We start from the raw sequence: 57671 nt of genomic DNA on the forward strand, positions 1-57671 counted from the left end.
GGGTGGCCCTGGTGCGGAACCGCGGGGGCGGCGGGTTGCTGCGCGCCCCCGGGGCGACCCGAGTACTCGGCGCTGCTCGCGGTCAGCGCCATGAACGCCTCCTCCAACGAGGCGACCTGGCCGGACAGTTCATGCAGCACGATCCCGTGGGCACCGGCGATGTCGCCGACCTGCTCGGTGCGGGCGTCGGAGACCACGAGCACCTCGTGGCCGTCGTCCTGCCGGGTGGGCGTGGCGGCGAGCCCCGCCTGGGTGAGGGCCTGATGGAGCTGCGGCAGGTGCGGACTGCGCACCCGCACCGTCGACTGCGCCCCGGAGGTGAACTCGGCGACCGAACAGTCGGCGATCAACCGGCCCTGACCGATCACCACCAGATGGTCGGCGGTCAACGACATCTCGGTGAGCAGATGGCTGGACACCAACACCGTGCGTCCCTGCCCGGCCAGTGACCGGATGAACTTGCGCACCCAGACGATGCCCTCGGGGTCCAGGCCGTTGACCGGCTCGTCGAACAACAGCACCCCGGGGTCGCCGAGGAGTGCGCCGGCCAGGCCGAGGCGTTGCGACATGCCGAGGGAGAACGCCCCCGCACGTTTGCCCGCGACCGACGTCAACCCGACGTCGGCCAACACCTGGTCGGCGCGGGAGACGGGGATCCCGTTCGTGGCGGCCATCCACCGCAGGTGCGCGCGGGCCGACCGGTTGGGATGCACCCACTTGGCGTCGAGCAGCGCGCCGACCTGTCGCAGCGGGTCGGTGAGCTGTGCATACGGCACGCCGTTGACCGTGGCACGGCCGGCGGTGGGGGTGTCCAGACCCAGGATCATGCGCATGGTGGTGGATTTGCCCGCGCCGTTGGGACCGAGGAATCCGGTCACGACACCGGGCTTGACCTGGAACGACAGATTGTCGACGGCACGTGTCGACCCGTAGTCCTTGGTGAGACCTTCGACGGTGATCATGTCGGCCAACCCTGCCAGGTCTCGGCGCGCGCGTCATCGTCCTTACGGTTGATGTTCGCCGACCATCCGGTCGCGATCCGGTGACGACGCCTGCGCCCAGAAACGTCGGGGCATACGTCCCGCACCGTGGGCCAGCCGACCGGCGATCACCCCGGCGGCCATGGCCGCGGCCATGCGTTCCGGGTCGTCGGCGCGGGTGACCGCCGAGGCCAGCAACACCGCCGAACAGCCCAGTTCCATGGCCAGCGCGGCGTCGCTGGCGGTGCCGATACCCGCGTCGAGGATCACCGGGACGGTGGCGCGGTCGACGATCATCTCGATGTTGTGCGGATTGCAGATTCCCAGCCCGGTGCCGATGGGGGCGCCCAGCGGCATCACCGCCGCCACCCCCACGTCCTGCAGACGGGCGGCCAGGACGGGATCGTCGTTGGTGTAGGCCAGCACGGTGAACCCGTCGTCGACCAGCGTGGTCGCGGCGTCGAGCAGTTCCACCGCGTCGGGCAGCAGGGTGCGGTCGTCGCCGATGACCTCGAGTTTCACCCACGACGTGGACAGCGCCTCGCGGGCCAGTCGCGCGGTGAGCACCGCGTCGGCAGCCCCGTGACACCCCGCGGTGTTGGGGAGGACACCGATCCCGAGGCGCCGGAGCATGTCCAGCACACCGCCGACACCGGTACCCACCCGACGCATGGCGACGGTGGTGAGTTCGGTGCCGGACGCGATGAGCGCACGTTCGAGCACCGCGAGGTGGTGGGCACCACCGGTGCCCATGATGAGGCGAGAGCCGAACTCGCGGTCGGCGAGGACGAGCGGGTCGTCAGCCACCCTGCACCGCCGTCAGCACCTCGATGACCGCACCGTCGCAGACCGGCTCGGACCAGCGACCTCGCGGGTGCACCGCGCCGTCGAGCGCGACGGCGATCCCGGCCTCACCGACACCCAGGCCGGTCAGCACGTCGGACACGGTCGCGCCGTCCGCGACGCGGGTCGGCGTCCCGTTCACCGTCGCCGTCACAGACATGCGAACCTCCCGGGGTCGGTCACGTCGGCGAAGTCGGTGGACTCGGCGGTCAACAGCCCGGCGACGATGTCACCGGTCAGTGGCGCGAGCAGGATGCCGTTGCGGCCGTGACCGGTGGCCAGCAGGGTGCGGTCGTCGAGGCGGCCGACCAGCGGCAGTCCATCGGGAGTGCACGGTCGCATCCCCGCGCCGATCTCCGCGATCCGGTAGTCGCGTAGGCCGGGCATCACCTCGACGGCGTCGTCGAGCAGATCGCGGACCCCGGCGACCTCCGGGGCGAAGTCCGCCGAGTCGGGTGGCTCGTACTGCGTGGCCCCGACGACCACCCCGTCGGTACGCGGGACGACGTACACCGACCGCCCACGCACCCTGGCCCGCACCACCTTTCGCGGTATCACGGCGGTGTTCGCGGGCCGCTGCAACCGGATCACCTCACCCTTGAGCGGGTGCACGCCGAGTTCGGGGCGCAACGCCGCCATCCCGATACCCGCCGTCATCAACACCTGGTCGTCGGTCAGGGTGTCGGGATCGTCGATGCGCCGTGGCACCACGGTGCCTCCGGCGTCGGCCAACGCCGACTCCAGCGCCGCCAACAGTCGCCGGTTGTCCAGGGCGGCCTCACCGCGAGCCAGGTACCCACCCCGGCACCGCACTCCGACCGCGGGTTCGAGCTCACGGATCTCGGTGGCGGGCACCGGGGTGACCCCCTCGGTGTGGTGACCCCACACGAAGTCGGCCAGCGACCGCAACTGGTGCAGGTCGGCGGCGTCGACGGCGATGAACAGCGAGTCCCGCGCCACCCGGATGCGGGGGTCGCCCAGCTCGTCGAGGAACTGCGGCCAACGCCGGGCCGACGCGGTGGTCAGCTCCAGCAGTGCGTCCTCACCCGGATGTCCCTCACCCAGGGACCCGAGCATGCCCGCGGCCACCCACGACGCGCGGGTCGCGGTTCCGGTGTCGTAGACGGTGGTCCGCCACCCGAGCTGCTGCGCGCGCAGGGCACAGGTCAACCCGATGACACCTCCGCCGATCACGGCAAGACTCTTCATTCGCCCTCCCTTCGCCGGCATGATCCGGATCAGGTGTGGCGGTCAGCGACGGCGCGTCGCACTCTCAGCCCGGCGTACCCCCGGACTCCCGCGTGTGCTCCCACGACTTTACGCGGGCGCCGGTCGGTGGGCGCGAGACGTTAGCCTTCACCCCGTGAACCTGCGCGACCGCCTCGCCGACGCCCGGCTCTACCTGTGCACCGACGCACGTCGTGAACGCGGTGACCTCGTCGAGTTCGTCGACGCCGCGCTGGCCGGTGGGGTCGACATCGTGCAGTTGCGCGACAAGGGGTCACCCGGCGAGCGGGAGTTCGGCCCGCTGGAAGCGGGGCGGGAACTGGCGCTGCTGGACAGTCTGCGGGCGGTCGCCGATCGATACGGTGCCCTGTTGGCGGTCAACGACCGCGCCGACATCGCGGCCACCGCGGGCGCCGACGTACTACATCTCGGCCAGGACGACCTCCCGGTTACCGCCGCCCGCGCCGTGGTCGGCGAGGAGATGATCGTCGGACTGTCCACCCACGACGCCGATCAGGCCGACGACGGCGCCGTGACCGAGGGGGTGGACTACTTCTGCGCCGGGCCCTGCTGGCCGACACCCACCAAACCGGGTCGACCCGCCCCCGGCCTCGACCTGGTACGCCATGTCGCGGCCCGCCGACCCGGCCGCCCGTGGTTCGCCATCGGCGGTGTGGACGCCGAGCGACTTCCCCTCGTGCGTGCCGCGGGGGCCGACCGCATCGTGGTGGTTCGGGCGATCACCGCCGCCGCGGACCCGCGAACCGCCGCGGCGGGACTGCGATCGGGTGTTGCCACCGATGACACGGCCCTCTAACGTGGTCCCATCATGAAACGAATTCTCGTCGTTCGCCGACTCGTAGTACAAGGCCGCCGCGGGGTCTGAATCGACCGACCCCCCGCTGCGGGTCGTCGAAAGTTGTCGGTCACCTTCCGTTTGCTCACTGCGAACAGCCCGGAAGACCTTCCATCAGGAACCGACGAGATGAACACATTGCACTGCTCCACCGCCCATGACACTCCGCTGCCTGAGCTGTCGACCGCCGACCCCTTCGTCGACCGTCACGGATCTCCGCTACCGGCCGCACTGCGTTCCGAGGCGGCCGGTCTGAGCTGGGAATCGTTCGCCGCGGTGTACCGCGCGTCCGGACCGTATCGGCTGGGTAGTTGGTCGGCGACCGCGGGACCGGACGACCTCTGCGATTACCGCGCCACCCTCGGTTGTGGTGACGAGATCGTCGCGGTCGACGAACGGGCCTCCGGACCGATCGCCGCCATGTCGGCCATCCTGCATCGGATCGGCGTGGGCCTGGACATCGTCGCCCTGCACCAACGGACCACCATCGACGGTGTCATCACCTTCCTGGGCTGCGAACGCAACGGTCGTCGGCTGTGGTCGATGGGTCAGGGTGCCGACAGCGCGGCGGCGAGCGTCGACGCGCTGATCGCCGGGGTGAATCGTTTCGCGCAGGCTGCCTGAGGCGAGACCCTCAGCGGTCGCGGACGTCGGTGACCACGTCGTCGGGCCGGTCGGTGGGCTGGTCGCGCAGTTCCGGGAACACCCAGCGGCGGAACGCCCACCACCGGAAGGCCGTGGCCAGCAGTGTCCCCAGTACGGACCCGCTGATGAAGTCGGCGAGGTTCTCCGCGCTCTGTGAGACGTGCGGAACCCGCAGGTCGAAGATGTAGCTCGACACCGCGAGCGGAATCTGCGTCACCCCGAGGGCTATCGCCGAGACCAGGAAGAACAGGGCCGCCTCGTGCCGGGTCTGCCGGCCACCACGGTCGGAGAAGGACCACTCCCGGTTGAGCACGTAGGACACCACCGTCGCGACCAGGGTCGCGATGACGAACGCGGTGACCGGCTTGCCGTGCAGGGCGGTCAGCTTGAGCACGAAGAACAACACCGTGGTCAACACGAAGGTGATGCCGCCGACCACCGCGAACCGCAGGAAGCCCGCCCACCGGACCAGGAACTCCAGCATCGGCGCGGGGAACCGGTCGACGATCACCTTGGGCAAGGACACGAGGTGCGACTGTACCCCCACCCGTTGTCAGCGCCGCATCACAACTCACCGCAGCAGCGCCGCAACCGGTCCCAGCTCGCCGCGAACGCCGGATGCAGCGGCAGCGCACCGACGTCGGCGACGGGCACCCAGCGCAACTCCACCGACTCCGGGTTCACCACCGTCGCGACCGTCTCCGGCACGTCGGCGATGACCGTGGTGTAGGTCCACCCGCTGACCGCACTGAGCGTGACCAGCTCGGTACGGACCGTCAGTCGATCGCCCGCGATGCCCGCCTCCTCGGCCGCCTCGCGGACAGCGGTGTCGACCGCCGACTCATGCGAGTCGCGGGCCCCACCGGGCAGTGCCCAGGTCCCGCCCTGGTGGCTCCAGAGCGCACGGTGCTGCAACAGCACCAACCAGTCATCGTCCCTCGGAGCCCGCAGCAGCAGCCCGGCCGCACCGTGTACACCCCAGTGCCGACTGCCATCGGGTTCGAAGACCCACCCGTCGCCGTCACCGCGCATGTCCGCCGATCACCTCCCCGGATCCTCGCCCCACGGTATCCAACCCGTCATCCGATGGATCGGACCGCGGGGTCCCGTGACCGGGTAACGGCGCCGACGGAAACACCGACAGAGAGGTCAACGGCGACGAAGCTGGAGGGATAGGCTCGCAACTGCGGCGCAATCGCGCGCCGCGGAGGGGATACGGTGACTGGCGACGCGTCTTCCATGCGCTCGTTGCTGCGGCGCGCTCCGACCCCGACGCGTTATCCACGTCAATCCCCGGCGACCCGCAACGAGTTGTTGGCGCTGGCCAGGGAGCGCGCCCACTCCCCGCTTCCGTCGCTCCGCAAGCTGGCGGCCACCAGTCCCGGCAAGCTGTTCATGATCACCACCGTGCTGGTGGTGGTGGCGGTTCTCAGTGGTTGGTACGCCTCGACGGTGTTGGACAACCGCACCGCGGCACTGACCGAGACGATCGACGACACCGAACCCATCGCGGAGTCGGCCCAAGTCCTCTACAGTTCGCTGTCCATCGCCGACGCCACCGCCAACACCGCTTTCACCTCGGGCGGTCTGGAACCGCAGTCGCTGCGCACGCGATACAACGATGCGCTGGCCACCGCGTCGCAGGCGCTGATCGCGGCGGCGGCGGGCACGTCGAACGAGAACGAACAGGTCCGCGCCGACCTCAACCTGCTCTCCGAACAGATACCCGTGTACGCCGGGTTGATCGAGTCGGCGCGGGTCAACAACCGGTTGGGCAATCCGGTGGGCTCGGCGTACCTCGGTGAGGCGTCGAGTCTCATGCAGACCAGTGTGCTGCCGGCCGCGGAACGGCTCTACGAGAAGCGGTCGCAGGCGATCAGCGACCCGCAGAACCGATTCAAGACCCCTCCGTGGGCGGTCTACGTGGTCATCACGCTGATGTTGGCGATACTGCTGCTGACCAGCCGTTACCTCGCCCGACGGACCCGACGGCGGTTGAATCTGGGGCTTCTCGTGGCCACGGCGTGCGTGGTGGTGTCCATGCTCTGGCTGCTGATCGCCGGACTGTTGTCCGTGGGGTACACCAGCAGCGCCGAGAACAAGGGCGCCGGACCTCTCCGCGACCTCACCCACGCCCGCATCCTGACCCAGAAGGCGCGGTCGGACGAGACACTGTCGTTGGTGCGACGGGGTGATTCCAACGCGCTCGAGTCGGACTTCGCCTCGTCGGCGGCACAGATCAAACAGACCCTGGACAGCTTCGGCCCCGACGGCGACAACAAGGACACCGTCACCGACGCCATCGTCAAGGCGCAGTCGGCGCTCATCACCTGGCAGCAGGCGCACACCACTACCGTCCAACGCACCGCCGCCGGTGATTTCTCCGGTGCCACCGCGATCGCGGTGGGCAACAGCCCGGACGGCAGCGCCGTCGCGTACGGGGCTCTCGACGCGGCGCTGACCGACGGCATCACACAGACCCGTACCACTCTGCGCGACGATCTGACCACCGCGCGGGTGGTGCTCGGGTTCGCCGGGACCGGAGTGCTTGCCCTCCTGCTGGTGGCCGCGGTCGCCACGGTCGCAGGCATGTTCCCGCGGATCCGGGAGTACCGATGAGGGCCCGCGCGATGTGGGTCGCCGTACTGGTCGCGGTGCTGGCCATGACGACGGCGTGCGTACACGCCACCGCACCGCCGAGCCCACCGCCGTCGGCGTCGGCTCGGCAGCCCGAACCCGCGGGTCTGTCGACCACGGCCACCCCCGAGCCGTTGAGCACCGACGAGGGTTGCGGCGACGCGACCGCGAGCTTGACCCCCGGTCCGATGCCCGAGGTGAACAGGATGCCGCCCAACACCACGATGGCCTCGATCGCCGCCCGCGGGCGGTTGATCGTCGGACTCGACGTCGGCAGCAATCCGTTCAGCTTCCGCGACCCGATCAGCGGGACGATCCAGGGCTTCGACGTCGACATCGCCAAGGAGGTGGCGCGGGCGATCTTCGGCGATCCGGAACGCGTGGAATACCGCATCCTCAATCCGGGTGAGCGGATCTCCAGTCTGCAGAACCGCGACGTGGACATCGTGGTGAAGACCCTGTCGATCACCTGCGACAGGGTCCAGAAGATCGCCTTCTCCACTGTGTATTACGAGGCTTCGCAACGCATCCTGGCGCTGCGGACCTCCGACATCCAGGGAATCGGCGACCTCGCGGGTAAGCGAGTGTGTGCGGCGAGGGGCAGCACCTCCATCGCGCGACTGCAGCAGCAGGCTCCCGCGGCGCACGTCGAGACTGTGTCGACCGAGGCGGACTGCCTGGTGGTGTTGCAGCAGGGGCAGGTCGATGCGGTGTCGACCGATGACGCGATTCTCGCCGGTCTCGCCGCACAGGACCCGTACGCACACGTGGTGGGTGCGAGTATGGGGTCGGAGCCGTACGGCATCGGCGTCAACAAGGACCAGACCGACCTGGTCCGGTTCGTCAACGGTGTCCTACAGACCATCCGGGCCAACGGTCGATGGTTGGAGATCTACAACCGCTGGCTGTCGATCCTTGGCCCCGTGTACTACCCGCCGCAACCCAGTTACCGCGACTGACGGGTACGGGGATCGACGCGGACCGGCGGACCGACGAGGAAGGGAGGCGGAATGGGCGACGACACCGAGCGGGGTCATCCACGCGATGGCGACGATGCGAACGACGGCGACATCGGGACCCAGGCCGTGCCCCGGACGGATCTCGGTCTCGATGGCGACGACACCGGTGACGTGCGGGACGCACCCTCGGCCGGTTCGGTGCGGCGCGGTGCCAATCGCCAGGTGGACTGGGACGACACCACGGTCGGCACCCGCTGGCTGATCCGGTCGCCTCCTCAGGACACCGATGAACCTCAGGGCGCGGACGGGTCGGATGAGGACGAGGGCGTCAACACCGCCGCGGTCTCACGTGCCGATCTCGATCTCGGGACCGTCCCGTCGGTGGTGACCACCGATCGTCACCCCGAGGTGTCCACCGGCTCGTCGTCGACGGTCTGGTCGGAGCGCAGCGTGGCGACCGGCCGACGGAATCCGCGGTTCGCGGGTGGACTCGTCGAACTGCCGCGAATCCACGACATCCGGCCCGAGGACGCCGTGATGACCGACCCCGTCATCGCGGAGAGCAAACGCAACTGTTGGAACTGCGGACGGCCCGCGGGTCGTGGATCGGGTGCCGGCGCGGGTCCGCTGACCGGGGAGTGCCGGCACTGCGGGGCCCATTACTCGTTCGTCCCCGGGCTCGGCCCGGGGACGATGGTCGCGGATCAGTACGAGATCGCCGGTGCCATCGCCCACGGCGGCATGGGTTGGATCTACCTCGCCATCGACCGCAACGTGTCCGATCGTCCGGTGGTGCTCAAGGGGCTGCTCAACTCGACCGATGCGGAGGCGCAAGCGGTCGCGGTGGCCGAGCGACAGTTCCTCGCCTCGGTGTCGCATCCGGGCATCGTCAAGATCTACAACTTCGTCGAGCACGTGACCGACGACGGCACCATCTTCGGGTACATCGTCATGGAGTACATCGGAGGCTCGACCCTCAAGGAGATGACCACCGCCGAGGGCGCGCACACACAGCTGCCGGTGGAACCGGCCATCGCCTACATCCTGGAGGTGTTGCCCGCGCTGGGGTATCTACACAGCCAGGGGCTGGTCTACAACGACGTGAAGCCCGACAACATCATGGTCGGCGGCGACGAGGTCAAGTTGATCGACATGGGTGCGGTGTCGGCGATCAACGGGTACGGACACCTGTACGGCACACCGGGTTTCCAGGCACCGGAGATCGTGAAGACCGGACCACAGGTCGCCACCGACATCTACAGCGTGGGCCGCACGCTGGCGGTGCTGACGCTGCCGATGCCGATGTCGGGCGGCCGCTACATCGACGGTCTGCCGAATCCGGAGGATGCGCCGCTCCTCGCGGACAATCCGTCCTTCCATCGATTGCTCAGCCGAGCAACCGATCTCGATCCGGACCACCGGTTCGCCGGTGCCGACGAGATGATCACCCAGCTGATGAACGTGCTGCGCGAGACCGTGGCCTCGCGAACCGGGATCCCGCGTCCCGCACTATCGTCCGTGTTCACCCCACAGCGCACCACGTTCGGCACCGAGCTCATGCTCGCCCCCGTCGACGACTTCTTCGACGCCCGCCGCCCCGCGTCGACGTTGGAGCCGAGCGCGATCGTGGCGGCGTTGCCGGTCCCGCTCATCGATCGGGCCGACCCTGCCGCCGGCTTGTTGCAGTCGGCCGTGTTGTCGGAGCCGCAACAGACGTTGGACTCGATCCAGTCGGCCAAACAGAACGGGTTGTCGTCGCTGATCGGCTCCGACCCCGCCGACGACCACCCGTCTCTGGAGGTCGACCTCGCCGAGGCACGCGCGCACATCGAGCTCGGGGATGTGGACACCGCGCTGGGGCTGCTCGACGAGACCGCCCGGCACTACGGAAAATCGTGGCGCCTGCAATGGTTCCTGGGGATCTGCGCCCTGATGAACTCCGAACCGGAACTGGCGTACAAGCGATTCGGCAAGGTGCTGACGGCGATGCCGGGCGAGATCGCCCCCAAACTCGCGGTCGCGGCCACCGCCGAACTCATCGGTCGGTGGCTCGACGAGGACAGCGGTTTCGGTCGGGACCCGGACAGCGGCGCCGATGAGTGGAACGCCGTCGCCGAGGAGCAGTACCGCGTGCTCTGGCAGACCGACCGGGCGATCGTCACCGCGGCGTTCGGACTGGGGCGGATGTTGTTCGCGAACGGGGACATCGAGGGCACCATCGCGGCGCTGGACGACGTCCCCGCGACGAGCAGGCACTACAACACGGCGAACTGCACGGCGGTGTTGGCGCTGGTCCACGGACGCGAGCCGTCGACCGTGACCGAAGAGCAGTTGCGCGAGGCAGCATTACGCCTGGAGAAGATGCCCGACACCGAACCGCGGAAACCGCGGTTGGCGATCATGGTGCTGGGCACGGCACTGAACTGGGTGCGCTCGCAACCCGCGGCTGAGCGTTCGCGTGGAGAATTGCTGGGCTACCCGTTCACCGAACACGGTCTCCGCGTGGGTACCGAGCACTCCCTGCGGACGTTGGCCCGCGCCACCGTGGATCGCACCCTGCGATTCAACCTCATCGATCTGGCGAACGTCATCCGGCCGCAGACGTTGTTCTGAGCGGCACGGGTTCAAGTACTCTCGTCGAACCCCTGCGCCGCGAGCCAGTTTCGGGCTCGTGCGCCCGACGCACGCGACAGCCACGCGTCCTGAATGATCTCGGTCAGTTCCCGTAGGGACAACTCACCGACCCGAGAGGCCCGGAGCAGCACGGACAGGTGTCCGTCGAAGTGCGGCGTGGTGAAGAACGGCAGGTCGTCGTCCTGGATCAGCGCCTGTTTGTCCGCCTCCGACGGCGTCCAGAACACGACCACGTCCGGGTATCGCTCACCGGTGTCCGGATCGACGGCGTCGGGTCGTGGGTTGCGGAAGAAGACGAACGAGCGACCGCCGACCTGGAAGACGGGCTTGCCCTGCGACCCGGGTAACTCGGTGACGTGCGGCATGGACATCGCGATGTCGCGGATGTCCGCGACGCGGGCCTGACGCGATCGGTGCCCCATGCACGGAGGGTAGTCCGTCAGGTCGGTGGGGTCTTGCAGATCCAGTCGCGGAACGCAGACAGTTGGATCCGGCTTTCCGGCCACGATGTGCCGCACAATGAGGACGGATCGAGGACCGATCGTCAGAGGGGTTGTATGAAACGCATCGCAGTCCTGAGCCGCGGCGCTGCGGGAAAGTCGACTCTGGCCGTACAACTCGCGGGGCTACTCGATGTGCCACTCATCGAGCTCGACGCGCTGTTCTGGCAACCAGGTCCGACACCAACTCCGCCCGAGGCCTGGCAGCGCACTCACCAGCGACTGATCGCACACGAACACTGGATAATCGACGGCGACCTCGGCGATCACGATCGCCAACTCGCCCTCCGGCTTGCTCGCGCAGACACCATCATCATCCTCGACTTTCCACTCCGGATCTGCGTGCCACGCGCCCTGTACCGGTCCCGCGAAACCTGGGACTTCTGGCGCTGGCTTGTCCGCTATCGACGTGACAGTCTTCCCCGCATCACCGCGGCCGCACATCGAAACACCCGGGCACGCACCTACACGCTCAGGACTCCCTCCGAGGTGGATGCGCTCCTCGCCGACCTCCGCAAGGGACCGTGACCAGTCCACACGGACCTCTGAGCCGTATGTGAGTTCTTGGCGGGAACCGGGCGGGCCGATGGGGGTTTGGACCGCTCTGGGTCCCGCCTGCCTTCCGCTGCGGGCCGGACGCAACGGCAGAGAGATTGTCGTACCCCGTCTCTACAATCGAACCTATGATCGAGAGTCGTTGGGCGGGTGAGTCACCGGCAGCATTCGGGCTGCTCGGCGACGTCGATGGGGTCCCGGTCAACGATCTGCTCACCGAGCTGGCACACGCCACCGCGGGGCAGTCGTTCCTGGAATGGCAGCGGTATCGGCTTGCCGCCGAACTGCATACCCAACTGGTCGGTGAGGAGGTGCTCACCGACTACCGGATGATCGACTCGACCGCGTTGTGTGCCACCCGTATCGCGACGGTGTTGTCGATCGCGCAGGTGTCCGCCGAAGGCTTGCTGGCGCGGGCGGTCGCACTACGTGACCGACTGCCGCAGGTGTTGCTGTGCCTGCGCGACGGGGCAGTCGCCCCACAACACATCCGCACCATCGTGTCCCGCACCGACCTGATCACCGACGAGACCATCGCGGCCATGGTGGATGCGGCAATCGCCGAGTGTTTGCGACGCAGGGGTTCGTGGTCGACGAACCGGTTACGCGACATGGTCGACCGGATCGTGTACACCCACGACCCCGACGGGGTGCGTGAACGCCGGCAGGTCGCCAAGGACGCCCGCGCGTTCTGGACCGAGAACGACGCCGACGGCATGGGTGTGGTGGGGGCGTCGATGACTGCGGAGAACACCCTGTTGTTGGCGCAGCGGGTGCACGCCGCCGCCGACCACGTGTGTGCCAACGATCCGCGCACGAAGGCAGCGCGGCGGTCGGACGCGCTGGTCGCATTGACCACCGGTGTGCCGTGGGAATGTTTGTGTGGGGACCCGGACTGCGCCGCAGCCCAGGGTTGGGATGCCACCCCGACCGGGCCGGGCACCTCGGTGGTGATCCACGTCGTCGCCGACACCACCACCACCCACCTCAAGCACGGCGGAAAGCCGGGGTTCATGCCCGGGTATGGCGTCATCTCCGCCGAGCACATCCGCGACCTCGCGCTGCGACCGGATGCGATCGTCCGGCGACTGACCGGTGGATCAGCAACCCAACCCGGCGACCCGTACCGCCCGTCTGCGGCGCTGGCCCGGTTCCTGTGGATGCGCGACCAGTACTGTGTGTGGCCCGGATGTGACCAACCGGCGATGCGCTGCGACGCCGACCACGTCACCGAATACGACCACGACAACCCCGACCAGGGTGGTCAAACCAAACCCGAGGACATGAACTTCAAGTGCCCGTTTCACCACGGGGTGAAGACATTCACCGAATTCCTCGACGACCAAACCATTGACGACCATGGCCGCCCGGAGGTCACCATCACCACCCCGGAAGGGCTCACCGTCGACGGACCCGCCCACACCGGCTACGACCTACACCCCCAGCTCGGCGACATCGAGTTCACCGCCCCACCGAACGGTCCCCCACCACCCACACCGCACCAACCCACCAGACGCCGCCCCCGCCTGGCAGACAAACACGCCCGCCGCCACCACGAACGGGAACGCAACCGCCGAACGAGGAAGGACGATGACGAATCCGACCCACCACCGTTCTAAGAGGTGCTTGTCGGTACTGAACTGCATGTCGCTCGATCACAGACGACGAGCGCAGCTCCGCACCCGGCGCCTACTGTCCCTCCACCACCTCGAAAGCCTGACGAGCAATGGCCAGTTCTTCGTTGGTCGGCACCACCAGCACCGTGACCTGCGAGTCATCGGTGGATATCGTGCGCGCTTCTTTGCTGCGCAATGTATTTCGTTCCGCATCGATGTGGATGCCGAATCGGGACAACCCGTCCAGGGCATCCGCCCGCACCGTCGGAGAGTTCTCACCCACACCGGCGGTGAAGGTGATCGCATCCACCTCGCCCAGTCCGATGAGGTACGCACCGATGTAGCTGCGCAGCCGATGGATGTACACGTCGTAGGCCAACCGGGCGTTGTCGTCCCCGTCGGAGATCAGCCGGTCGATCGTGCGGAAGTCGTTCTCGCCACACAACCCTCGTAGACCCGAGTTGCGGTTTAGCAATGTGTCCACCTCTGCGGCGTCGAATCCGCCGACCCGTTGCAGATACGTGAGCACCCCGGGGTCGATGTCACCGCTACGGGTACCCATCACCAACCCCTCCATCGGGGTCATCCCCATGCTGGTGTCGATGGGCTTACCGCCACGGATCGCCGACGCCGACGCACCGTTACCCAGATGCAGCACGATCTGGTTCACCGATGTCGCGTCGCGACCCAGGTACTCCGTCACCCGCTCGCTCACATACTGATGGCTGGTTCCGTGAAATCCATAGCGCCGGATGGAGTACTGCTGCGCCACCTCACGGTCGATCGCATATGTCGACGCCGCCGCCGGCAGATCGTGGAAGAAGGCAGTGTCGAACACCGCCACCGACGGCACGTCGGGCAGCAGCTTTCGCATCGCCACGATGCCCGCCAGGTTGACCGGATTGTGCAGGGGCGCCAGGTCGGAGATGCGCTCGATCTCGTCGACCACCCCGTCGTCCACCAATGTCGGCCGGTAGAAATCCTTCCCGCCGTGTACCAACCGGTGCCCCACGGCGGCCAGACCGGCGCCCCCGAGGTCGATCCCGGTCTCCCGGAACAACGACAGCGCGGTCTCCAACGCCGCATGCTGATCGGCCAACGCACCATGGAACTCCGCGGTCTCGTCCCCCGCCGTGTGCGTCGCGCCGGCATCGTCGTCACCGATTCGCTCGACGATCCCGCTGGCCAGCACCGCGGCACTGTGCGGCTCGAGGAGTTGGTACTTCAGTGACGACGATCCCGCGTTGAGGACCAGGACCGCACCGCGGACGTCGGGTGCGCTCATTCTTCGATCTCCTGAGCTTGGATCGCCGTGATGGCAACGGTGTTCACGATGTCGGAGATCAGCGCTCCACGTGACAGGTCGTTGATCGGTTTGCGCAGGCCCTGCAGCACCGGCCCGATGGCAACCGCGTTCGCGCTGCGCTGCACCGCCTTGTACGTGTTGTTGCCGGTGTTCAGATCCGGGAACACCAACACGGTGGCCCGACCGGCGACCTCCGAGTCGGGCATCTTGGTCGACGCCACGGACGGCTCCACCGCCGCGTCGTACTGGATCGGCCCCTCCACCGACACTTCGGGCGCCCGCTCGCGCACCAACCCCGTGGCCTCACGCACCTTGTCGACGTCGGCGCCGCTGCCGGACTCACCGGTGGAGTACGACAGCAACGCAACCCGCGCCTCGATGCCGAACTGCTCGGCGGTGGTGGCCGACGAGATGGCGATGTCGGCAAGTTGCTCCGCGCTGGGGTCCGGCACGATCGCACAGTCGCCGTAGGCGAGCACCTTGTCGGCCAGACACATGAAGAACACACTCGAGACCGTCGACACCCCGGGCACCGTCTTGATGATCTCGAAGGCCGGGCGAATGGTGTGCGCCGTGGTGTGCGCGGCCCCGGAGACCATGCCGTCGGCCAGTCCGTCGGCGACCATCATGGTGCCGAAATACGACACGTCGCGCATGATCTGCTGAGCCCGGTCCTTGGTCACGCCCTTGTGCTTGCGCAACTCCACGTATTCGTCGACGAAGCGGTCGAACAGATCCGAACCGGCAGGGTCGATGACCTCGGCATCGGACAGGTCGACACCCAGTTCTTCCGCTCTGCTCGAGACCGTGTCGCGATCACCGAGGATGACCAGGTCCGCGACCTTGCGGTGCAACAGCCGGCCGGCTGCCCGCAGGATCCGGTCATCGTCGCCCTCGGGGAGGACGATGCGTTTGCGATCACCCTTCGCCCGCGCGATGAGCTCGTACTCGAACATCTGCGGTGTCACGACCTCCGGCACCGACAACTGCAGACTCGACAACAACGACGACGAGTCGACATGCTCCTCCATCAAGGTGAGCGCGGTGTCGATCTTGCGCACCGACGAGACCCCCACCCGACCGCGAGCGTGCGCCGCCGCCCGGGCGGTCTCGTAGGTGCCCTGCTCGCAGCAGATGATCGGCAACGACGGTTTCAGACCGGCAACCAGTTGCGAGATCATCGGATGCGGGCGCAGACCACCGTTGAGGATGATGCCGCTCAGCTTGGGAAACCCCTGCGCCGCATTCGCGGTCACCAGGGCCAGGAGCACGTCCGACCGGTCCGCGGGGGCGATCACCGCGACTCCCTCGGTCAGGCGTTCGAGAATGTGTTCGGCGGTCATCCCACCCACCAACACGTGCAACGCCTCGCGCGACAAGAGTTCCGGATCACCGGAGTACAGCTCACCGTCGAGCTCGTCGAGCAACTCCCGCATCGTCGGCGCGATGAGCAAGGGGTCTTCCGGCAAGGTCCAGGCGGGCAGGTCCGTCGACTCCAGCGCCTCGCGCACCGCGTCGAGCTCGTCGGGTGCGCACCGGTTCGCGATCAGGGCCACCGCGTGGGCGTGGGCATTGCGCACCTCCACCAGACACAACTCGGCCAGCGCCTTGACTTCGGCGGGTGTGCGGTCGGCGGCCTTCAGAGCCAGCAACATCGGGGTGCCGAGATTCGCAGCGATCCGGGCGTTGAAGCTGAGCTCCGACGGACTCGCCACGTCGGTGTAGTCCGAGCCGATGACCAGCACCGAATCGCACCGCTGCTGTACCGCGTGGAACCGGTCGACGATCTCGGCCAGGGTCGCCTCAGGATCGTTGTGCACCTCCTCGTAGGTGACCCCGATGCAGTCCTCGTAGCGCAGATCGGTGGAGTCGTGCTCGATGAGCAACTCCAGGATGTAATCGCGCTCACCGTCGGACGTACGGGCGATCGGGCGGAACACCCCGACCCGGCCACCGGTGGCAGTCAACAGATGCAGCACACCGAGTGCGATGGTGGACTTCCCGGTGTCCCCCTCCGGGGACGCGATAAAGATGCTGCTCGACGTTGCGGTGTCTGCCCCCATGGGCGTCAGCCTAGCCAGGTCGGCGGTAAACAGTGAAGGGTGACTCGGATCGGTCGGGACAGTTCCCGCTGACCTCTCACGACGAACCGGCCCGCCCCGACGCGATGGTCGGGACAGGCCGGTTGCCGTCAGGCGTGCGGGAGTGGGATCAGATCAGCTTGTATACCGTGGTCCCACCGACCGTGGTGGCCGTGTAGTGCTGGCTCACCCAGGTCGCGATCTCCGAGTTGCCGCCGCCGGGGCCGCCACCCTGTCCACCGCCGATGTAGTAGGCGATCTTGCCCTCCTTCACGTACTGGATGAACTGAGCCAGCGTCGGAGCGGGGTCGTTGCTCCAGCCACCGATGGCCATCACGGCCTTTCCGGTCGAGATCTCGTAACCGGCCGCGGACTGCGAGCCGCTGGTCGCGGCCGCCCAGGTGGTGGTGGTCGACTTGAGCAGCGCGGTCAGTTCCGAATTGGACTGACTGCCGCCCATGCCTCCGCCGCCACCCATGCCGCCCGAGGGACGCTGTCCCGACGTCGCGGTCCCCGACTTGGCCGTGCCCGAGCCGTTCTGGCCGGATCCGTTCTGACCCTGACCGTTCTGTGAGGTGTTCGAGCCGCTCTGACTCTGTCCGGGCGGGGTCCCGCCGCCCTGGCCACCGCCCATACCGCCACCGGGTCCACCCATGCCGCCGCTCGACGACGAGGTCTGTACCGCAGTGGGGATGGAACCGCTGTGCGCGGTGTTCGCGGTAGCGACACCGAAAGCCGCGGTGCCACCGAATCCGGCCAGCGCGCCCACCAGAACGGCCGCGGCGACCAGCTTGCGCAGCCGCAGCACACTGCCGGCCAGCACACCGAGCACCGCGATTCCCGCGGCTGCACCGATCAACCAGCGGCACCAGACCGGACCGAAGTCGTTGCGGTTCAGCAGCACGATCGACCACCATGCGGCCAGTCCGATCAGGGCGCCCAACGCGATCCGGCCGTCCCAGTGGTCACGCCGACGCCAGGCGAAGGCTCCGCCCAGGCCGACCATCATCGCGATCGCCGGGGCCAGCGCCACCGTGTAGTACGGGTGGATGGTGCCGCTCATGTAACTGAAGACCAGCCCGGTGACGACCAGCCAGCCACCCCAGGCGACGACACCGGCGGCCTCACGCCGGGTGACCCCGTTGTCGAACGTCGACCACAGGAAGCTGCGGAACATGAGGTAGAGCGCGAAGGCGAGCGCGAAAAGCGCGACCGGCAGCAGCCAGGAGATCTCGTTGCCCATCTCGGAGCTGAACAGCCGGGACAGTCCGGTGGATCCGCCGAAGGAGCTACCGGCCTGACCGCCGCCGCCCATGCCACCGCCGCCCTGACCGGAGATCCGGCCGACGCCGTTGTAACCAAGGACGAGGTCCATGAACGTGTTGTCGGTGGAACCGCCGATGTAGGGGCGTGCCGATGCGGGAACCAGCATGGTGACCACCACGAACCACCCCGCCGACGCGATCAACGCGGCCGTGGCCATCAGCAGGTGGGCGATGCGCTTGACCCAGCCGTTGTTGGCGAACACCAGGTAGGCGAGGCCGAAGGCCGGCAGCACCAGCAGACCCTGCAGCATCTTGGTCAGGAAGGCGAAACCGAGCGCCACTCCGACCAGCGCGAGCCACCGACCGGAATTGGTCGCAACGGCACGCGCCAGGGCATATCCGCCGACGACCATGAGCAGCACGAGGAGCGCATCCGGGTTGTTGAACCGGAACATCAGGGCCGCGGCGGGGGTGAAGGCCAACACCGCACCGGCGATCAGCCCGGCGACCGTACCCTGCCGGGGGTCGGCGATGATGCGGCGCATGGTGGCGTAGACCAGGGCGACCGCTGCCACGCCCATCAACGCCTGCGGCACCAGCACTGCCCAGCTGTTCATCCCGAAGATGCGGACCGACAGACCGGTGACCCACAGCGAGGCAGGTGGCTTGTCGACGGTGATGAAACTCGACGAGTCCAGCGCGCCGAAGAACCATGCCTTCCAGCTCTGCGCACCTGCCTGCGCGGCCGCCGCATAGAAGGTGTTGGCGTATCCGCTGGCCGACAGCTTCCACAGATACAGCACGGCCGTGACGATCAGCAGTCCGCCGAGTGCGAACGGACTCCAGGGCACCGCCCTGTGCCGGCGACGGTGCCGCGACGGCGGTGGTTGGTTGTCAGGAGACTGGGCCCGGGGCCGCTCCAGGACTGCGGTCATCATTCCTCCTCAGGATGTCGATGTACCCACTCTGGAAGAGGGCGCTCCGCCCACCCTGGGTCCGCGCTGGGAGAAAGCTGTGAGCGTCGCCGCCGATCTGATCCACTCAGCCGATGGTCGCGCGGACCACCGCGTCCGCGAGCTGTTCGTCGGTCATCGCGGTGTTGGGGATCAGCATGAAGGTGTAGATGATGCGCACCATGAGTTCGGCGGCCGACCGCGGATCGGGGATCGCGACCTCTGCGAATGCCGGGTCCATGGTCGGCATGCAGACGTCGATGATGCGGTCGACGACGGTGCTGCGCGACTCCGAGTCGGGGCCGGAGACCAGGGCGGCGGCGATTTCCTCGGGTTCGTTGCGCAGTACGTACTGCAGGGCCTGATGCTCGCGGATGTAGGCGAGCACGTTGACGACCTGGTTGCGGACCTTGTCCTCGGGCGTCACCTTCTCGGCCGCCCAGCCACCGAGGTGGACGCTGAGCACCGCGACCTCACGGTCGACGATGGCGGCGACCAGAGCGTCACGACCACCGAACATCCGGTAGGCGGTGGCGCGCCCCACCCCCGCGTGCCGCGCGACGGACGTCAGGCTCAGCGCGCGGGCACCGAATCGGGAGATGACCCCCACGCCGACGTCGACCAGGCGATCTCGTTCCATTGCTCAGACGGTAAGCGACGGGCGGTCGTGGTGAGGCGGGACGCGATCACTCGGAGGGGACGTCGTCGACGCGGGACAGCAAGAAGCCGCCGATCATGACCAGGGCCCAGGTGGCGGTGACGAAGCACTGCGTCACCACGAGAACCGGGAAGAACTGCATGACGATGAACTGCTTTCTACGGGTACTGGCCGAGGAGTCGGCACTGACTCGCGGAACGACGCCCACCATAGGAAGCTTCACGTGAGATCGCGACTCGGAGTGAGAGGACGCACAACGGGGTCGGTGTCGTGATCGGTCACCACGGGAGCAGCGGTACGGGGTGGTCGGCGACTCATCGCGACCCCACCCAGACAGAGCGTCCCACCGACGAAACCGTAGATCGTGGGCACCTCGCCCAGGGTCAGCCACGACAGCAGGATCGCCAGTGCGGGTACCGCCAGTGACGTCGCCGCCAGCTTGCCCGCATCGGTACGGGTCAGCGCGAACGCCCAGGTGGTGAAGGCGATCGCAGTGGGTCCGACACCGAGGTAGATCACCCCGACGACGGCCGATGCCGGTGCGTGGGCGAGTTCGCCGATGCTCGACGGTGCGAACGGGACCGTGGCGAGCATGCCTGCGGCGCAGCCGACCCAGGTGGCGGTGAGCGAATCGACACTGCGCAGCGCCGCCTTCTGGGTGAGCACCCCTGCGGCGTAGAGGAGCGCGGTGACCAGCCCCAACGAGATGCCCAGCAGGTCGTTGGTGCCGCCGCCGCTGCCACCGACGGCGATCACGACCACACCGACGAAAGCGGTGGTCATCCCGACGATCAGCGGCCGCGGGAAACCCTCGCCGAGGAACAGTCCCGCGGCGACGGCGACGATGATCGGCGCGAAGTTGACCAGTAGCGACGCGGTTCCGGCGTCGAGATGTCGCTCGGCCCAGTTGAGTAGCACCGTGTAGGCGCCGAACCACAGCACGCCGTAGATCAACACCAACGCCAGCGACCGCCCGCGCGGCAGACGACTACGGTGGCGTACGGCGACGACCGCCAACGCCAGCGTCCCCACGAACAATCGGCAGAATGCCATCACACCCGGTGAGAAGTACGTGCCGGTGAAGCGGATGACCACGAACGACGATGCCCACAGCAGCATCGTCACCACCGCCGCGGCCACGGCAGCCGTACTGGCATCCATCCGACGCACCATCAGGTCACTCCTCTCGCGGTTCGTGTGTCACGATGCCCTCCACGCAGCAGTAAGCACAAGCGAATAGTTCTTACCGATACATCAGTCTCGCTGTAGAGTCGCCAGGTGTGATCGACATCCATCGCCTCCGAGTGTTCCGCGCCGTCATCGCCGACGGGTCCATCGCCGGCGCGGCCGTCGGGTTGGGGTACACCGCCTCGGCGGTCAGCCAGCACATGGCGGCACTGCAACGCGAGACCGGACTCACCCTGGTGGAACGGCGGGGCCGGGGGTTGGTGCCCACCGACACCGGGCGCATCTTGGCCGACCGCAGTGCCACCGTCTTCCACAGCATCGCCGAGGTCGACTCGCTGGTCGCCGACCTCCGATCCGGTCGCACCGGCAACCTGTCCATCGAGTACTTCTCGTCGGCCGGGGCCGCATGGATCCCACCGGTCATCGCCGTGTTGACCCGCGAGTTCCCCGACGTCCGAATGGACCTGCGGCTCTTCGAACTACGCGAGGACAGCACCGCGGCCGACATCGAGATCTTCGTCGCCCGCACCTCCGATGACGAGCCCGGAACGATCCGACTGCTGGACGAGCCCTATCTCGCGGTCGTGCCTGCCGACTCCGAATACGCCGCCCGCGCGGCAATCCCGCTCTCGGATCTGCGCGACGCGGTGTGGGTCGACAATGACGCCGCGCGCGGTCCCTGCCGGGAGAACGTATTGGCGGCGTGCGCGACAGTCGGTTTCAGTCCGTCGTTCCGGGTACAGACTTACGACTATCCGACGGCGGTTCGCTTCGTCGCCGAGGGCGTCGGCGTGACGGTGATCCCCCGACTCGGCCTCGGGCAGCTGCCGCCTTCGGTACGCGCGGTACCGCTCGTCGATCCGACGCCCATGCGCCACGTCGCGTTGCGGGTCAGCGACCGCTGTCCCGACAACCCCACTGTGATACGCGCGGTCGAGTTGCTGCGCGCGCGGGCAGCCGCGTGACCCGTCGCGAGTGATACGCGCGGTCGAGTTGCTGCGCGCGCGGGCAGCCGCGTGACCCGTCGCGAGTGATACGCGCGGTCGAGTTGCTGCGCGCGCGGGCAGCCGCGTGACCCGTCGCGAGTGATACGCGCGGTCGAGTTGCTGCGCGCGCGGGCAGCCGCGTGACCGCTAACCCACCGACAGCTTGCGCAGTCGCGGCTCCAGGTCACGCTGGAAGTTCTCCAGGAAGCGCTGCTGGTCGTGACCGGGCGCGTGGAACACCAGGTGATTCAGCCCGGCGTCGGTGTACTGCTTGACCGCCTCCACCGCCTGGTCGGGATCCGACGCCACGATCCACCGCTTGGCCACCTGCTCGATGGGCAGTTCGTCGGCCAGGCGCTCCATCTCGGTCGACGAGTTCACGCTGTGCTTCTGTTCCTGCGTCAGCGACAACGGAGCCCAGAACCGGGTGTTCTCCAGGGCCAGATCGGGATCCGGATCGTAGGAGATCTTGATCTCGATCATCTTGTCGATGTCGGCCACGTCGCGGCCCGCCTTCTCCGCACCCTCCTCGACGGCCGGGATGAGCTTCTCGGTGTACAGCTCCATTCCCTTGCCCGAGGTGCAGATGAAACCGTCGCCCGAACGTCCTGCGTACCGGGCGACCACCGGGCCGCCCGCGGCGATGTAGACCGGCACCGGGTCAGAGGGGACGTCGTACATATAGGCGCCCTGGGTGTGGTAGTACTCGCCGTCGAAGTTCACCTCGTCACCGGTCCACAGTTCGCGCATCAGGCGGACGGCCTCGCGTAACCGGGCGAAGCGCTCCTTGAACTCCGGCCACTCACCCTGGAATCCGGTGGCGTATTCGTTGAGCGCCTCACCGGTACCCACCCCCAGCATGATGCGGCCGGGGTACAGACACGCCATCGAGGCGAAGGCCTGAGCGATCACCGCGGGGTTGTAGCGGAAGGTCGGGGTCATAACCGAGGTACCGATCTGCACCCGCGAGGTGCGCTCTCCGACCGCGGCCATCCAGGCCAATGAGAACGGGGCGTGCCCACCGTTGTGTCGCCACGGCTGGAAGTGGTCGCTGACGGCGACGGAGTCCATCCCGTACTCCTCCGCGGACACCGCGATCTCCACCAGCTCGCGGGGATCGAACTGTTCGGCCGACGCCTTGTATCCGAGCTTCAGTCCTACCGCCACTGCCTACTCCTGTCCCGAGGGGATCGCTGCCGTGATCTGCTTCCCCATCCAACCTAACCCTCCACCGACCGAGCGACCGGTCCGGGCAGATCGAGACGGAACACCGCACCGGGGTGCTCGGCGCCGGCCGCGTACACGACGTCACCGCCGTGCGCGCGCGCCAATCCCCGGGCGAGCGCCAATCCGAGCCCGGACCCACCGGTGCGGCGATCACGGGAGTGATCGAGGCGGACCAACCGCTCGAAGATGCGCGCGCGGTCGGCCTCGGGAACACCCGGTCCGGTGTCGGCGACGATCACATGCGCCCAACCGTCGGAGGCGCCGACCGTCACCTGTACCGCGCCCTCGGGCGGGGTGGCCTGACAGGCGTTGTCCACCAGGTTGGCGATGATCTGGCTGATCCGGCCCGGATCGGCCACCACCCGCACCGGTGCACCGTCGATGCCCACCCGCACCTGCGGATGCAACAACGACGCGCGGGTGACCTGCTCGGTGGCCAGCGCGAACAGGTCCGTCGGGCGCGGGCTCAACGTGAGCCCGGCGTCGATGCGGGCCATGTCGACCATGTCGTCGACCAGTCTGCCCGCGCGCCGCGCCTCCTCGATCAGCAGCACGTACAGCTGTTCCCGGTCGGCGACCGGAGCGTCATGCCGCTGTTGCAACAACGTCTCTGCGACCGCCTGCACACCGGCGATGGGGGTGCGCAACTCATGAGCGGCGTCGGCGACGAAGCGTCGCACCGACTGCTGGGCGGCACGCTCCCGGGCCTCGGCCCCCTCCAACGAATCCAGCATGTCGTCGAAGGCCGCCGCCGTGCGACCCAGTTCGGTGTCCGACCGGCGCGGCGACAGTCGCTCTCCACGACGGCCGCGGCTGATCGATCTCGCCAGCGCGGTCATCGCGTCCAACGGGGCCAGCGCGTAGCGGACCCCGACCAGCAGCAGCAGCGCGGTCACCACCAGCGCGCCCACCCCGGTGATCCCCAGGCCCCACATCAGTTCGCCCTGCAGGCGGTCGACCAGCTTGTTGTCCACCGATAGGACCACCACCGCGTCGCTCGACCAGGGTCGACCCGCCCGCAGTCGCACCGTGCGTCGCGCCTCGCTGTCGGCGGGTGGCAACGCCCGCCCCACCACGGTCCCGTCGGACAGGGTCAGTTGGGCACGCACCGAGTGACCGTCGAGCCGGTTGATGAAGATCTGCGGTGAGCCCGCGGTCTTCGCCAACTGTTGGGCGTAGGCCGCCCGATCGGCGAGCAGGTTGTTCACGTCGTGGTGCGCCGACACGGTGAACAGGCTCGCGGTGATCGCGACGATCGCCACCAGCACCACCGCCAGCACCCCCACCGCGACGGCGACGACCCGGGCGCGCAGCGACCGGGTGCGGAAGCGCGACGCCGGTACGGTCACGACCGGGCCACGTCGAGGGTGTAGCCGATCCCGCGTTCGGTGTGCAGCAACCGCGGGCCGTGTTCTTCGAGTTTGCGACGCAACGCGCTGACGTGGACCTCCACCAGATTCGGATCGTAGTGTTCGTAACCCCATACCGCGGTGAGGATCTGCGTCTTGGTCAGCACCCGGCCCCGACGTTGCGCCAGGAAGGTGAGCATCCGGAACTCGGTGGCCGTGAGCGCGACGGTGTTCCCGGCACGCATCACCACCGCGGCGTCCGGGTCGATCACCAGGTCGTCGATCCGGATCGTGGTCGCGGTGCGGCCGCGGCGGCGCAGCACCGCGTGCACGCGCGCCACCAGCTCCGCCATCTCGAAAGGCTTGGTGATGTAGTCGTCGGCGCCGTCGGTCAACCCGCGGAGTCGGTCGGCCACCGCATCACGCGCCGTCACCATCAGGATGCCTGCGTCGCTGCGCACCCGGACCGTCTCCAACAACCCGAAACCGTCGGTGCCGGGAAGCATCACATCGAGCAGCACCACGTCGGGGCGGAACTCGTCGAGGTCGCGGTCGAGCCGGTCACCGTCCTCGCGGGCCAACACGGTGCATCCGGCGCCGGCCAACGCGGTGGCGATGGCCACCCGGATCGGCGTCGAGTCCTCGACCAGCAGCACTGCGGCATCCACCGCAGCGATTGTGCCAGCCGCGCGTCGCCGGGCACCCACCTGAAGACGTTCTTAAGGTCCACCCATGACGCTGGCCCGGCAACATCCACCGACCGCAGACTGGGTGGCATGAGCCAATCCGCTGAGTGGATGACGACCGCTCGGGTGGTTCGTCGTCTCGGCTTCGGGGCCACGGGCGTTGACGTGGATGCGGCCGTCGGCCGCGGGGTGGCCGCATATGTCGCCGAGGCGTTGGCGCCCACCCGCGACGATCAGGGGGTCGCGGCCACCCCCGCACCGTCATTGCCACACCTGACGCCCGCGGGTAAACAGGCGTCCGCGGACGAGCGCAAGAAGGCCCGAGCACAGATCGCCGAACAGCAGAAGGTGGTGACCACCTGGTGGATCCACCGGATGGTCGCCGCGCAGCACCCGACCACGGAAAAGCTCACCTTCCTGTGGCACAACCACTTCGCGACATCGCTGGGCAAGGTCCGCAGCGCACAGGCGATGTTGGCCCAGAACGAGAAGCTGCGCAGCATGGGACTCGGCGAGTTCCGCCCACTCGCCTACGCCATGCTCACCGACGCCGCGATGTTGCAGTGGCTGGACGGCTCGAAGAACGTCAAGGACTCCCCCAACGAGAACCTGGCCCGAGAGTTCATGGAGTTGTTCGCGCTCGGGCACGGCAACGGCTACACCGAGAACGACGTCCGGGAGGGGGCCAGGGCACTGACCGGATGGCGGACCGATGCCGATGGTTCCACCACACTGGTCGACCGCAAACACGACAGCGGGTCCAAGACGGTTCTCGGCGTGACCGGCAACCTCGACGCGGGTGGTTTCTGCGACGCGGTGCTGGATCACCCCGCGTCGGAGGGATACGTCGCGACCCGCTGGTGGCAACAACTCGCGAGCACCTCCGCGCCGTCGAACGCTGCGCTGCAACGCCTCACCACGGCCTACGGGCCGCGCCGTGACCTGCGGGCGCTGATCACCGGCATCGTCACCGACCCCGAGTTCGCGACACCGAACAGCTCCATCGTGATGTCACCGGTCGACTGGGTGGTCGGCGCGACCCGCGCACTGAGCCCGCATGTGGACACCCGCGACCTCACATCGATGACCGGCACCCTGCGCAAGCTGGGGCAACTGCCGTTCCGTCCGCCCAGCGTCGGGGGGTGGCCGGGCGGTCAGGCCTGGCTGTCCACCGCGGGCGCCGAGACCCGCTGGGCCACAGCGACGAAACTCACGAAGCGACCGCAGGTGACGACGGTGGTCGACGCCGCACCCGGCGACCGGATCGATGCCGCGGCGCATCTGCTCGGTGTCGGCGCGTTCTCCGACCGAACGGTCTCGGTACTGAAACCGCACGTCGGCGATCCACCCACCCTCACCGCCATTGCTCTCAACAGCCCCGAATATCTCACCGCCTGAACGGGAGTCAGCATGCGTACACCCATCATCGATCGCCGGCGGTTCCTCCTGGGGTCCGGAGTGCTCGCGGCCCTCGGGGTGGTCGGCGGCGTGACCACGGTGACCGTCGACGAGCTCACCTCGGCGGCGGCGGATCGACCGCGCGCCGTCGGTGACGGTGTGGTGGTGCTGGTCACCATGTATGGCGGCAACGACGGCATCAACACCCTGATCCCGTACGCGGACAACGCATACCACGACAACCGGGCCGAGCTGGCCTACGACCCGGACAAGGTTCTGCACCTCGACGACACACTGGCCCTCAACCCGGCGATGACCGGTTTGGCGGACCAGTGGAAGAAGGGGTCATTGGCAGTGGTCCGCGGCGTCGGGTACCCCAACCCCGACCACAGCCACTTCCGCTCCATGGACATCTGGCAGACCGCGACACCCGCCTCGGCAGTCCACACCGGATGGGTGGGTCGATGGCTCGACGCGACCGGTGACGATCCGTTGCGCGCGGTCAACGTCGGCCCGGTGCTGCCCATGTTGGCCATAGGCGAGAAGTCCACGGCCGCAGCGCTGAACACCACCGGGCATCGGATGCCCGCGTCGGCGGTCGCCACGCTGTCGGCGATGGGGCAACCCGCCGGGTCGGACACCGCCGCGGAGTCCGCGGTCTGCCGCTCCTACGACGCGGAGAAGGCCGCGGCCGCCACCTTCGGCCCGGTGGTGACCGCGCAGCCCGCAGGCAGCGCGGAGAAAGCAGGCGACTCACTGAGCGAACAGCTGCAGACCGTGGGACGGTGCGTCAAAGCCGGGGTGCCGACCAAGGTGTACTCGGTGACCATCGGTGGATTCGACACCCACGCCGACGAACGTGAGACCCAGGAGCGGTTGCTCGGTGAATTCGACAAGGCGGTCTCGGCGTTTCTCACCGACATGGCGAGCGATCCCCGCGGACGGGACGTGGTGCTGATGGCGTATTCCGAGTTCGGACGGCGGGTCAAGGCCAACGCTTCACAGGGCACCGACCACGGCACGGCGGGCCCGGTCTTCGTGGCAGGCACGCCGGTGCGGGGCGGCTTCTACGGTGACGAGCCGAGTCTGACGGATCTCGACGACGGTGACCTCAAGTCCACCGTCGACTTCCGCGACGTGTACGCCGAACTACTCGACAAGGGCATCGGCAACGATCCTACCCCCGCCGTCGGGTCCGACCGCAGGCCCGTCGGTTTTCTCTGACCGTCGCGCATCGGGTCGGCACCGCGGGAGGGCGTTCACCCTCGGAGAAAAGACTGGACCTCAACGTTGGTTGAGGACTTACTGTCACTTGTATGAGCATGCAAGCAGTTGCGTGGGACACGATGTACAAGTCGATGACCGCGCCGGAGGAGACCCGGTTACACCGGGACCGCCGCAGCACCCTGCGGCGCATCGGTGCTTTCGCCCGCCCGCACCGACGACGAATCCTCCTGTTCCTCACCCTGTCGGTGGTCACCGCGCTTCTCACCGTGGTCACGCCGTTGCTGGCCGGTCGAGTGGTCAACCTGATCACCGCGGGTGGACCGGCGGCCACGATCGTCTGGTTGTCCCTCGTCATCGCCGCGATCGCCCTCATCGAGGCCGGATCGAGCGTGTTGACCCGCTGGTACTCGGCGCACATCGGCGAGGGACTGATCCTGGATCTGCGACGGTCGGTGTTCGACCACGTGCAACAGATGCCGGTCGCCTTCTTCACCCGCACCCGGACCGGCGCGCTGGTCAGTCGGCTCAACAACGACGTCATCGGCGCGCAACGGGCCTTCTCCGACACCCTCTCCGGCGTGGTCTCCAATATGGTCACGCTGCTGCTGACCCTCGGTGTGATGTTGGTGATCAGCTGGCCGATCACCCTGCTGACCCTGGTGTTGCTGCCGGTGTTCGTGCTGCCCGCACGGCGGATGGGCAAACGGATGGCCGCACTCTCTCGGGAGGCCGCCGAACACAACGCCCGTATGTCGACACAGATGACCGAACGGTTCTCCGCGCCCGGGGCGACACTGGTGAAACTGTTCGGACGCCCCGACGTCGAGTCCCGCGAGTTCGCCGAACGCGCCGATCGCGTCCGGGACATCGGGGTGCGTCGCGCCATGGTGCAGGCCGTGTTCATGACGGCGCTGACCCTGGTCTCGGCGCTCGCACTGGCGCTGGTCTACGGGCTCGGCGGGTGGCTCGCCGCCCATCAACACCTGTCCGCGGGTGCGGTGGTGTCCCTGGCCCTGCTGCTGACTCGGATGTACGCACCGCTCACCGCCCTGGCCAACGCTCGGGTCGAGATCATGAGCGCCCTGGTCAGTTTCGAGCGCGTCTTCGAGGTGCTGGATCTGCGGCCGTTGATCGCCGACAAGCCGGATGCGCGGGTGGTCGAGCCGGGACCGGTGTCGGTGCGATTCGACCGTGTCTCCTTCGGTTACCCGTCGGCCGACCGGGTGTCGTTGGCGTCGCTCGAGGAGGTCGCCCAGCTGGACACCCGCGGCGGTGTCACCGTGCTGCACGACATCGATCTCGAGGCCCCGGCGGGTTCGATGATCGCCCTGGTGGGTAGCTCCGGTGCGGGCAAATCGACCATCGCACAACTGGTCACGCGGCTCTACGACGTGGACTCCGGTGCGGTCGAGTTGAACGGGGTGGATGTACGCGACCTCACCGCGGCGTCGGTACACCGCACCGTCGGACTGGTCACCCAGGACGGACACCTGTTCCACGACACCGTGCGCGCGAACCTGACGTTGGCCGCGCCGGCGGCGACCGAGGACGACATCTGGGCGGCGCTGCGTCGGGCGCGGCTCGACGAGCTCATCGCGGACCTGCCCGACGGGCTCGAGACGGTGGTCGGCGAACGCGGGTACCGGCTCTCCGGTGGTGAACGCCAGCGACTGACCATCGCGCGTCTGCTACTCGCCGCGCCGTCGGTGGTGGTGCTGGACGAGGCGACCGCCCATCTCGACTCCACGTCGGAGGCCGCGGTGCAGGAGGCGTTGGCCGAGGCACTCGTCGGCCGTACGTCGATCGTCATCGCGCACCGTCTCTCGACCATCCGGTCCGCCGATCAGATCCTGGTGCTCGAAGAGGGGCGCATCGTCGAACGCGGCACCCACCCCGCGTTGCTCGCCGCGGACGGTCGCTACGCGGAGCTGTACCGCACCCAGTTCGCCGATCAGCAGAGCCCCGCGGCCTGAGCCTCGGCCCTACTCCTCGGTCCCGTTCGCCGCGCGCACCAGTTCCACGGCCTGCGCGAGACCCAGCCCGCGGTCCCGACGGCGCAGCGTGCGTATCTGGGCGACCTCACCGTGGATGGGGGCGATGACCTCGCGCACCTCGTCGACGGTCCAGTCCCGTGGCTTGGGGGTCGGCCGCAATCGGGTGAACAGCAACGCGAGGTTCACCGCGATGACCACCACGCCGAGGATCAACCAGGTCCACCGCTTGTCGTCCCACCACCCGACCATCAGATACCCGACGCAACCGATGAGGATCACCGACCCCAGCAGGGTCAACGCCGTGGAGAATCCCCGCAGCAGCGCGAGGTTCGGCCCGGTGGGTTCGTCGTCGTCGATCGGCATGGTTGCACCCTAGCGGGAGCCCGCCACGGGCCCCCGCGCCCCAGGGTGTGGTTCAGCGGAAGGCGTCGTGACCGGTGAGGGCCTTGCCGATCGTCAGTTGATGCATCTCACTGGTGCCCTCGTAGGTCAGCACCGACTCCAGATTGTTGGCATGCCGGATGACCGGGTACTCCAGCGTGATCCCGTTGGCGCCGAGAATGGTTCGACAGGTGCGAGCGATCTCGATTGACTCGCGCACGTTGTTCAGCTTGCCCAGGCTGATCTGCTCCGGGCGGATCCCACCGGCGTCCTTGCGGCGGCCCAGGTGCATGGCCAGCAAGAACCCCTTGCCGAGTTCCAGGGCCATGTCGGCGATCTTGGTCTGCGTGATCTGGTACCCGGACAACGCCTTGTCGAAGACCTCGCGGTCCCCCGCGTAGTCGATCGCGGTCTCCAGACAGTCCCGGGCGGCACCGAGCGCGCCGAACACGATGCCGTATCTGGCCTCGTTCAGGCAGCTCAGCGGCCCCTTGAGTCCCTCCACACCCGGCAGAATCGCCGACTCGGGCAACCGGACGTCGGTGAGAACGAGTTCGGAGGTCACCGACGCCCGCAGGCTCATCTTGTGGGTGATCTCGGGCGCACTGAAACCCGGGGTGTCGGTGGGCACCACGAAACCCCGGATGCCACGGGCCCCCTCGGCCAGGTCGGTCCGCGCCCACACCACGGCGACGTCGGCGACGGACCCGTTGGTGATCCACATCTTGGCGCCGTTGAGCACCCAGTCGTCGCCGTCGCGTTTGGCCACCGTCCGCATGCCCGCCGGGTTGGACCCGAAATCCGGTTCGGTCAGACCGAAACACCCCAGAGCCTCACCGGCGGCCATCCGGGGCAACCATTCGTCCTTCTGCGCGTCACTGCCGAATGCGTGGATGGCGAACATGGCCAACGACCCCTGCACCGAGACGAAGCTGCGCAACCCGCTGTCCACGGCCTCCAGTTCCATACAGGCCAGCCCGTAGGTGGTCGCCGACAGTCCCGCGCAGCCGTAACCCTCGAGATGCATCCCGAAGACCCCGAGCCGGCCGAGTTCGAGGGCGAGGTCGCGGGCGGGCAGGTGCGCCTCCTCGAACCACCCGGCCACATGCGGGCGCAGCTTCTCGTTCCCGAAGGCGCGCACGGTGTCCCGGATCTCGCGTTCGTCGTCGTCGATCAGGTCGTCGAAGGCGAACAGCTCCGGGATGGAGACGGCGGACATGGGTGAACCTCAATCACTGATCAGGCTGGCGACCACGAAGACGATCGACAGCACCACGATGACGACTACCAGAAACCATACGGCCCCGCCGCCGGGCATCGAATCACCTCGGCGCAACGCGACATCGGTGCGATGCCAACGCCAGGCACCCAACACCGCAGCGAGCGCCCCGGTGGCGATCAGCACGATCCCCACGGCCTCGCGGGGACCGGATTCGGGGAAGGCGTCGACCACGTGGAGCACCGCGACCCCGGCGGCGACCAGACCCAGCGCGGTGCGGATCCACGCCAGCACCGTGCGTTCGGCGGCCAGCGTGAACCGCGCGTCGACGGCGTTGCGGGGGCGGGCGTACCGATCGTCGGTGGAATCGTCCTGCCGGGTGGGGGTGACCGACGAGCGGTCAGCCTGCGCGTCCTCGGAGTTCACGCGAGTCATCATCCCTCGTGGCGGCGTGAACGGCCCGCAGGACGAAGTCCGAGGCGATGCGTACGGCCTGCAGGGTCTCCGGATGTTTGCTGGAGATCGCCGGGAAAGCGTGCACCTGCCAGCGGAAACTGTGCCCTTCGACCTCTCCCCCGGCGGCGTCGATACGCTCCACCAGGGTCACGATGTCCGGTTCGAGCATCTCGTCCTCGGCCCAGATGACGACGGTCGGCGGAAGAATCTGCGCGGACAGCTCGTTGATGCTGCGTACCCCGGCCAATTCGATGGGTCCGCGGTCGAACAGCGGCGCGAGTTGCTTCATCTTGGTCAACGGAAGGTACGCGTCGTGACGGCTGCTGCGGTCCGGGTTGTCGGCGAGGTCGAGGTCGAGCAGCGGCGAGAAACCGACGAACGCCGTCGGCCGGGGCAGTCCGTCGCGGACGGCGTACTCGGCGATCTTGCCCGACAGGAAACCGCCCGCGGAGTCACCGGCGACCACCACGTGCCGATATCCGCGTTCCATCACCAGCTCGCGGTAGGCGTAATAGGCGTCGTGTGCCGAGGTACCGACTCCGGCTTCGGGCAACTGCCGGTAGACCAGCGAGAACACCGGCAACTGGGTTGACCGGGACAGTCGCGCGGCGACGGCGCGGTGGGTGCCCAGGCCGCAGACCACGAAGGCACCCCCGTGCAGGTACAACACCGCCGCGCTGCTGTCGCGACCGGTGGGTTGCGCGGGCATGATCAGCTCGACGGGTCGCCCGGCCAGGACCATCTCCTCGCGCACCACCCCCTGGGGCTTGGGACCCCGGGCGGCCAGACCGTCGAATCGGTACAGGCTGCGCAGACCGGTCGCCGACAACGGCCAATGCTTGAGCAACGGGCGGATCAGCAGCCGTGCCCCCAACCAGATCGGGTATGAACCGACACTCGGTCGGCGATGGGTGGTGATCGGCATGATGGTCGAGCCTCCTGGAGACGGTCGCACCCGAGTCCCGGGCTGTCAGCCGGCACGAGTGGACCTCGCGCGGACGAACGTGGTGCACCAACATGAATATCATGCGCTTGGCTACACACTTGCGATTTCAACGTACACCCGTCCAGACCCCGAACACGGCGTGAATGTCCTCGAAATCGCGGCATGTCGTGGTCTCGCTCACCACATCCGGGCACATGTCGGGCCGAACACCCCGCCCGGAGCCGACAGCCTGTTGATCGGGCATGCGCTGTTCACCGTGGTGTCATACGTGCTTCGACGCGTCCGGCGGCAGCCCCTCCTCGGACGTGTTCTGATGTGAGTCGTCGATCGCGAGAAAGGACCTCGGTGCCCCCCACCGTGCCGCCCCAGTACCTGCTGTCCGCCGAGGCCGGTTCGCCGCGCACCCTGGTCGACATCCTGCGCGAGACGGCCGCGGCGAACCCGCAGGCACCCGCGATCGACGACGGGGAGGTCGTGGTCAGCTATGCCGAGGTGCTCGATCTGGTCGCCGACGGCGCCCGGTGGTTGCGTGGTCAGGGCATCGTCGCGGGTGATCGCATCGGGATCCGGATGCCGTCGGGGTCGCGCGAGCTGTATCTGGCCATCCTGTCGACGCTGACCGCGGGCGCGGCGTACGTACCCGTGGACGCCGACGACCCCCACGAGCGGGCGACGCTGGTCTTCGGCGAGGCAGACGTGGCGGCGGTCCTGGATGCCACCGGGCTGCGCAAGTCGGCCCGGTTACGCGAGCGGACTATTCCCGCCGCCGACCAAGCCACCACGGATGGAGACACCGCCGCCGACCCGACCCCCGATGACGACGCCTGGATCATCTTCACCAGCGGGTCCACCGGAACGCCCAAGGGTGTCGCGGTGACACACCGCAATGCGGCCGCGTTCGTCGACGCCGAGGCTGCGCTGTTCCTCACCGACGAACCGGTCGGCCCCGGCGACCGCGTGCTCGCCGGCCTCTCGGTCGCCTTCGACGCGTCGTGCGAAGAAATGTGGCTGGCCTGGCGCCACGGGGCGTGTCTGGTCCCGGCACCGCGCGCATTGGTGCGCAGTGGAATGGATCTCGGGCCGTGGCTGGTGCAGCGCGACATCACCGTGGTCTCCACCGTTCCCACGCTGGCGTCGTTGTGGCCGGCCGAGGCCCTGGAGGCCGTGCGACTGCTCATCTTCGGCGGTGAGGCGTGCCCGCCCGAGCTCGGTGAGCGCTTGGCCGTCCCCGGTCGTGAGGTGTGGAACACCTACGGACCCACCGAGGCGACGGTGGTGGCCTGCGCAGCACAACTCGACGGAAGTCGGCCGGTGCGGATCGGTCTGCCGCTGCGCGGGTGGGATCTGGCGGTGGTCGACACCACGGGTGAGCCGGTGGCCGTCGGCGAGATCGGCGAGCTGGTGATCGGGGGCGTCGGGTTGGCCCGCTACCTGGACCCGGTGAAGGACGCCGAGAAGTACTCCCCGATGCCCACGCTGGGGTGGGAGCGCGCGTATCGCAGCGGCGACCTGGTGCGGCTCGACGAGGAGGGTCTGGTCTTCCAGGGCCGGGCCGACGACCAGGTCAAGGTGGGTGGTCGGCGCATCGAACTCGGCGAGGTGGACAACGCCCTGCAGCACCTGCCCGGCGTCGGCGGCGCCGCGGCCGCGGTCCGCACCAGCGCAGCGGGAAACACCCTGCTGATCGGGTATCTGGTGTCGACCGACCCCGACTTCGATCTGGGCGCCGCGCACCGACTCCTCGCCGAACAACTGCCCGCCGCGCTGGTCCCGCGTCTCGCCCTCATAGACGAGCTCCCCACCCGCACGTCGGGCAAGGTGGACCGCAACGCGCTGCCGTGGCCGCTGCCGGGCGCAGGGGATGAGGACTCCGACACCGGCGACCTCGGTGAGACCGAACGGTGGGTGGCCGGTTGCTGGACCGCGGTGCTCGGGGTGACCGTGAGCAGCGCGGACGCCGACTTCTTCGCCGAGGGTGGTGGGTCGCTGGCCGCGGCTCAACTCGTCACGGCACTGCGGGAACGCTATACCGACATCACCGTCGCCGACCTCTACGACCACCCCCGGCTGGGATCGCTGGCCGAGATGCTGGACGAACGAACGCCCGACATCGTCACCGAACCCCGAGAGGTCACCCCGACCCCGGCGCGGGCGGGTCTGGTGCAGATGGCGCTGGCGGTCCCGTTGACGACGCTGACCGGCGTGCAGTGGGCGGTGTGGCTGGCGCTGGCGAACAACGTGATCCTCTCGGTCGCCGACGTTCCCTACCTGCGCCACGCGCCCTGGTGGTTGGTCGTGGTCGGGTTCGGTGTGTTCATCACGCCGATCGGCCGGATGGTGATCGCCGCCGGCAGCTGTCGGCTGCTGTTGCGCGGTGTAAGACCGGGCACCTACCCGCGGGGCGGGGGTGTGCACCTGCGACTGTGGGTGGCCGAGCGGCTCACCGAGGCCAGCGGCGCGGCCAACATCGCCGGCGCCCCGTGGATGATCTACTTCGCCCGGTCGCTGGGCGCCACGCTCGGCCGTGGCGTGGACCTGCACACCCTGCCCCCGGTCACCGGTCTGATCACCCTCGGCGACGGCTGTTCGGTGGAACCCGAGGTGGACCTGTCGGGGTGGTGGATCGACGGTGACGTGGTGCACATCGGCGAGATCATCGTCGCCGAGGGCGCGACCATCGGAGCCCGCTCCACTCTGCTCCCCGGATGCGTGGTCGGCCGCGACGCCGAGGTCGGCCCCGGGTCGGCGGTCATCGGCAAGGTGAAACCCCGGCAGCACTGGGCCGGATCGCCCGCGGTGAAGACGGGCAAGGCCGAACGGCCCTGGCCGAAACAGCGACCGCCGCGCGGTGCCCAGTGGGTTCCGGTCTACGGCATCACGTCGATCCTGCTGGCCGGCATCCCCTTGGTGGCCCTGGCAGCAGGGCTGGCCGTGATGTCCAGCTGGGCCCTACAGACCGATCGGTTGTCTGCCTTCGCCCTGCGCGCGCTCGCTCTGCTCCCGGCTGCCACCGCGACCAGCCTGCTGGTCTTCGCGGCGATCACCGTGGTCCTGGTACGCCTGCTGGCGATCGGGATGCGACAGGGCTATCACCCCGTGCGCTCGCGGATCGGGTGGCAGGTGTGGGCCACCGAACGCCTGATGGACGCGGCGCGTACGTATCTGTTCCCGCTGTACGCGAGCCTGCTGACCCCGTGGTGGTTCCGCCTGCTCGGCGTGAAGGTGGGCGCGGGTACCGAGATCAGCACCGCGTTGGTCATCCCCAAGTTCACCACCGTCGGCGAGGGCGCCTTCCTCGCCGACGACACCATGGTCGCCTCCTACGAGCTCGGCGGCGGGTGGATCCACATCGACGAGGCCAAGATCGGCAAGCGGGCGTTCCTGGGCAACTCCGGGATGACCGGGCCGGGCCGGAAGGTGCCGAAGAACAGTCTCGTCGCGGTGCTCTCCGCCACCCCGTCCAAGGCGAAGTCGGGATCGAGCTGGCTGGGCAGCCCCCCGGTCCGACTCCGAAGGACCGCGGCACGCACCGACTCCTCGCGCACCTTCGACCCGCCCACCAAGCTGCGCGTCGCTCGGGCCGCGGTGGAGACGCTGCGACTGATCCCGGTGATGCTGAGCTTTGCCATCGGCCTGTTCGTGCTGGTCGATCTGCAGTTCATCGCGACCAGGACCACGTGGTGGATCACCGGATTGCTGAGCGGCCTGGTGGTGCTCGTCGCGGGGGCCATCGCCTGTTGCTGCGCCGCAGCGGCGAAATGGCTGGTGGTCGGACGGATCCGGGTGTCGGAAGCGCCGCTGTGGAGTTCTTTCGTCTGGCGTAACGAGCTGTCCGACGCGTTCGTCGAGACCGTGGCCGCACCGTGGTTCGCCAACGCGGCCACCGGCACCCCCATCCTCAACATCTGGTTGCGCCTGCTCGGGGCGCGCATCGGTCGCGGCGTGTGGTGTGAGACCTACTGGCTGCCCGAGGCCGACCTGGTGACCCTCGGTGACGGTGCCACCGTGCAGCGCGGCTGCGTGGTGCAGACCCACCTGTTCCACGACCGGGTGATGGCCATGGACCGCGTCACCCTCGGCGCGGGCGCGACCCTCGGACCACACTGTGTCGCGCTGCCCGCCTCGGGTCTCGGCGACAACGCGACCGTCGGGCCGGCCTCGTTGGTGATGCGCGGCGACGTGGTACCGGACAACACCCGGTGGCAGGGCAACCCCATCGCACCCTGGCGGGACTGACGGGGGCCCTGCCGAGGTCAGGAGCGGCGGAAACGTCCGGTGAGGTAGTGGTCACCGCCGATCCGACCGGTGCCTGCCAGTCCCACCGCCAACAGCCCGGCGATGAGCGCGGCGGGCCACTCCCACCCGCCGTCGGAGTTCCAGAAACCCTTGTCGGCATGGACGTAGGCGATGGCACCGATCATGTCGGCGATCAGCAGGATCGATACGAGCGGCACCAGTACGCCGAGGATCAACAACACGCCACCGGCCAGCTCCACCCAGGTCGCGTAGTAGGCAGCGGCCTTCGGAAAGGGGATGCCGACCGAATCGAAGAACGAGGTGGTGCCCGAGATCTTCATCGTGTGGAACTTCTGCCACCCGTGGGCGATGAAGATGATGCCCAGCAACACGCGGGCGACGAACGATGCGAAGTTGCGCGATATACCCATGACCGTGGATACGCCTTCCGGCTCGAGGTGTGAATGAAGCGCCCAGCATAGAAGATTCGGACCAGAGTCCGCTTACGAACCGGTGGCCCTGCCTCTGGAGCGCCCCGGCGACACATGCCATGTAACGTCAACGAGCGACGAGGGTTGGGTGGAACAGGAGGATCGGTGTCAGGTAAATCCGACAGAAGCGGCACGTTGCGCCCCCTGCTCGGTGACCCGACCGACGGCATTGATCCGTATCTCCCCGACAACGGCAACCTCGGCTACCGGGTGACCCGGTACGACCTCGACCTCGAGTACAAGGTCGACAGCAACCGACTCTCCGGTGAAGCCGTCATCACCGCCACCACCATCAACGAGCTGGGACGATTCGCCCTCGACCTGTCCGACGCGTTGCGGGTGGAGAAGATCACGGTGAACGGCAAGCGGCCTTCCCGGCACAGCCACCGCAACCGCAAATTGTCCATCACCCCGGCGACGCCGTTGGCCCCCGGTGCAGCGATGACGATCGCGATCCGGTATTCCGGGCAACCGCGTCCCATCCGCGGCACCTGGGGCGAGGTCGGGTGGGAGGAACTCACCGAGGGTGCGCTGTGCGCGAATCAGCCGAACGGCGCGGCGTCCTGGTTCCCGTGCGACGACCATCCCAGTTCCAAGGCCCCGTACCGGATCTCGGTGACCACCGACTCGCCCTACTACGCCGTCGCCAACGGGGTGCTCACCCGCAAGCGGACCCGTGCGTCGCAGACCACCTGGACGTATGACCAGGTCGAGCCGATGGCCACCTATCTCGCCGGTGTCCAGATCGGCGCGTACTCCAAGGTCACACTGGCCAAGCGCCCGGTGCCGGTGCACGCGGTGTTACCCGACCGGCTGCGTCACAATCTGGCGAGCTCCTTCGACCGCCAGGTCCAGATGATGGAAGCGTTCCGGGAGATGTTCGGGCCCTACCCGTTCCCCGAGTACACGGTGGTGATCACCGATGACGACCTGGAGATCCCACTCGAGGCGCAGGGTTTCTCCACCTTCGGCGCCAACCACTGCACTGCGGACCACCGCTGGGAACGACTGATCGCGCACGAGCTGGCCCACCAATGGTTCGGCAACTCGCTGACCCTGTTCCGTTGGCAGGACATCTGGCTACACGAAGGATTCGCCTGTTACGCCGAGTGGCTGTGGTCGGAGTGGTCGGGTGGCCCGTCGGCCGAGGAGCTCGCGCTGCGGTACCACGAACGGCTACGCAACCTGAGTCAGGATCTGGTGATCGGCGATCCCGGCCCGGAGAAGATGTTCGACGACCGGGTCTACAAGCGTGGCGCACTCACCCTGCACGCACTACGCGCGCAGATCGGAGGCGACAAGTTCTTCGAACTGATCAAGGACTGGGTCAGCAGCTACCGGTACGGCACGGTGACCACCGGGGACTTCACCTCCCTCGCGGCCCGGCATTCACACACCTCGCTCGACCAGCTGTGGCAGCAATGGCTGTTCGACGAGCGGCTACCGGGTTTCCCGTACGCCTGAGGTGTCGGCGGGACCGGCAGCGGTACCCAGCGAGCCGAGGTAGCCGTCGACGGCGTCGTAATCCGGCAACAGACCGGCACGCGCCGCGTCGTCCAGTGACGGTGCCGCGGTGTCTTTCTCAGACAGCTCGTAACGAAGTCGGGTCTCGCCGTACCGGTCGGTGGCCGGCCACTCTATGGCGACCGTCGGGTCCAGCGGATGTACCCCGTGTTCGGCCGACGGGTCGTACCCGCTTGAGCAGAGGTACCCGACGGTGGATCCTTCGGCCAGGGAACAGAACCCGTGGCCCAAACCCTCGGACAGGTACACCGCCCGACGGTCCACGTCGTCCAGTAACACGCTGTCCCACTGACCGAACGTCGGCGAACCGACGCGGATGTCGACGATGACGTCGAAGATGGCCCCGCTCAAACAGGTGACGTACTTGGCCTGACCCGGTGGCACGTCGGCGAAGTGGATGCCTCGCACGGCCCCCGCCCCGGACACCGAGACGTTCATCTGCGCGAGATCGAAGCGGTGGCCGATGGTCTCGGCGAGTACATCGGACTTGAAGGCCTCCAGGAACACCCCCCGGGAGTCACCGAACTGTCGGGGGGTGAGCTCCCACGCGCCGGCGATGGTCAACGGACGAATCTGCATGCCGCTCACCCGTGCTTCCCGCGTTCCAGCAGGGTGATCAGATAGTCGCCATACCCCGACTTCATGAGTTTCACCGCACGGCTGCGTAATTCGTCATCGTCGATCAGTCCGCGCCGCCAGGCGACTTCCTCGGGTACGGCGATCTTCAACCCCTGCCGCATCTCCACCGTGCGCACGAAGTTCCCGGCATCGAGCAGCGAGTCGAAGGTACCGGTGTCCAGCCAGGCGGTGCCGCGGGGCAAGACCTGCACCTGCAGCCTCCCGGCCCGCAGGTAGCTCGCGTTGATGTCGGTGATCTCGTATTCACCGCGCGCACTGGGGGTCAACCCCTTGGCCATCGCGACCACGTCGTTGTCGTAGAAGTACAGTCCGGGCACTGCGTAGTTCGACCGCGGATCCCGTGGCTTCTCCTGTAGAGACAGCGCCCGACCGTCGGTGTCGAACTCCACCACCCCGTAGGCCTCGGGGTTGCGCACCCAGTAGGCGAAGACAGCGCCGCCGTCCACGTCGTGGAACCGCATCAGCTGTTCGCCGAGGCCGGGGCCGTAGAAGATGTTGTCACCCAGGACCAGGGCCACCGAGTCGCCACCGATGAACTCCTCGCCCAAGACGAAGGCCTGCGCGAGTCCGTCCGGGGACTGCTGCACCTTGTAGGAGATGTGGACCCCGAATTGCTCGCCGTTGCCCAGCAGGTGCTGGAAGGCCGGCGCGTCGTGTGGAGTGGTGATGATGAGGATGTCATCGATACCCGCGAGCATCAGCGTGGTCAGCGGGTAGTAGATCATCGGCTTGTCGTATACCGGCACCAACTGCTTGCTGACCCCCTGGGTGATGGGGTGCAAGCGGGTGCCGGTCCCACCGGCGAGAATGATTCCGCGCATGGTGAAAGGCTAGAGGCGCGCGACTTTCCTGGCACCCCGAACCTGCGGCATCAGTCGGTATCCTGGGCCGCGACCAGCCCACTCCGGAGGAGATCACATGCAGATCGTGGTGACCGGTGGCGCCGGTTTCATCGGGGCGAATTTCGTGCTGCGCACCCTGCAGCACCGTCCTGACGTGCGGATCAGCGTGCTCGACGCGCTCACCTACGCCGCCAATCCCGAAACCTTGGCGCCGGTGGCGGACCGGATCCGACTCATCGAAGGCGACATCGCCGACGCGGAGATCGTCGACGATGTGGTGCGGTCGGCCGACCTGGTGGTGCACTTCGCCGCCGAGTCCCACAACGACAATTCGCTGGCCGATCCGTCGGTGTTCGTGCGGACCAACCTGGTGGGCACCTATACGTTGTTGGAGGCTGTTCGTCGTCACGGGGTGCGCTTCCATCACGTCAGCACGGACGAGGTGTACGGCGATCTCGCACTCGACGCCCCGGCGCGGTTCACCGAGTCGACCCCGTACAACCCGTCGAGTCCCTACAGCTCCACCAAGGCCGGTAGCGATCTGCTGGTTCGCGCGTGGGTCCGTAGCTTCGGCGTGCAGGCGACCTTGTCGAACTGTTCGAACAACTACGGGCCGTACCAGCACATCGAGAAGTTCATCCCCCGGCAGATCACCAACGTGCTCAGCGGGATCCGTCCCAAGCTGTACGGTACCGGCGCGAACGTCCGCGACTGGATCCACGTGGACGACCACAACGACGCGGTCTGGACCATCATCGACAAGGGTCGCATCGGTGACACGTACCTCATCGGCGCCGACGGCGAGACCGACAACCGCACGGTGGTGCAGACCATCCTGGAATTGCTCGACCAACCCCGCGACGCCTTCGATTTCGTGACCGACCGTCCGGGACACGATCTGCGGTACGCCATCGACTCCACCCGCCTGCGCACCGAACTCGATTGGCGTCCAGAGTATGTGGACTTTCGTTCGGGTCTCGCCGCGACCGTGCGGTGGTACCGGGACAATGCCGATTGGTGGCAGCCGTACAAGCAGCAGGTGGAGAGCGGGTATGCACAGACCGAGAACGTCCTCGGCTGAGAGCAGGCCGTGTTCAGCCCGCGTCGACCGTTCCCCGCGGGAACAACAACCGCATGACGGTGTCGAAGGTGACGCCGGCAGCAGGGATACCGTGGACGTGGGCGAGCAGTTTGGGCTGCGCACAACGCATCAGGGCGTCACTGACCAGTAGGTAGGCGACGGCCTGCGGGTCGACCCCGTCGTCGACCACTCCCGCTTCCTGGGCGGCGGTCAGGTACGCACCGATGGCCGCGATCCCGCGGTGCGGACCGTAGTCGTTCGCGGCGAGGAACGCCGCGACCTCGTCACGCACCTCCGCGTCACCCTGCGCGGTGAAGAGCATGTCCAGGGCCTGGTCGAGGAACTCTGTCACGAGATGGGTGAACCCCTTCAGCACCTTCCGCACCGAGTCCGGTGTCAATTCGTCCTCGGCGAGTGGCCCCAGCTCGACCTTGTAGTCCCAGAGTGGGTGCAGCGCACCTTCGAAGACCGCCTTGAGCAGGCCCTGCCGATCGGTGAAGTGATAGAAGATGCTGCCCTCGGACACGCCCGCCTCCGCGGCGACCTGCCGAGTGGTCAGTCGCGCGATACCCCGTTCCCGCAGCACGGCCACGGTCGCGCTGATGATCTCGTCGCGCCCGGTGGTCGGTGGGCGTCCGCGTCGAGCCATATCGCTCACCATACGTCAAGCGGGAAAAATTCTTGAGCATCGGCTCAGAATGTGTCAGCATCACAGGGGCAAGCACTCAGCCAAGGAGGCCCGATGGCTCGAAAATGGCTCACCCTCACCGCAGTCTGCACCGGCGTGTTCATGCTGTTGCTCGACGTGACGATCGTGAACGTCGCACTCCCCGACATCTCCACCGACCTGAAATCGGATCTGTCCGATCTGCAGTGGGTGATCGACGCCTACGCGTTGACGTTGGCCGCCTTGCTGCTGACCTCGGGAACGGTCGCCGACATCGTCGGTCGCAAGAAGGTGTTCGCGACCGGCATCATCGTGTTCACCGCCGGGTCGCTGGCCTGCGGTCTGGCACCGGACATCCTCACCCTGATCATCTCCCGGGCCGCCCAGGGGGTCGGGGGTGCGATCATGTTCGCCACCTCGCTGGCCCTGCTCGCGCAGGCGTTCGCTCCTCGTGAACGCGGCATCGCCTTCGGTGTCTTCGGCGCGGTCACCGGGGTGTCGGTCGCCGTGGGTCCGGTGCTCGGCGGTGTGCTCACCAGCGGGTTGTCGTGGCACTGGATCTTCTTCGTCAACATCCCCGTCGGCGTCATCGCCCTGGGCATCACCATCGTCGGGGTGGACGAGTCCAAGGCGCCGGGACACCCACGCATCGACTGGCTCGGTTGCGTCACGTTCAGTGCGGCACTGGCGTTCCTGGTCTTCGGCCTGATCCGCAGCCACGGTGACGGATGGGGGTCACTACCGGTGGCCGGGTCGCTGATCGCCGCAGCAGTTCTGCTGCTGGCCTTCGTCGTCACCGAACGGATGGTCGCCGAGCCGATGGTGGACGCGGCCCTGTTCCGGGTGCCGACGTTCACCGGTGGTCTGGTCGCGGCCTGGGCGATCTCGGCGTCGATGTTCTCGCTGCTGACCTACATCGTCATCTACCTGCAGAACATCATGGGCTATTCGGCGCTGCAGACCGGCCTGTACTTCCTGCCGTTCTCGGGGGTGGTGTTCGTGGCGGCGGCGGTGGCCGGACGACTGTCGGACAAGCTGCCCGTCCGGTGGTTGATCGCACCCGGTTTCGTCCTCGTGGGCATCGGACTGTTGCTGATGCGCGGCACCGACCCCACCGGTGGCTGGACGCAGTTCATCCCCGGCTTCATCGTCGCGGGTTTCGGTACCGGCCTGATCAATCCGCCACTGGCCTCCACCGCGGTCGGGGTGGTCGCCCCGCAACGGGCGGGCATGGCGTCGGGGATGAACTCCACGTTCCGCCAGATCGGGATCGCCACCGGTGTGGCCCTGCTCGGCAGCCTCCTGGCGTCACACATCAGCAACTCGATGACCGACGCGTTGTCGTCGGGACCGTTGGGCGCCCGGGCCCGCGAGATCGGCGATGTGGTGGCCAACGGTGGTGCCGCTCAGGTGGCGTCGTCCCTGCCGGGTCCGCTGCGCGGGATGGTGCTGCAGGCCGCGGGCCGCGGGTACTCCGATGCGCTGGACCTGATCCTGCTGATCGCCGCGATCATCGCAGTGGTGGCCGCGGTCGTCTCGGTGTTCATGATCCGCAGTCGCGACTTTCACACCGCCGAGGCCCCCGCGGGTGACTCCGCCGAGGCCACGCAGGTGGCCAGGGTCGACTGAGGCACGTTCGCGAACCTCAGGCGGCTGAACGACCCCGTGGTGCGGCGACATCGGCACTCACGGTGTCGCCGAAACCGGGCCGAGAGTTACCGACGAACGAACGCCACCACGCCCGGACCGCCTCGACACGGTTGGCGTTGCCTGCCAGGTAGTACAGGTGGACCACCAGCCAGGCGACCCAGGCCAGCGGCCCTCGGAACGTGACGCTGTCCCGGATCTCGGCCACCGCCGCGAATCGGTTGATCATCGACATGCTCCCCTTGTCGAAGTATCGGAAAGGGGAACCGGGGGAACGCTTGCCGCGGATGATGTCGGCGACGTGCCGGCCCTCCTGCATGGCGACGGGACTCTGCCCGGGGTAGTCGTGCAGGGCGGTCATGTCACCGATGGCGAAGACATCGGCGCGATCTCCGACCGTCAGATCCTCGTTGACGAGCAGTCGCCCCGACCGATCGGTCCCGCAGCCGGTCGCGTCGCGCAGTGTCCTGGCGAATCCGGCCGCCTGCACGCCCGCCGACCACACCACGGTCGCCGCGGGGATCCGCCGGGTGGCGGAACCCCTGTCGATGTCGATGCTGACGCCACGATCGTCCATCTCGGTGACCATGGCACCGAGGAGCACCTCCACGCCGGCGTTCTCCAGTCGTGATCGGCTGTCGTCACTCAGTCGGCCGCCGAACGCGGGCAGGACCTCGTCGAGTCCTTCGACCAGCACGACGGACACGTCGACACCGTAGAAGCGGTCGGCCAGCTCGGCCAGTTCCCCGGCGACCTCCACTCCGGTCGCGCCCGCGCCCACCACCACGAAGGTGCGGAGCCGTGCTCGCTCGTCATCGTCGTCGGTCGATTCCGCACGAGCGAACGTGTCGGCCAGGTGGGCGCGGAGCCGGGTGGCGTCGTCGAGCGTCTTCAGGCTGAAGGAGTGTTCGGCGAACTCCGGGTGGCCGAAGTAGGCCTGCGATGCCCCGGTCGCTCCGATCAACCACCGGTAGCGAACGGCTTCGGTGTCACCGTCAGGACGACGGAGCACCACCTCACGAGCATCGGTGTCGACCGATTGCACCCAGCCCTCACGAACTGTGGTCGCCGCGGGTACCACGGTGTCCGCCTCCGGAGCGACGACGTGCGGTGACATCACCCCGGTGGCCACCTGGTAAAGCAATGGCTGGAACACGTACTGCGGTCGCGCCGAGATCACCATCGTCGACAGACCGGAACCGTCGAGTCGCCGGGCTGCGGCAACACCCCCGAATCCCGAACCGACAATGACCACATCCACCGAGTTCATCAGCTGCTCCTTCCGCGGGTACTGCTTCTCATTCATGACAACCACCAGGCTGTAGCCGATCAATCCCGCAGACAAGCGCAATTTTCAGATGCCAGTTATCGTGATAACTCATCAATCGCCGGGAGGATGATTCGGATGGAACTCCGACAGCTGAGTTACTTCGTCGCGGTGTGCGACGAGCTCAGCTTCAGCCGGGCGGCGCAGCGTCGGTTCATCTCGCAGTCCGCGGTGAGCCATCAGATCAGGCGCCTCGAGCACGAACTCGGCGTCGCACTGTTCGAGCGGTCGACCCGGTCCGTGTCCGTCACCGACGCAGGATCACGCCTGTTGCCGATCGCTCGCCAGATGATCGAACTGGAGGCGAGCGCGCACGCGGCGATGAAGCCGACGGACCGCCGCATCCGCCTGGCGGCGAACATGTCCTTCGCCCGTCAATCCCTGTCGGCGATCTCCGGCCTGCGCGATGCACATCCCGAAGCGGAGGTCGACTTCGTCATCCGCAGCTTCGGCGAGCGGATGGATTCGGTCGTCAGCGGCGACGTCGACGTCGCGCTGATCCGCGGCACCGTGCACCGACCCGACGTGGATGTACGGCAGTTGTGGGTGCAGGACCTGGTGATCGCGACGGCGGTGCGGCACCCCTTGGCCGGCCGGGCGACGGTGACACTGCGTGAACTCGCGCAGTATCCGCTCGTGCTGCCCCCGCCGGCCCGACAACTGCTGCTGCGCAATGTCATCGGTGACGCATTCGCGACCGCGGGCTTGTCCCCCAGCTGGGGTGCGCCTATCCCACCCGACCACACCGCGGCCGCGGAGTTGGTGAACCACCCCGATGCGTGGACCGTCCTGTACGACGACGTCACCCAGCCGGGAGTCGCCGTCATGAATGATGCCGACGGACTGCTCGCTGTTCCGGTCTGCGCGGTCACACGTCGCGGGCGACAGACGACGCAGTTGCTCGGAGAACTCGTCGACCGGTTGGCCGCGAGTGGTGGCACCGAATGGTGAAGTCCGCTCAGCTCTCCGGCATCGGTGGTGGCGCGGTCCGGTAGCTGACCGGGGTGCGCGAGAGCCGGATCGGGTTGGTCGTGGTCGGTGTCGACGATCCCGGGATCTGCGCGGTCGCGGGGATGCCCAGCGAATCGGCGAGCTCGAAGGCCTCGGCGACGTCGTTGATCGGTCCGGCGGGAACACCCGCGTCGGTGAGCACCCGATACCAGTGATCCGCGCCCGCGGTGCGGAGCGACTTCTCGATCTCCGCGGCGAGCTCCTCACGCCGACCCACCCGCGCTGAATTGGTGGTGAAACGATCATCGCCGATCAGGTCGTCGCGCCCGATGGCCTCGAGGAGCTTCCCGAACTGGCCGTCGTTGCCCACCGCGAGTGCGATCGGGCGATCGGCGGTGGCCAACACCTGGTACGGCGCGACACTCGGATGCCGATTACCCATGGCCTCCGGCACCTTTCCCGCCCCGAGATATCCCGAGGCCTGATTCACCAACGACGACAACGACACCGACAGCAGGTCCACATCCACCCGCTGTCCCTCACCGGTGACATCGCGGTGCCGTAGCGCGGCGAGGATGCCGACCGAAGCGTGCAGTCCGGCCAGCACGTCGACGACGGCCACCCCGACCTTGACCGGCGTGTCGGGGTCGGTGCCGGTGATGCTCATCATCCCGCCGACCGCCTGTAGCAACAGGTCGTAACCCGGCATGTGTGCACCCCCGGCTCGGCCGAAACCCGTGATGGAGCAGTAGATCAGATCGGGGTGTCGCTCACGGAGAGAGTCGTATCCGAGTCCGAGACGTTCCATCGTGCCCGCTCGGAAGTTCTCGACGACGATGTCCGCACCGTCAATCAACTCACGTGCCCGATCCCGTCCGTCGTCGGTACCCAGATCAATGGCCACCGACTCCTTGTTCCGGTTCACCGCGCCGAAGTACGTGGCCACCCCGTCCGCGTCGTATGGCGGTCCCCACGAACGGGTGTCATCGCCCGAGCCCGGACGCTCCACCTTGATCACAGTCGCCCCGAGGTCGGCGAACATCATGGTCGCGTAGGGCCCGGCCAGCACCCTGCTGAAGTCGGCGACGACCAGACCGTCGAGCGCACCCACCATCGATGACCGCCTTTCGTGACCGGCACCGACTCCTCGGCACGGTCCTCGCTGTGTTGACCCAGCCATGGTGCCAAACCGCGTCGGGCCGCTACTCCTCGTCGTCCTCATCGCTGAGGTCGATGCGGATGAGCCCGTCGATCGCGGCAATCGTGTTCGGGGCGGCGGCGACGTTGCGTCCGTCCAGGGTGACCGTGACCGTCACCGCCGGCTCGGTCGCCGAGTGGTCGGTGTCGAGGATGGTCGGCGATCGGATGGTCCACGCGTTGGCGGTGCAGGAGGCGATCAGATCGCGGAGGACGCCGCGGCCGTCGTAGTAGGTGATGGCGTACGTCCGCTCGTGATGAGCGCGGTTGTCGATGTAGCGGCCGATGGGTGTGTAGACGAAGACGATCACGAAGTGCAGTGCCGTGACCACGGTCGCCAGGACCAGCAGGCCGGACCCGGCTGCCATCCCGATCGCTGCCGTCTCCCACACCGCTGCCGCCGTGGTCAGTCCACGGATGGCGCCGCGGCGGGTGATGATCAACCCCGCGCCCAGAAATCCCACACCGGAGACGATCTGCGCGGCGATGCGCGACGGGTCGAGCGAGATGTTGTCGTTGTAGAGGATGTCGGCGAACCCGTACTTGCTGACCAGGAACAGCAACGCCGAGGCGGTGCCGACGATGGTCTGGGTGCGGAGACCGGCACTCTTGCCCCGGAACTGACGTTCCAACCCGATCGCGGAGGACAAGCCGAACGCGACCAGCAATTCGATCAGTTGGCGCGAGAGTTGCCCGCCGGGTGCGTCGGCGAGCAACTGGGTCACCACCGCGATCCTCGATCCGCGTGGTGGGTCCCCGGTCGTTGCGATGTCACGCGCTCAGTTAACCGTCCACCGTCAGAAGACGCACATCCTCGTCTGTGCCACACTTCGCTCAGCCGAGGCGAAGTGAGGTTCCCATGGCACATGTCGAGGCGTCGGTAAGGCGCCCACAGATCATCTCCGCTGCCCGCCGTGTACTCGCGCGGGACGGCGTGGCCAAGACCTCGCTACGCGCCGTCGCCGCCGAGGCCGCGGTCCCGCTCGGAACTCTGCAGTACGTCTTCCGGTCGAAGGAATTGCTGTTACGGGCGGTCATCGAGGATGTCGTCGGTGAGATCGCCGAGGTGCTCACGGCGTCGGGCGATCTCGACCGGGGCCTCGCGCACGCCATCCGGCAGGGGTTGACCTCGTTCTGGTCACAACTGGTCACCGGCCATCGCGGACTGCAGATCATGCAATACGAGTTGACCGTCTACGCCCTGCGGACCGCCGGCCAGGAGGAATTGGCGCGGTGGCAATACGACCGGTATGCGCGTGTCGTCGCCGAGTGGTGTGAATCCGCCGCCCACCGCGCCGGTGAGGCGTGTGCCGTGCCCTTCGACCAGCTCGCGCGGGTGATCGTGGCCACCGTGGACGGCCTGATCCTGCAGCACGTCTGCGAACCCGACCCCGCCCGCTCGCGGGCGGATCTCGATGTCGCGATACGGATGATCACCGCGACCGCGGAGGTCTCACTCCCGGTCACCTGACCGCCGACACGTCCCCGCCACCCCTTGCCAGGATGTGACGTGGCTCTTACACTTCTGACTGAGTCAGTCGTATGACTTAAGACCGAGCAGGAGCAGATGCACATGAGCGACGTCGACGTCATCGTCGTAGGAGCCGGCCTCAGCGGCCTGAGCGCGGCGCGCGCACTGGTCGCGACTGGTAGATCCGTGAAGATCCTCGAAGCTCGCGATCGGGTCGGCGGTCGGACCGAGGGCGGGACGCTGGCCGGCGCCCCCGTCGAACTCGGCGGCACCTGGTTGGGTGAGGGACACACCGAGATGTACGCACTCGTTGGCGAACTCGGCCTGTCGACCTTCCCCACCTGGAACGATGCGGGCGAGTTGCTGCTCGACCTGCTGGGCAAGCAGTCGCGCCTGGCCCCGACCAAGGGCGCCACACCGAAACTGAATCCGATCGCGCTGGCCGACCTGGCACAGGGGTTGCTGCGGTACGAGCGACTGGCGCGCAGCATCGATCCGAACCGGCCATGGGCCCACTCGAAGGCCCAGGAGTGGGACGGGCAGACCTACGAGACCTGGGTGCGGCGCAACCTGCGCACCCCCACCGGTCGCGCGTACTTCCGCACCATCGCCGAGGCGTTGTACTCGGCCGACAGCACCGACCTGTCGCTGCTGCACTCGCTCTTCTACACCCGGAGCAACGGCGATCTCGAGACCCTGGTGTCCGTCGACAAAGGAGCGCAGAAGGACCGGGTGGTGGGCGGATCGGTGCTGGTGTCGCAGCGGTTGGCCGACGACCTCGACATCGTGCTCGACGCCCCGGTCGCCGCGGTGTCCCAGGACGCCGCCGGGGTGACCGTGACGACCCGTTCCGGCCCGCGGTTCACCGCCGACCGCGTGATCATGGCGATCCCCCCGACCCTGGCCGGGCGGATCACCTACGACCCGATCATGCCGCCGTGGCGTGATCAACTCACCCAGCGCACGCCGGCCGGTACGGTCATCAAGACATTCGCCGCGTATCCCACACCGTTCTGGCGGTCGCGGGGTCTCAACGGTCAGGCCATCTCCGCCGACGGACCGGTGAAGGTCACTTTCGACGTGTCACCGCCCGACGGTGACGTGGGGATCCTCCTGGGGTTCGTCGAGGGATCCGAGGCGCGGGTGTGGCAGCGACTCGCCGAACCCGAGCGGCGCCTCCAGGTGATCGACTGCTTCGTGCGCTATTTCGGAGCGGAGGCGGCACATCCAACCGAGTACATCGAGAAGGACTGGACCAGAGAGGAATTCACCCGCGGTTGCTACGGCGCGCACTTCGGACCAGGCACCTGGACCAGTTACGGTAACACTCTGCGCGAACCCGTGAACCGGGTGCATTGGGCCGGAGCCGAATACGCTGTCGAATGGAACGGCTACATGGAGGGCGCCGTGCGGTCGGGGCGGACCACGGCGGACGAGGTGGTGCGGTCGCTGCGGTGAGGCCGGTGCGCGATCCGTATAACGGGGACGACTAACGCTCACCACACCTGCTGAACCCAGAGCGGATACGACGGGTCAGAGGGTGTGATCCCGAAGGCGACACGCCCACCCGAATGGGCCGCAGCTTCGCTTACAACCTGCTGACCGGTGACGTTGTTCCACACTTGATGCTTACCAGGGCGGTAGTAGTCACCCTTGCTGTAGCGGCTACCTGACTCCAACGTCACCCGCCATCGATCGTTACCCAACACAGCGTTGATCACATTGCCGGCACCCACCTGCGCGGCGGCGACAGTCTCAGCATGGTCGAGCAACACCACAGTGGTCTGACCGTGATTTGTGGGATAGATGTCGGCTGCGTTGGCCGCGCCAGTGCCTAAGACTCCGGCAAAAACTGCGCCGGTAGCAATCGCGCAACCAATGACCGATCCTTGTTTCATCGTTCCTCCAAACTAGACAATATGATGGGCGTGTTGCCGTGGAAGCCGAGCGCAGCGTGACGGTCTACCACGGCAACGGTAGATAGCCGACAAGACTGAAAAACTCTGCGCCTTAGTCTTGCGGTTGCGACGATGGGCGATCCTGGCGGTTTGCGTCGGTGGTGGCCTGATGGCGGTTCATCATCTGGCGGCGGCGATTTACGTGCTAATGGGGTCATGGGTTGCGCCGTTCGAGGACCACTACACATCCCGCAGCCACGACCGCGCTCGCAGCGTCAACCCAGATACGACGTGACCAGTCCACGCGACCATGACCTCCAAAGTCATCCACCCATGTATGGCGGTAACCCGCCTTATAGTCGGGAACTGTGACACGCGGATTCACCCATCACAAGCGGAAAATCGCCACCGCAAAGTGCGTGGACCGTGGTCCGAATACATCACTGCTGATCAGGGGGATGAACCCGAATTGGCGTCGTTGAGCGCAACCGCTTTCTGTGACCAAACTGTCATTCGGCAGCAAAATCATCTGCCGCATTCGTCCGAATTCCGCCCGGTGTGGGTTGCCCGAACACCTGTCACAGAGGTATTGCTGCGGCCCGATCGACGACATATAGCGACCTGCGCCAGCACCCGACAGAGAGCCTGTACATCGAAACGTCGCGTCGAGCTCGTGCTTCCAGCTGCTCGACGGGCAACCCGGACTCGATGCCCGCGACCTATCTGGAGCCGCCTAGGAGAATCGAACTCCTGACCTATTCATTACGAGTGAATCGCTCTACCGACTGAGCTAAGGCGGCGCGCCGCCCGCAGGCAGCACGAATGAGTGTAACGAGGCGCCGGTGGGACACCAAACCGCCTCGGCCCTCGGGGACGCGAGTCGGATCAGTGTGCGAGCGCGGCGCCGATCCGGGCGACCATCGCGTCGACGGCGAACCGGGGTTTGACGTTCAGCCCGAGTACCTCGCGGCATTCCAGCACCGCCTCGATGCACTCGAGCAGCTCCTCGGGCCGCGCGTAAGCCCCCATGTCCGCCGACTGCTTGCTCATGTCCGGGTGCATCATCGCCACCGGGCTCGCATACGAGGCCGCCAACCCGTCACGGAACAGAGCGGCCAGGTCGACGAGAGCCAGGTCGAGTGTGTCGCGCGACATCCGAGTGGTGCGCGACTTCTGTCTCTTCTCCAAGTCTTTGATGATCCCGGCGGATCCGCGCAGCGCACCCGCAGCACCCTTGCCGGTGCCGCCCGCACCCAGCGCCGTGCGCAGTTCCTCACGTTCGGGTTCGTCGAGTTCGGCGCTGATGGCCTTGGCGGCTGCATCCGCGGCGGCAACCAGGGCCTCGGCCGCGGCGTAGGCGGTGCTCTCAGCTGTCGCCGCACGCGCCAGCCCCAGCGCATCCATCCTGGCCCGGCGCGCATCCGGGTCGGTGGCGAGCCGTCGCGCGCGCCCCACGTGCCCCCCGCTGACCGACGCCGCCCACCGTGCGGTCGTCTCCTCAACCGCATCGCGCTCGGTCAGCACGGCGGCAATGGCATCGACGGAGGGGACCGTCAATGCGACGTGCCGACAGCGCGAACGGAGGGTCACCGCGATGTCCTCGGGATCGATCGACGGAGCACACAACAGGAACACCGTCCGCGGCGGCGGTTCCTCGACCATCTTGAGCAGCGCGTTGGCCGCCCCCTCCGTCAACCGATCGGCATCCTCGACGATGACCACCTGCCAGCGTCCGGTGCTGGGGCGCCGCGCCGCGGTGGCCACCACCTCACGCATCAGCTTGACGGGCAGGCTCAGTCCCTCGGGCACGATATGGCGGACATCGCCGTGGGTACCCGCCATCACGGTGGTGCAGGCGTGACAGTGTCCGCAGCCCAGTTCGTCGGGGGTCTGGCACTGCAGTGCGGCCGCGAAACACTTCGCCGCGACCGAGCGGCCGCTGCCGGGCGGACCGGTGAACAGCCAGGCGTGGGTCATCGAGGCACGTGACTGCGGCGCCTCGCTGACGGGAGCGACGTCAAGACCGAGCAGGTCCGCGTCGTTCGGGGCGTTGAGCGCGGCAGCCGCATGCCAGGCCGCCGCGGCCGCCTGCCGCAGCTCCGCAACGACCGCGGACTGGCCGACCAATCGCTCGAACACCGTGGTCACGCCCCCACCCTAACGGTCGGTCCGGACACCCGAACCGCGGCAACCGGCCTCGTCGTGACCCCTCATCCCATATAGGTTTGACGGGTGCCGGAGAACCGTACTGTGCCTGCGCGGGCCATTCATCTGCTGCGCTGGCTCTGGGGTACGCCGTGGCCGGTACTCGCCCTGGACCTGCTGCGTGCTCACCTCATCGGGGCCCTCTTCACCTTCGCCTTCCTGCGCTTCGGGATGCCCACCCAGGACTCGTTGCGGGTGAACGAGATCGCCGCCATCTATCAACTGGTGTTCTTCGCCTACCTCCTCATCGCGATGGCCATCGGCGGATACGCGAGCATCCTGCTGACCTTGCCGGTACTGGTGTGGCATCGACGACGCAGCCGGTTGGACAACGCCTTCGCGCGTCGTCGGGCACTGCGGCTACCGGTGCTGCTCACCCTGGTCAACCTCGTGTTGTGGATCATCGGCGGCATCGTGTTCGCGCTCCTCACCCTCACCCTGTCGCGACGGATGGCGGTCATCGTGGCCATCGGCTCGATGGTCGGAGCGGCGGTCACCTGTGTGCTCGGTTATCTGCAGTCGGAACGGGTACTGCGGCCCATCACCGCAGCCGCCATGGCGAACAACCCGTCCGCCGCGATCACCCCCAGCGTCTCCACCCGGATCGTGCTGTTCTGGCTGGTGGCGGTGGCCTGTCCACTGGGGATCATCGTGCTGTTGGTGGTCTCGCAGAAGACACAGGCCATCAACACCGACGCAGTGGGATTGCAACGACCCATCCTGTGGATGGCGGCGGCCGCCCTCGTCTTCGGGGTCATCGGTCTGTCCAGGCTGATCTCGGCGGTCCGAGACCCCATCCGCCAACTGCAGGCCGCCCAACGCGAGGTCAGCGCGGGCAATCTCGACACCTCGGTGCGCATCTACGACGGCAGCGACCTCGGACGACTGCAAGCGGGATTCAACGACATGGTCGACGAATTGCGCGAGCGACAGGTGCTGCGCAACCTGTTCGGCCGCTACGTCGGTGAGGACGTTGCCCGCCGAGCCATCGAGACCGGCACCGAACTCGGCGGTGAGGAGCGCTATGTCGGGGTGTTGTTCGTCGACATCGTCGGTTCCACCCGACTGGCCGTGAACAGACCACCCCGTGAGGTGGTGGACATGCTCAACGAGTTCTTCCGTGTGGTCGTGGACGTGGTCGCCAGCCATGGCGGCTTCGTGAACAAGTTCCAGGGTGATGCGGCACTGGCCGTTTTCGGTGCACCGCTGGACCTCGACGACTTCGCCGGTTCGGCGCTCGCCGCCGCCCGCGAACTGCGCATCGAACTCGAACGCACTCTCGGCGACACCGACATCGGGATCGGGGTGTCCGCGGGAAAGGCGATCGCCGGTCACATCGGTGCCGAACAGCGCCTCGAGTACACGGTGATCGGCGACCCGGTGAACGAGGCGGCCCGGCTCACCGAGATGGCCAAGGACGAACCCAGCCGGGTCCTCGCCTCGGCGCGTGCGGTGTTCCTGGCGTCGGATTCCGAAGCCGCCTGCTGGGAGATCGGCGAAGGGGTGGAGCTGCGCGGTCGCGGTATCGAGACCCGGCTCGCGCGGCCGAAGTTCGGCTGCGTCTCCTAGCTGTTGCCGGTTTCCCGGTCGGTGGTCGCCCGCCGGCGACGCCACCACGACCTGATGCCCGCGGCGGCCGCCAACGCGATCACGATCGGCGGGAGGGCCGCGGGCCAGACTGCGGAGAAACTGATCAACGCGATCATGACGTCGACGCCGATGAACGAGAGTGCGGCGAGATACGCCATCGTCGACAGGGCGCCGAGGCGCAGAGCGAGATCGGTGATCGCGATACGCAGTCGCATCCAGATGGGCAAGGCATGGCGGAGCAGGTGGGACATGGTCGTCTCCGGGTGACGTGGGTCAGGGGATCGTCTGGATCACCCCGCCCGACGTCGTCGGAGCTCAGGCGATCCGCACCCCACGTCCGGGCGCGCGCGGCATCGGCCGCCCACTCGAGGACGGGTCGCAGACCCGTGGCACGCGCTGACGGGTGTCATCGGGGAATTCGGGGTCGGTCAGCGGACCGGTCCCTGCCGGAGGCAGAGGACGCAGTGTCGCCACCACCGCATGCGCCGCCGCGAGCACGGACACGCCGAGCAGGGTCGCACCGCAGGCGATCAGAAGGCCGATCACCGCCGCATGGCCCGATGTCGCGAGCAGCGCCCCGACCGTCGCGCAGAGGAACTGCGCGACGACGAATGCGGGGGGCATCACCGGTCAGTCCTTCGCGGTGCCCGACTCGGTCTTCGGCGCTGCCGTCTTCGTCGCCGGAGCCTTCTTGGCTGCGGTCTTCTTGGCTGCGGTCTTCTTGGCGGCCGTCTTCTTGGCTGGGGTCTTCTTCGCGGTGGCCTTGGCCGGGGCCTTCTTGGCCGCCGTCTTCTTAGCCGCCGTCTTCTTTGCCGCCGTCTTCTTCGCCGGCGCCTTCTTGGCCCGCTTCTTCGCCGGACCACGGGCACGACGTTCGGCCAGCAGCTCCATTCCCCGCTCCGGGGTGATCGACGCGACGTCGTCGCCCTTGCGCAGGCTGGCGTTGGTCTCACCGTCGGTCACGTACGGACCGAAACGTCCGTCCTTGATGACCATCGGCGAACCACTGACCGAGTCGGTACCGAGTTCACGCAGCGGCGGTGCGGCCGCGGCTCGACCGCGACGCTTTGGCTCGGAATAGATCTTCAGCGCCTCGTCGAGAGTGATGTCGAAGATCTGGTTCTCCGTGGTCAGCGACCGGGAGTCGGTGCCCCGCTTGAGGTACGGCCCGTATCGGCCGTTCTGCGCGGTGATCTCGTCACCGCTGGCCGGGTCGGTGCCCACCACCCTCGGCAGGGACAGCAACAACAGCGCGTCGTCGAGGGTGACGCTCGCGATGTCCATCGACTTGAACAGCGACCCCGTCCGCGGCTTGGGCCCGGTCTTCTTCGCTGCGGTCTTCTTCGCTGTTTTCTTTGCCGGTGCCTTGGCGGTGGTTCGCTCGGTTCCGACCGCGGTGTCGGCCATGGTGGTCGCGGTCCCCCCGCCACCTGACGCCCCGCCGCCGTCGAGAGGTTGCGGCGCGTCGGGAGGGGTCATCGCCGGGGCCGGCGACCCCCCACTGTCGTCGCCCTCTCCCTTGTCCGCTTCCGGATCCGGCAGGATCTCGGTGACGTAGGGGCCGAAACGCCCTTCCTTGGCGACGATCTCGTGCCCGCTGGCCGGGTCGACACCCAACGAGCGCCCCTCCTGCGGGGTGGCGAACAGCTTCTCCGCGACATCCAGGGTCAGTTCGTCGGGCGTGATGTCATCGGGGATGTTGGCACGCTGGGTCTGCGGCTCACCGCTCACCAGACCGGTGACCCGCTCGAGGTACGGGCCGTACCGACCGACACGGACGAAGACCGGTCGACCCTCGGAGTCGTCGAACAGCCTGATGGAGTTGACCTCTCGGGCGTCGATCTCCTCGAGGTTGACCCCCACCAGCTGCTTGAGCCCGTGTCTGCCGAGCTCAGAGGCATCGAGATCGACCGCGGTCACCTCACCGCCGGGGACGGCGCCGTCACCGAAGTAGAAGCGGGTGAGCCAGGCGACCCGGTTCTCGTCGCCCGCGGCGATCCGGTCGAGATCGTCTTCCAGCGACGCGGTGAAGTCGTAATCGACCAGCCCGCCGAAGTAGCCCTCCAACAACCCGACCACGGCGAACGCCACCCACGACGGGACCAGAGCGGATCCCTTCTTGAGCACGTACCCGCGGTCCTGGATGGTCCCGATGATCGATGCGTAGGTCGACGGCCTGCCGATCCCCAACTCCTCGAGCACCTTGACCAGGGACGCCTCGGTCAGTCGGGCGGGCGGGTTGGTGGAGTGACCGTCGGCCTCGAGGTCGACCGCGGTCAACGACTGACCCTCGGTCAACCGCGGCAGGCGACTCTCCTCGTTGTCGGCCTGACCACCCGCCTGTTCATCGACGGTCTCGACGTAGGCCGACAGGAACCCCGGGAACGTGATGGTGCGGCCGGACGCGGCGAAGGTACAGCGTTCACCGGTCGATGCGGTGCCCGCGATCCGCAGGCTCATCGTGGTGCCGCGGGCGTCGGCCATCTGCGAGGCGATGGTCCGCTGCCAGATCAGCTCGTAGAGCCGGAAATCATCGGAGTCCAGTGCCGAGGCCACCTGACCCGGGGTGCGGAAGCTCTCACCGGCCGGCCGGATCGCCTCGTGCGCCTCCTGGGCGTTCTTGACCTTCCGGTTGTACTGGCGCGGAGTGGGATGGACGAAGTTGTCGCCGTACAGCTCCCGGGCCTGGGCACGTGCCGCGCTGATGGCCGACTCGGACAGCGAGGTCGAGTCGGTGCGCATGTAGGTGATGTAGCCGTTCTCGTACAGTCGCTGCGCGATCCGCATGGTGCGGTCGGAGCTGAACCGTAGTTTGCGACCGGCCTCCTGCTGCAGCGTCGAGGTCATGAACGGTGGGTACGGACGCCGCGTATACGGCTTCTCCTCCACCGACACCACCGACAGCGAGACGTCCTGCAGACCTGCCGCCAGGGCGGTCGCCCGCTGTTGGTCCAGGATCACCACACCGTCGGACTTCTTGAGCGTGCCGGTGGCGTCGAAGTCACGGCCCACGGCGACACGGTTGTCGTCGATGCCGACCAGTCGCGCCTTGAACCGCGGTGGCGTGGCCTCGGAGCCGGCGTCGAGGGTCGCCGCGATGTCCCAGTAGGCGGCCGAGACGAAGGCCATCCGC

Annotated in this window: 51 protein-coding genes, 1 tRNA gene and 1 riboswitch (2 of these 53 cut by a window edge); of the genes, 19 read left to right on the forward strand and 33 right to left on the reverse strand. The window is 67.6% G+C overall.

All coding sequences use genetic code 11. From position 1 onward, the window contains the following. The 4 genes from BW971_RS08470 to thiO all read right to left on the reverse strand — a co-directional run. Positions 1-962, reverse strand: the 5' portion of a protein-coding gene (locus BW971_RS08470; protein ID WP_076478519.1) for an ABC transporter ATP-binding protein. It extends 28 nt beyond the left edge of the window; the window shows 962 of its 990 coding nt (coding positions 1-962); its start codon is at positions 960-962; the stop codon falls past the left edge of the window. Positions 963-1004: 42 nt separating this feature from the next. Beyond that, entirely contained in the window at positions 1005-1787 is a 783-nt protein-coding gene (thiG, locus tag BW971_RS08475; RefSeq protein WP_076478521.1) for a thiazole synthase, read from the reverse strand. Further along, positions 1780-1977: a sulfur carrier protein ThiS gene (thiS, locus tag BW971_RS08480; RefSeq protein WP_076478523.1), complete on the reverse strand. Its 198-nt coding sequence runs from the start codon at positions 1975-1977 to the stop codon at positions 1780-1782. Before thiS ends, thiG begins: the two co-directional genes overlap by 8 nt. Beyond that, positions 1974-3032, reverse strand: a complete 1059-nt coding sequence (gene thiO, locus BW971_RS08485) for a glycine oxidase ThiO (protein ID WP_076478525.1) — start codon at positions 3030-3032, stop codon at positions 1974-1976. The genes thiS and thiO overlap by 4 nt, the downstream gene beginning before the upstream one ends. After that, positions 3022-3134, reverse strand: a riboswitch (TPP riboswitch). (Overlaps the previous gene by 11 nt.) A gap of 52 nt (positions 3135-3186) precedes the next feature. Here thiO and thiE point away from each other — a divergent pair. Together thiE and BW971_RS08495 are read left to right on the forward strand one after the other, a co-directional pair. Then, the gene (thiE, locus tag BW971_RS08490; RefSeq protein ID WP_076478527.1) at positions 3187-3867 is read left to right on the forward strand and encodes a thiamine phosphate synthase; all 681 of its coding nucleotides are present in this window, start codon (positions 3187-3189) and stop codon (positions 3865-3867) included. A gap of 168 nt (positions 3868-4035) precedes the next feature. Continuing rightward, positions 4036-4530: a 2-isopropylmalate synthase gene (locus BW971_RS08495; RefSeq protein WP_076478529.1), complete on the forward strand. Its 495-nt coding sequence runs from the start codon at positions 4036-4038 to the stop codon at positions 4528-4530. Between the two features lie 10 nt (positions 4531-4540). On the opposite strand, the gene BW971_RS08500 is transcribed toward BW971_RS08495, so the two are convergent. Together BW971_RS08500 and BW971_RS08505 are read right to left on the reverse strand one after the other, a co-directional pair. Then, positions 4541-5077: a GtrA family protein gene (locus BW971_RS08500; RefSeq protein ID WP_076478871.1), complete on the reverse strand. Its 537-nt coding sequence runs from the start codon at positions 5075-5077 to the stop codon at positions 4541-4543. A gap of 38 nt (positions 5078-5115) precedes the next feature. Continuing rightward, positions 5116-5583: an NUDIX hydrolase gene (locus tag BW971_RS08505; protein ID WP_076478531.1), complete on the reverse strand. Its 468-nt coding sequence runs from the start codon at positions 5581-5583 to the stop codon at positions 5116-5118. Positions 5584-5769: 186 nt separating this feature from the next. On the opposite strand from BW971_RS08505, the gene BW971_RS08510 reads away from it, so the two are divergent. From BW971_RS08510 to BW971_RS08520, 3 genes are read left to right on the forward strand one after another with little or no spacing between them, the layout of a single operon-like run. Beyond that, entirely contained in the window at positions 5770-7170 is a 1401-nt protein-coding gene (locus tag BW971_RS08510) for a hypothetical protein (protein ID WP_076478533.1), read from the forward strand. Then, a complete protein-coding gene (locus BW971_RS08515; RefSeq protein WP_076478535.1) occupies positions 7167-8147 on the forward strand; it encodes a glutamate ABC transporter substrate-binding protein in 981 nt (326 codons plus the stop codon). The genes BW971_RS08510 and BW971_RS08515 overlap by 4 nt, the downstream gene beginning before the upstream one ends. 51 nt (positions 8148-8198) lie before the next feature. Then, complete coding sequence (locus BW971_RS08520) at positions 8199-10760, forward strand: serine/threonine-protein kinase (protein WP_076478537.1); 2562 nt, start codon at positions 8199-8201, stop codon at positions 10758-10760. Positions 10761-10771: 11 nt separating this feature from the next. Here BW971_RS08520 and BW971_RS08525 read toward each other — a convergent pair whose 3' ends face one another. Then, positions 10772-11203: an MmcQ/YjbR family DNA-binding protein gene (locus BW971_RS08525; RefSeq protein ID WP_076478539.1), complete on the reverse strand. Its 432-nt coding sequence runs from the start codon at positions 11201-11203 to the stop codon at positions 10772-10774. A 135-nt stretch (positions 11204-11338) separates the two neighbouring features. Here BW971_RS08525 and BW971_RS08530 point away from each other — a divergent pair, with 135 nt between their 5' ends. Together BW971_RS08530 and BW971_RS08535 are read left to right on the forward strand one after the other, a co-directional pair. Continuing rightward, the gene (locus tag BW971_RS08530) at positions 11339-11809 is read left to right on the forward strand and encodes a P-loop NTPase family protein (RefSeq protein WP_076478541.1); all 471 of its coding nucleotides are present in this window, start codon (positions 11339-11341) and stop codon (positions 11807-11809) included. A gap of 155 nt (positions 11810-11964) precedes the next feature. Further along, complete coding sequence (locus tag BW971_RS08535; RefSeq protein ID WP_076478543.1) at positions 11965-13455, forward strand: DUF222 domain-containing protein; 1491 nt, start codon at positions 11965-11967, stop codon at positions 13453-13455. A 70-nt stretch (positions 13456-13525) separates the two neighbouring features. Here BW971_RS08535 and BW971_RS08540 read toward each other — a convergent pair whose 3' ends face one another. From BW971_RS08540 to BW971_RS08565, 6 genes are all read right to left on the reverse strand, one after another. Then, the gene (locus BW971_RS08540; protein ID WP_076478545.1) at positions 13526-14737 is read right to left on the reverse strand and encodes an acetate kinase; all 1212 of its coding nucleotides are present in this window, start codon (positions 14735-14737) and stop codon (positions 13526-13528) included. Next, on the reverse strand, positions 14734-16821 hold the full coding sequence (gene pta, locus BW971_RS08545; protein WP_076478547.1) for a phosphate acetyltransferase: 2088 nt from the start codon (positions 16819-16821) through the stop codon (positions 14734-14736). The genes BW971_RS08540 and pta overlap by 4 nt, the downstream gene beginning before the upstream one ends. Positions 16822-16969: 148 nt before the next feature. Then, positions 16970-19039 carry a glycosyltransferase family 39 protein gene (locus BW971_RS08550; protein ID WP_076478873.1) on the reverse strand — a complete coding sequence of 690 codons (2070 nt, stop codon included), beginning with the start codon at positions 19037-19039 and terminating at the stop codon, positions 16970-16972. A gap of 106 nt (positions 19040-19145) precedes the next feature. Next, positions 19146-19697: a TetR/AcrR family transcriptional regulator gene (locus tag BW971_RS08555; protein ID WP_076478549.1), complete on the reverse strand. Its 552-nt coding sequence runs from the start codon at positions 19695-19697 to the stop codon at positions 19146-19148. A 46-nt stretch (positions 19698-19743) separates the two neighbouring features. After that, complete coding sequence (locus tag BW971_RS08560; protein WP_143690265.1) at positions 19744-19923, reverse strand: hypothetical protein; 180 nt, start codon at positions 19921-19923, stop codon at positions 19744-19746. Between the two features lie 11 nt (positions 19924-19934). Then, positions 19935-20876, reverse strand: a complete 942-nt coding sequence (locus tag BW971_RS08565; protein WP_234974306.1) for a DMT family transporter — start codon at positions 20874-20876, stop codon at positions 19935-19937. A gap of 119 nt (positions 20877-20995) precedes the next feature. On the opposite strand from BW971_RS08565, the gene BW971_RS08570 reads away from it, so the two are divergent. Then, a complete protein-coding gene (locus BW971_RS08570; RefSeq protein WP_076478555.1) occupies positions 20996-21868 on the forward strand; it encodes a LysR family transcriptional regulator in 873 nt (290 codons plus the stop codon). A 168-nt stretch (positions 21869-22036) separates the two neighbouring features. Here BW971_RS08570 and fgd read toward each other — a convergent pair whose 3' ends face one another. From fgd to BW971_RS08585, 3 genes are read right to left on the reverse strand one after another with little or no spacing between them, the layout of a single operon-like run. Next, on the reverse strand, positions 22037-23056 hold the full coding sequence (fgd, locus tag BW971_RS08575; RefSeq protein ID WP_076478557.1) for a glucose-6-phosphate dehydrogenase (coenzyme-F420): 1020 nt from the start codon (positions 23054-23056) through the stop codon (positions 22037-22039). Between the two features lie 53 nt (positions 23057-23109). Then, on the reverse strand, positions 23110-24465 hold the full coding sequence (locus BW971_RS08580; RefSeq protein WP_076478559.1) for a sensor histidine kinase: 1356 nt from the start codon (positions 24463-24465) through the stop codon (positions 23110-23112). After that, entirely contained in the window at positions 24462-25133 is a 672-nt protein-coding gene (locus BW971_RS08585) for a response regulator transcription factor (protein ID WP_076478561.1), read from the reverse strand. The genes BW971_RS08580 and BW971_RS08585 overlap by 4 nt, the downstream gene beginning before the upstream one ends. Before the next feature lie 108 nt (positions 25134-25241). On the opposite strand from BW971_RS08585, the gene BW971_RS08590 reads away from it, so the two are divergent. The 3 genes from BW971_RS08590 to BW971_RS08600 all read left to right on the forward strand — a co-directional run bounded on the left by BW971_RS08590 (position 25242) and on the right by BW971_RS08600 (position 29749). Further along, entirely contained in the window at positions 25242-26549 is a 1308-nt protein-coding gene (locus tag BW971_RS08590) for a DUF1800 domain-containing protein (RefSeq protein ID WP_076478563.1), read from the forward strand. A 12-nt stretch (positions 26550-26561) separates the two neighbouring features. After that, positions 26562-27773, forward strand: coding sequence for a DUF1501 domain-containing protein (locus BW971_RS08595; RefSeq protein WP_076478565.1), 1212 nt, complete (start codon positions 26562-26564; stop codon positions 27771-27773). Positions 27774-27865: 92 nt separating this feature from the next. After that, the gene (locus BW971_RS08600) at positions 27866-29749 is read left to right on the forward strand and encodes an ABC transporter ATP-binding protein (protein WP_076478568.1); all 1884 of its coding nucleotides are present in this window, start codon (positions 27866-27868) and stop codon (positions 29747-29749) included. A gap of 9 nt (positions 29750-29758) precedes the next feature. On the opposite strand, the gene BW971_RS21645 is transcribed toward BW971_RS08600, so the two are convergent. The 4 genes from BW971_RS21645 to BW971_RS08620 are packed head-to-tail and all read right to left on the reverse strand — an operon-like array spanning position 29759 to position 32751. Further along, on the reverse strand, positions 29759-30133 hold the full coding sequence (locus BW971_RS21645) for a hypothetical protein (RefSeq protein ID WP_076478570.1): 375 nt from the start codon (positions 30131-30133) through the stop codon (positions 29759-29761). A gap of 52 nt (positions 30134-30185) precedes the next feature. Next, positions 30186-31370: an acyl-CoA dehydrogenase family protein gene (locus BW971_RS08610; RefSeq protein WP_076478572.1), complete on the reverse strand. Its 1185-nt coding sequence runs from the start codon at positions 31368-31370 to the stop codon at positions 30186-30188. 9 nt (positions 31371-31379) lie between these two features. Continuing rightward, positions 31380-31796 (reverse strand): YidH family protein, encoded by a 417-nt coding sequence (locus BW971_RS08615; protein WP_234974307.1) that lies wholly within the window; start codon positions 31794-31796, stop codon positions 31380-31382. Further along, positions 31771-32751 carry an alpha/beta hydrolase gene (locus BW971_RS08620; protein ID WP_076478576.1) on the reverse strand — a complete coding sequence of 327 codons (981 nt, stop codon included), beginning with the start codon at positions 32749-32751 and terminating at the stop codon, positions 31771-31773. Before BW971_RS08620 ends, BW971_RS08615 begins: the two co-directional genes overlap by 26 nt. Positions 32752-33117: 366 nt before the next feature. Between BW971_RS08620 and BW971_RS08630 the strand changes: the two genes are divergently transcribed. Then, positions 33118-37008, forward strand: coding sequence for a Pls/PosA family non-ribosomal peptide synthetase (locus BW971_RS08630; RefSeq protein ID WP_076478581.1), 3891 nt, complete (start codon positions 33118-33120; stop codon positions 37006-37008). 17 nt (positions 37009-37025) lie between these two features. Here the strand turns inward: BW971_RS08630 and BW971_RS08635 are convergent, their stop codons facing one another. Then, entirely contained in the window at positions 37026-37439 is a 414-nt protein-coding gene (locus tag BW971_RS08635; protein ID WP_076478583.1) for a DoxX family protein, read from the reverse strand. Between the two features lie 165 nt (positions 37440-37604). On the opposite strand from BW971_RS08635, the gene BW971_RS08640 reads away from it, so the two are divergent. After that, the gene (locus tag BW971_RS08640) at positions 37605-38963 is read left to right on the forward strand and encodes a M1 family metallopeptidase (RefSeq protein WP_076478585.1); all 1359 of its coding nucleotides are present in this window, start codon (positions 37605-37607) and stop codon (positions 38961-38963) included. On the opposite strand, the gene BW971_RS08645 is transcribed toward BW971_RS08640, so the two are convergent. Both BW971_RS08645 and rfbA read right to left on the reverse strand, forming a co-directional pair. After that, complete coding sequence (locus tag BW971_RS08645; RefSeq protein ID WP_076478875.1) at positions 38940-39602, reverse strand: dTDP-4-dehydrorhamnose 3,5-epimerase family protein; 663 nt, start codon at positions 39600-39602, stop codon at positions 38940-38942. The two genes, BW971_RS08640 and BW971_RS08645, sit on opposite strands and share 24 nt — an antisense overlap. 5 nt (positions 39603-39607) lie before the next feature. Beyond that, positions 39608-40483, reverse strand: a complete 876-nt coding sequence (rfbA, locus tag BW971_RS08650) for a glucose-1-phosphate thymidylyltransferase RfbA (protein WP_076478587.1) — start codon at positions 40481-40483, stop codon at positions 39608-39610. A gap of 97 nt (positions 40484-40580) precedes the next feature. Between rfbA and rfbB the strand changes: the two genes are divergently transcribed. Beyond that, the gene (gene rfbB / locus BW971_RS08655) at positions 40581-41585 is read left to right on the forward strand and encodes a dTDP-glucose 4,6-dehydratase (protein ID WP_076478589.1); all 1005 of its coding nucleotides are present in this window, start codon (positions 40581-40583) and stop codon (positions 41583-41585) included. A gap of 13 nt (positions 41586-41598) precedes the next feature. Here rfbB and BW971_RS08660 read toward each other — a convergent pair whose 3' ends face one another. Further along, complete coding sequence (locus BW971_RS08660) at positions 41599-42234, reverse strand: TetR/AcrR family transcriptional regulator (protein WP_076478591.1); 636 nt, start codon at positions 42232-42234, stop codon at positions 41599-41601. A gap of 93 nt (positions 42235-42327) precedes the next feature. On the opposite strand from BW971_RS08660, the gene BW971_RS08665 reads away from it, so the two are divergent. Next, positions 42328-43881, forward strand: coding sequence for an MFS transporter (locus BW971_RS08665; RefSeq protein WP_076478593.1), 1554 nt, complete (start codon positions 42328-42330; stop codon positions 43879-43881). A 16-nt stretch (positions 43882-43897) separates the two neighbouring features. On the opposite strand, the gene BW971_RS08670 is transcribed toward BW971_RS08665, so the two are convergent. Continuing rightward, positions 43898-45205, reverse strand: a complete 1308-nt coding sequence (locus BW971_RS08670) for an NAD(P)/FAD-dependent oxidoreductase (RefSeq protein WP_234974308.1) — start codon at positions 45203-45205, stop codon at positions 43898-43900. Positions 45206-45304: 99 nt separating this feature from the next. Between BW971_RS08670 and BW971_RS08675 the strand changes: the two genes are divergently transcribed. Next, a complete protein-coding gene (locus tag BW971_RS08675; RefSeq protein WP_076478595.1) occupies positions 45305-46177 on the forward strand; it encodes a LysR family transcriptional regulator in 873 nt (290 codons plus the stop codon). Positions 46178-46184: 7 nt separating this feature from the next. Here the strand turns inward: BW971_RS08675 and BW971_RS08680 are convergent, their stop codons facing one another. Both BW971_RS08680 and BW971_RS08685 read right to left on the reverse strand, forming a co-directional pair. Then, entirely contained in the window at positions 46185-47291 is a 1107-nt protein-coding gene (locus BW971_RS08680) for a CaiB/BaiF CoA transferase family protein (protein ID WP_076478597.1), read from the reverse strand. An 88-nt stretch (positions 47292-47379) separates the two neighbouring features. Beyond that, complete coding sequence (locus BW971_RS08685; protein WP_407701207.1) at positions 47380-48108, reverse strand: MgtC/SapB family protein; 729 nt, start codon at positions 48106-48108, stop codon at positions 47380-47382. A 125-nt stretch (positions 48109-48233) separates the two neighbouring features. On the opposite strand from BW971_RS08685, the gene BW971_RS08690 reads away from it, so the two are divergent. Further along, on the forward strand, positions 48234-48845 hold the full coding sequence (locus BW971_RS08690; protein ID WP_076478601.1) for a TetR/AcrR family transcriptional regulator: 612 nt from the start codon (positions 48234-48236) through the stop codon (positions 48843-48845). A 102-nt stretch (positions 48846-48947) separates the two neighbouring features. After that, complete coding sequence (locus tag BW971_RS08695) at positions 48948-50303, forward strand: flavin monoamine oxidase family protein (RefSeq protein WP_076478878.1); 1356 nt, start codon at positions 48948-48950, stop codon at positions 50301-50303. A gap of 38 nt (positions 50304-50341) precedes the next feature. Here BW971_RS08695 and BW971_RS08700 read toward each other — a convergent pair whose 3' ends face one another. The 3 genes from BW971_RS08700 to BW971_RS08710 form a co-directional block, all read right to left on the reverse strand. Then, positions 50342-50743 carry a hypothetical protein gene (locus BW971_RS08700; protein WP_143690266.1) on the reverse strand — a complete coding sequence of 134 codons (402 nt, stop codon included), beginning with the start codon at positions 50741-50743 and terminating at the stop codon, positions 50342-50344. 724 nt (positions 50744-51467) lie between these two features. Continuing rightward, a tRNA-Thr gene (locus tag BW971_RS08705) sits at positions 51468-51543 on the reverse strand. Between the two features lie 85 nt (positions 51544-51628). Continuing rightward, the gene (locus tag BW971_RS08710) at positions 51629-52891 is read right to left on the reverse strand and encodes a DNA polymerase III subunit delta' (protein WP_076478605.1); all 1263 of its coding nucleotides are present in this window, start codon (positions 52889-52891) and stop codon (positions 51629-51631) included. A 117-nt stretch (positions 52892-53008) separates the two neighbouring features. Between BW971_RS08710 and BW971_RS08715 the strand changes: the two genes are divergently transcribed. Continuing rightward, positions 53009-54517, forward strand: a complete 1509-nt coding sequence (locus BW971_RS08715) for an adenylate/guanylate cyclase domain-containing protein (protein WP_076478880.1) — start codon at positions 53009-53011, stop codon at positions 54515-54517. Here the strand turns inward: BW971_RS08715 and BW971_RS08720 are convergent. The 3 genes from BW971_RS08720 to topA all read right to left on the reverse strand — a co-directional run. Beyond that, complete coding sequence (locus tag BW971_RS08720) at positions 54514-54789, reverse strand: hypothetical protein (RefSeq protein WP_076478607.1); 276 nt, start codon at positions 54787-54789, stop codon at positions 54514-54516. The two genes, BW971_RS08715 and BW971_RS08720, sit on opposite strands and share 4 nt — an antisense overlap. A 64-nt stretch (positions 54790-54853) precedes the next feature. Further along, positions 54854-55165 carry a DUF6412 domain-containing protein gene (locus tag BW971_RS08725; protein ID WP_143690267.1) on the reverse strand — a complete coding sequence of 104 codons (312 nt, stop codon included), beginning with the start codon at positions 55163-55165 and terminating at the stop codon, positions 54854-54856. Positions 55166-55168: 3 nt separating this feature from the next. Next, positions 55169-57671: the 3' portion of a type I DNA topoisomerase gene (topA, locus tag BW971_RS08730; RefSeq protein WP_076478611.1), read on the reverse strand. 620 nt of this gene lie beyond the right edge of the window; the window shows 2503 of its 3123 coding nt (coding positions 621-3123); its start codon lies off the right edge, out of view; its stop codon occupies positions 55169-55171.

Source organism: Williamsia sterculiae, assembly GCF_900156495.1.
In the GTDB taxonomy this organism is placed as follows: domain Bacteria; phylum Actinomycetota; class Actinomycetes; order Mycobacteriales; family Mycobacteriaceae; genus Williamsia_B; species Williamsia_B sterculiae.

What these genes read in the sequence shown, in the direction of transcription:
- BW971_RS08680 (WP_076478597.1), bottom strand. Translation starts at nt 47,291, where the DNA reads ATGGTGGGTGCGCTCGACGGTCTGGTCGTCGCCGACTTCAGCAGGGTG.
- BW971_RS08700 (WP_143690266.1), bottom strand. Translation starts at nt 50,743, where the DNA reads ATGAAACAAGGATCGGTCATTGGTTGCGCGATTGCTACCGGCGCAGTT.
- BW971_RS08520 (WP_076478537.1), top strand. Translation starts at nt 8,199, where the DNA reads ATGGGCGACGACACCGAGCGGGGTCATCCACGCGATGGCGACGATGCG.
- BW971_RS08535 (WP_076478543.1), top strand. Translation starts at nt 11,965, where the DNA reads ATGATCGAGAGTCGTTGGGCGGGTGAGTCACCGGCAGCATTCGGGCTG.
- BW971_RS08565 (WP_234974306.1), bottom strand. Translation starts at nt 20,876, where the DNA reads ATGGATGCCAGTACGGCTGCCGTGGCCGCGGCGGTGGTGACGATGCTG.
- BW971_RS08495 (WP_076478529.1), top strand. Translation starts at nt 4,036, where the DNA reads ATGAACACATTGCACTGCTCCACCGCCCATGACACTCCGCTGCCTGAG.
- BW971_RS08600 (WP_076478568.1), top strand. Translation starts at nt 27,866, where the DNA reads ATGAGCATGCAAGCAGTTGCGTGGGACACGATGTACAAGTCGATGACC.
- pta (WP_076478547.1), bottom strand. Translation starts at nt 16,821, where the DNA reads ATGGGGGCAGACACCGCAACGTCGAGCAGCATCTTTATCGCGTCCCCG.
- BW971_RS08720 (WP_076478607.1), bottom strand. Translation starts at nt 54,789, where the DNA reads ATGTCCCACCTGCTCCGCCATGCCTTGCCCATCTGGATGCGACTGCGT.
- BW971_RS08665 (WP_076478593.1), top strand. Translation starts at nt 42,328, where the DNA reads ATGGCTCGAAAATGGCTCACCCTCACCGCAGTCTGCACCGGCGTGTTC.
- rfbA (WP_076478587.1), bottom strand. Translation starts at nt 40,483, where the DNA reads ATGCGCGGAATCATTCTCGCCGGTGGGACCGGCACCCGCTTGCACCCC.
- BW971_RS08695 (WP_076478878.1), top strand. Translation starts at nt 48,948, where the DNA reads ATGAGCGACGTCGACGTCATCGTCGTAGGAGCCGGCCTCAGCGGCCTG.
- BW971_RS08645 (WP_076478875.1), bottom strand. Translation starts at nt 39,602, where the DNA reads ATGCAGATTCGTCCGTTGACCATCGCCGGCGCGTGGGAGCTCACCCCC.
- BW971_RS08670 (WP_234974308.1), bottom strand. Translation starts at nt 45,205, where the DNA reads ATGAATGAGAAGCAGTACCCGCGGAAGGAGCAGCTGATGAACTCGGTG.
- rfbB (WP_076478589.1), top strand. Translation starts at nt 40,581, where the DNA reads ATGCAGATCGTGGTGACCGGTGGCGCCGGTTTCATCGGGGCGAATTTC.
- BW971_RS08530 (WP_076478541.1), top strand. Translation starts at nt 11,339, where the DNA reads ATGAAACGCATCGCAGTCCTGAGCCGCGGCGCTGCGGGAAAGTCGACT.
- BW971_RS08550 (WP_076478873.1), bottom strand. Translation starts at nt 19,039, where the DNA reads ATGACCGCAGTCCTGGAGCGGCCCCGGGCCCAGTCTCCTGACAACCAA.
- BW971_RS08690 (WP_076478601.1), top strand. Translation starts at nt 48,234, where the DNA reads ATGGCACATGTCGAGGCGTCGGTAAGGCGCCCACAGATCATCTCCGCT.
- BW971_RS08505 (WP_076478531.1), bottom strand. Translation starts at nt 5,583, where the DNA reads ATGCGCGGTGACGGCGACGGGTGGGTCTTCGAACCCGATGGCAGTCGG.
- BW971_RS21645 (WP_076478570.1), bottom strand. Translation starts at nt 30,133, where the DNA reads ATGCCGATCGACGACGACGAACCCACCGGGCCGAACCTCGCGCTGCTG.
- thiO (WP_076478525.1), bottom strand. Translation starts at nt 3,032, where the DNA reads ATGAAGAGTCTTGCCGTGATCGGCGGAGGTGTCATCGGGTTGACCTGT.
- BW971_RS08515 (WP_076478535.1), top strand. Translation starts at nt 7,167, where the DNA reads ATGAGGGCCCGCGCGATGTGGGTCGCCGTACTGGTCGCGGTGCTGGCC.
- BW971_RS08555 (WP_076478549.1), bottom strand. Translation starts at nt 19,697, where the DNA reads ATGGAACGAGATCGCCTGGTCGACGTCGGCGTGGGGGTCATCTCCCGA.
- BW971_RS08620 (WP_076478576.1), bottom strand. Translation starts at nt 32,751, where the DNA reads ATGCCGATCACCACCCATCGCCGACCGAGTGTCGGTTCATACCCGATC.
- BW971_RS08675 (WP_076478595.1), top strand. Translation starts at nt 45,305, where the DNA reads ATGGAACTCCGACAGCTGAGTTACTTCGTCGCGGTGTGCGACGAGCTC.
- BW971_RS08635 (WP_076478583.1), bottom strand. Translation starts at nt 37,439, where the DNA reads ATGGGTATATCGCGCAACTTCGCATCGTTCGTCGCCCGCGTGTTGCTG.
- BW971_RS08660 (WP_076478591.1), bottom strand. Translation starts at nt 42,234, where the DNA reads ATGGCTCGACGCGGACGCCCACCGACCACCGGGCGCGACGAGATCATC.
- BW971_RS08610 (WP_076478572.1), bottom strand. Translation starts at nt 31,370, where the DNA reads ATGTCCGCCGTCTCCATCCCGGAGCTGTTCGCCTTCGACGACCTGATC.
- BW971_RS08540 (WP_076478545.1), bottom strand. Translation starts at nt 14,737, where the DNA reads ATGAGCGCACCCGACGTCCGCGGTGCGGTCCTGGTCCTCAACGCGGGA.
- BW971_RS08590 (WP_076478563.1), top strand. Translation starts at nt 25,242, where the DNA reads ATGAGCCAATCCGCTGAGTGGATGACGACCGCTCGGGTGGTTCGTCGT.
- BW971_RS08595 (WP_076478565.1), top strand. Translation starts at nt 26,562, where the DNA reads ATGCGTACACCCATCATCGATCGCCGGCGGTTCCTCCTGGGGTCCGGA.
- BW971_RS08525 (WP_076478539.1), bottom strand. Translation starts at nt 11,203, where the DNA reads ATGGGGCACCGATCGCGTCAGGCCCGCGTCGCGGACATCCGCGACATC.